Source organism: Rhizobium cauense, from assembly GCF_019511525.1.
Classification (GTDB): domain Bacteria; phylum Pseudomonadota; class Alphaproteobacteria; order Rhizobiales; family Rhizobiaceae; genus Rhizobium; species Rhizobium cauense.
Genome location: NZ_JAEUAT010000012.1, coordinates 1 through 56,247 on the forward strand (window position 1 = coordinate 1; position 56,247 = coordinate 56,247).

At 60.7% G+C, this 56,247-nt stretch carries 54 protein-coding genes (1 of these 54 only partly in view); 31 read left to right on the forward strand and 23 right to left on the reverse strand.

All coding sequences use genetic code 11. The annotated features are described in order from the left end of the window. Positions 1–363 (reverse strand): acetylxylan esterase (locus JNB88_RS21130; RefSeq protein WP_220357126.1); only part of this gene is annotated, 363 nt, incomplete at its 3' end. A 169-nt stretch (positions 364–532) separates the two neighbouring features. On the opposite strand from JNB88_RS21130, the gene JNB88_RS21135 reads away from it, so the two are divergent. Together JNB88_RS21135 and JNB88_RS21140 are read left to right on the forward strand one after the other, a co-directional pair. Next, the gene (locus JNB88_RS21135) at positions 533–1,915 is read left to right on the forward strand and encodes a GH1 family beta-glucosidase (RefSeq protein WP_220357127.1); all 1,383 of its coding nucleotides are present in this window, start codon (positions 533–535) and stop codon (positions 1,913–1,915) included. 338 nt (positions 1,916–2,253) lie between these two features. Then, positions 2,254–4,464, forward strand: a complete 2,211-nt coding sequence (locus JNB88_RS21140) for a bifunctional diguanylate cyclase/phosphodiesterase (protein WP_220357128.1) — start codon at positions 2,254–2,256, stop codon at positions 4,462–4,464. On the opposite strand, the gene trhO is transcribed toward JNB88_RS21140, so the two are convergent. Genes trhO through JNB88_RS21155 form a run of 3 tightly spaced genes read right to left on the reverse strand, consistent with a single transcriptional unit; the run spans position 4,465 to position 6,834 of the window. After that, a complete protein-coding gene (gene trhO, locus JNB88_RS21145) occupies positions 4,465–5,406 on the reverse strand; it encodes an oxygen-dependent tRNA uridine(34) hydroxylase TrhO (protein ID WP_220357129.1) in 942 nt (313 codons plus the stop codon). Continuing rightward, positions 5,403–6,368, reverse strand: coding sequence for a CHAD domain-containing protein (locus JNB88_RS21150; protein WP_220357130.1), 966 nt, complete (start codon positions 6,366–6,368; stop codon positions 5,403–5,405). The genes trhO and JNB88_RS21150 overlap by 4 nt, the downstream gene beginning before the upstream one ends. Continuing rightward, a complete protein-coding gene (locus JNB88_RS21155; RefSeq protein WP_037133854.1) occupies positions 6,346–6,834 on the reverse strand; it encodes a CYTH domain-containing protein in 489 nt (162 codons plus the stop codon). Before JNB88_RS21155 ends, JNB88_RS21150 begins: the two co-directional genes overlap by 23 nt. 155 nt (positions 6,835–6,989) lie before the next feature. On the opposite strand from JNB88_RS21155, the gene JNB88_RS21160 reads away from it, so the two are divergent. From JNB88_RS21160 to JNB88_RS21175, 4 genes are all read left to right on the forward strand, one after another. Next, positions 6,990–7,628, forward strand: a complete 639-nt coding sequence (locus tag JNB88_RS21160; RefSeq protein WP_220357131.1) for a 2-dehydro-3-deoxy-phosphogluconate aldolase — start codon at positions 6,990–6,992, stop codon at positions 7,626–7,628. A 105-nt stretch (positions 7,629–7,733) separates the two neighbouring features. Next, a complete protein-coding gene (locus tag JNB88_RS21165) occupies positions 7,734–8,444 on the forward strand; it encodes a tellurite resistance TerB family protein (RefSeq protein WP_220357132.1) in 711 nt (236 codons plus the stop codon). Between the two features lie 69 nt (positions 8,445–8,513). After that, positions 8,514–9,203 (forward strand): GNAT family N-acetyltransferase, encoded by a 690-nt coding sequence (locus JNB88_RS21170; protein ID WP_220357133.1) that lies wholly within the window; start codon positions 8,514–8,516, stop codon positions 9,201–9,203. Further along, positions 9,200–9,415: a hypothetical protein gene (locus tag JNB88_RS21175; RefSeq protein WP_037133423.1), complete on the forward strand. Its 216-nt coding sequence runs from the start codon at positions 9,200–9,202 to the stop codon at positions 9,413–9,415. Before JNB88_RS21170 ends, JNB88_RS21175 begins: the two co-directional genes overlap by 4 nt. Positions 9,416–9,423: 8 nt before the next feature. Here JNB88_RS21175 and JNB88_RS21180 read toward each other — a convergent pair whose 3' ends face one another. The 3 genes from JNB88_RS21180 to JNB88_RS21190 all read right to left on the reverse strand — a co-directional run bounded on the left by JNB88_RS21180 (position 9,424) and on the right by JNB88_RS21190 (position 12,120). Further along, positions 9,424–10,503 carry a nickel/cobalt transporter gene (locus JNB88_RS21180; RefSeq protein WP_220357134.1) on the reverse strand — a complete coding sequence of 360 codons (1,080 nt, stop codon included), beginning with the start codon at positions 10,501–10,503 and terminating at the stop codon, positions 9,424–9,426. Beyond that, positions 10,497–11,138 carry a DUF1007 family protein gene (locus JNB88_RS21185; RefSeq protein WP_037133427.1) on the reverse strand — a complete coding sequence of 214 codons (642 nt, stop codon included), beginning with the start codon at positions 11,136–11,138 and terminating at the stop codon, positions 10,497–10,499. The genes JNB88_RS21180 and JNB88_RS21185 overlap by 7 nt, the downstream gene beginning before the upstream one ends. An 88-nt stretch (positions 11,139–11,226) precedes the next feature. Then, on the reverse strand, positions 11,227–12,120 hold the full coding sequence (locus JNB88_RS21190) for a LysR family transcriptional regulator (protein ID WP_220357135.1): 894 nt from the start codon (positions 12,118–12,120) through the stop codon (positions 11,227–11,229). 569 nt (positions 12,121–12,689) lie between these two features. Between JNB88_RS21190 and odc2 the strand changes: the two genes are divergently transcribed. The 4 genes from odc2 to JNB88_RS21210 all read left to right on the forward strand — a co-directional run bounded on the left by odc2 (position 12,690) and on the right by JNB88_RS21210 (position 17,691). Next, entirely contained in the window at positions 12,690–13,823 is a 1,134-nt protein-coding gene (gene odc2 / locus JNB88_RS21195) for an ornithine/lysine decarboxylase (RefSeq protein ID WP_220357136.1), read from the forward strand. 88 nt (positions 13,824–13,911) lie between these two features. Beyond that, positions 13,912–14,502, forward strand: coding sequence for a GNAT family N-acetyltransferase (locus tag JNB88_RS21200; RefSeq protein ID WP_037133434.1), 591 nt, complete (start codon positions 13,912–13,914; stop codon positions 14,500–14,502). 916 nt (positions 14,503–15,418) lie between these two features. Next, positions 15,419–16,429, forward strand: a complete 1,011-nt coding sequence (locus tag JNB88_RS21205) for a serine hydrolase domain-containing protein (protein ID WP_420832203.1) — start codon at positions 15,419–15,421, stop codon at positions 16,427–16,429. A 104-nt stretch (positions 16,430–16,533) separates the two neighbouring features. Next, positions 16,534–17,691, forward strand: coding sequence for a GGDEF domain-containing protein (locus tag JNB88_RS21210; protein ID WP_220357137.1), 1,158 nt, complete (start codon positions 16,534–16,536; stop codon positions 17,689–17,691). 16 nt (positions 17,692–17,707) lie between these two features. Here JNB88_RS21210 and JNB88_RS21215 read toward each other — a convergent pair whose 3' ends face one another. The 4 genes from JNB88_RS21215 to JNB88_RS21230 all read right to left on the reverse strand — a co-directional run bounded on the left by JNB88_RS21215 (position 17,708) and on the right by JNB88_RS21230 (position 21,209). Continuing rightward, positions 17,708–18,118, reverse strand: coding sequence for a GNAT family N-acetyltransferase (locus JNB88_RS21215; RefSeq protein ID WP_223217275.1), 411 nt, complete (start codon positions 18,116–18,118; stop codon positions 17,708–17,710). A 71-nt stretch (positions 18,119–18,189) separates the two neighbouring features. Continuing rightward, positions 18,190–19,179, reverse strand: a complete 990-nt coding sequence (locus JNB88_RS21220; protein WP_220357139.1) for a WD40 repeat domain-containing protein — start codon at positions 19,177–19,179, stop codon at positions 18,190–18,192. Next, positions 19,179–20,294, reverse strand: a complete 1,116-nt coding sequence (locus tag JNB88_RS21225; protein WP_220357140.1) for a CobW family GTP-binding protein — start codon at positions 20,292–20,294, stop codon at positions 19,179–19,181. The genes JNB88_RS21220 and JNB88_RS21225 overlap by 1 nt, the downstream gene beginning before the upstream one ends. A 123-nt stretch (positions 20,295–20,417) precedes the next feature. Continuing rightward, complete coding sequence (locus tag JNB88_RS21230) at positions 20,418–21,209, reverse strand: creatininase family protein (protein ID WP_220357141.1); 792 nt, start codon at positions 21,207–21,209, stop codon at positions 20,418–20,420. Positions 21,210–21,383: 174 nt separating this feature from the next. Here JNB88_RS21230 and JNB88_RS21235 point away from each other — a divergent pair, with 174 nt between their 5' ends. From JNB88_RS21235 to JNB88_RS21250, 4 genes are all read left to right on the forward strand, one after another. Further along, complete coding sequence (locus JNB88_RS21235) at positions 21,384–21,896, forward strand: MarR family winged helix-turn-helix transcriptional regulator (protein WP_220357142.1); 513 nt, start codon at positions 21,384–21,386, stop codon at positions 21,894–21,896. A 115-nt stretch (positions 21,897–22,011) separates the two neighbouring features. Continuing rightward, on the forward strand, positions 22,012–23,034 hold the full coding sequence (locus tag JNB88_RS21240; RefSeq protein ID WP_037133450.1) for a substrate-binding domain-containing protein: 1,023 nt from the start codon (positions 22,012–22,014) through the stop codon (positions 23,032–23,034). A gap of 20 nt (positions 23,035–23,054) precedes the next feature. Further along, positions 23,055–24,002, forward strand: coding sequence for a 2-hydroxyacid dehydrogenase (locus JNB88_RS21245; RefSeq protein WP_220357143.1), 948 nt, complete (start codon positions 23,055–23,057; stop codon positions 24,000–24,002). 156 nt (positions 24,003–24,158) lie between these two features. Then, positions 24,159–25,061, forward strand: a complete 903-nt coding sequence (locus JNB88_RS21250) for an adenylate/guanylate cyclase domain-containing protein (RefSeq protein WP_220357144.1) — start codon at positions 24,159–24,161, stop codon at positions 25,059–25,061. Between the two features lie 20 nt (positions 25,062–25,081). Here JNB88_RS21250 and JNB88_RS21255 read toward each other — a convergent pair whose 3' ends face one another. Beyond that, the gene (locus JNB88_RS21255; RefSeq protein ID WP_220357145.1) at positions 25,082–25,861 is read right to left on the reverse strand and encodes a gamma-glutamyl-gamma-aminobutyrate hydrolase family protein; all 780 of its coding nucleotides are present in this window, start codon (positions 25,859–25,861) and stop codon (positions 25,082–25,084) included. A gap of 298 nt (positions 25,862–26,159) precedes the next feature. On the opposite strand from JNB88_RS21255, the gene JNB88_RS21260 reads away from it, so the two are divergent. Next, positions 26,160–27,266, forward strand: coding sequence for a TRAP transporter substrate-binding protein (locus tag JNB88_RS21260; RefSeq protein WP_220357146.1), 1,107 nt, complete (start codon positions 26,160–26,162; stop codon positions 27,264–27,266). Between the two features lie 264 nt (positions 27,267–27,530). Here JNB88_RS21260 and JNB88_RS21265 read toward each other — a convergent pair whose 3' ends face one another. After that, complete coding sequence (locus tag JNB88_RS21265) at positions 27,531–29,081, reverse strand: TRAP transporter large permease (protein WP_220357147.1); 1,551 nt, start codon at positions 29,079–29,081, stop codon at positions 27,531–27,533. A 21-nt stretch (positions 29,082–29,102) separates the two neighbouring features. Next, positions 29,103–29,642, reverse strand: coding sequence for a TRAP transporter small permease subunit (locus JNB88_RS21270; RefSeq protein WP_220357148.1), 540 nt, complete (start codon positions 29,640–29,642; stop codon positions 29,103–29,105). A gap of 293 nt (positions 29,643–29,935) precedes the next feature. On the opposite strand from JNB88_RS21270, the gene JNB88_RS21275 reads away from it, so the two are divergent. From JNB88_RS21275 to JNB88_RS21305, 7 genes are all read left to right on the forward strand, one after another. Then, complete coding sequence (locus tag JNB88_RS21275) at positions 29,936–32,239, forward strand: putative bifunctional diguanylate cyclase/phosphodiesterase (RefSeq protein WP_220357149.1); 2,304 nt, start codon at positions 29,936–29,938, stop codon at positions 32,237–32,239. 150 nt (positions 32,240–32,389) lie between these two features. Beyond that, a complete protein-coding gene (locus JNB88_RS21280) occupies positions 32,390–33,142 on the forward strand; it encodes an N-acyl amino acid synthase FeeM domain-containing protein (RefSeq protein ID WP_220357150.1) in 753 nt (250 codons plus the stop codon). Positions 33,143–33,320: 178 nt separating this feature from the next. Then, positions 33,321–33,545, forward strand: a complete 225-nt coding sequence (locus JNB88_RS21285; protein WP_037133469.1) for an aa3-type cytochrome c oxidase subunit IV — start codon at positions 33,321–33,323, stop codon at positions 33,543–33,545. Positions 33,546–33,645: 100 nt separating this feature from the next. Then, positions 33,646–34,794 (forward strand): Re/Si-specific NAD(P)(+) transhydrogenase subunit alpha, encoded by a 1,149-nt coding sequence (locus JNB88_RS21290; RefSeq protein WP_220357151.1) that lies wholly within the window; start codon positions 33,646–33,648, stop codon positions 34,792–34,794. After that, entirely contained in the window at positions 34,794–35,192 is a 399-nt protein-coding gene (locus JNB88_RS21295; protein WP_113572143.1) for a proton-translocating transhydrogenase family protein, read from the forward strand. Before JNB88_RS21290 ends, JNB88_RS21295 begins: the two co-directional genes overlap by 1 nt. Before the next feature lie 7 nt (positions 35,193–35,199). Beyond that, a complete protein-coding gene (locus JNB88_RS21300; RefSeq protein ID WP_220357152.1) occupies positions 35,200–36,594 on the forward strand; it encodes an NAD(P)(+) transhydrogenase (Re/Si-specific) subunit beta in 1,395 nt (464 codons plus the stop codon). 81 nt (positions 36,595–36,675) lie between these two features. After that, positions 36,676–37,299 (forward strand): LysE family translocator, encoded by a 624-nt coding sequence (locus tag JNB88_RS21305; protein ID WP_220357153.1) that lies wholly within the window; start codon positions 36,676–36,678, stop codon positions 37,297–37,299. A gap of 50 nt (positions 37,300–37,349) precedes the next feature. Here the strand turns inward: JNB88_RS21305 and JNB88_RS21310 are convergent, their stop codons facing one another. The 4 genes from JNB88_RS21310 to rpsU (JNB88_RS21325) all read right to left on the reverse strand — a co-directional run bounded on the left by JNB88_RS21310 (position 37,350) and on the right by rpsU (JNB88_RS21325) (position 41,163). After that, positions 37,350–37,832: a DUF992 domain-containing protein gene (locus JNB88_RS21310; RefSeq protein ID WP_220357154.1), complete on the reverse strand. Its 483-nt coding sequence runs from the start codon at positions 37,830–37,832 to the stop codon at positions 37,350–37,352. A 58-nt stretch (positions 37,833–37,890) separates the two neighbouring features. Next, positions 37,891–39,549, reverse strand: a complete 1,659-nt coding sequence (locus JNB88_RS21315; RefSeq protein ID WP_220357155.1) for a sensor histidine kinase — start codon at positions 39,547–39,549, stop codon at positions 37,891–37,893. 402 nt (positions 39,550–39,951) lie between these two features. Beyond that, positions 39,952–40,815 carry a tetratricopeptide repeat protein gene (locus JNB88_RS21320; RefSeq protein WP_220357156.1) on the reverse strand — a complete coding sequence of 288 codons (864 nt, stop codon included), beginning with the start codon at positions 40,813–40,815 and terminating at the stop codon, positions 39,952–39,954. Positions 40,816–40,950: 135 nt separating this feature from the next. Next, complete coding sequence (rpsU, locus tag JNB88_RS21325; RefSeq protein ID WP_003585885.1) at positions 40,951–41,163, reverse strand: 30S ribosomal protein S21; 213 nt, start codon at positions 41,161–41,163, stop codon at positions 40,951–40,953. Positions 41,164–41,611: 448 nt separating this feature from the next. Here rpsU (JNB88_RS21325) and JNB88_RS21330 point away from each other — a divergent pair, with 448 nt between their 5' ends. The 3 genes from JNB88_RS21330 to JNB88_RS21340 all read left to right on the forward strand — a co-directional run bounded on the left by JNB88_RS21330 (position 41,612) and on the right by JNB88_RS21340 (position 42,783). Further along, on the forward strand, positions 41,612–41,821 hold the full coding sequence (locus tag JNB88_RS21330; protein ID WP_220357157.1) for a cold-shock protein: 210 nt from the start codon (positions 41,612–41,614) through the stop codon (positions 41,819–41,821). Positions 41,822–42,277: 456 nt separating this feature from the next. After that, positions 42,278–42,517: a 30S ribosomal protein S21 gene (rpsU, locus tag JNB88_RS21335; protein WP_220357158.1), complete on the forward strand. Its 240-nt coding sequence runs from the start codon at positions 42,278–42,280 to the stop codon at positions 42,515–42,517. 41 nt (positions 42,518–42,558) lie between these two features. Then, positions 42,559–42,783, forward strand: a complete 225-nt coding sequence (locus tag JNB88_RS21340) for a hypothetical protein (RefSeq protein ID WP_037133484.1) — start codon at positions 42,559–42,561, stop codon at positions 42,781–42,783. Positions 42,784–42,888: 105 nt separating this feature from the next. On the opposite strand, the gene JNB88_RS21345 is transcribed toward JNB88_RS21340, so the two are convergent. Beyond that, a complete protein-coding gene (locus JNB88_RS21345) occupies positions 42,889–44,322 on the reverse strand; it encodes a DUF1254 domain-containing protein (protein WP_220357159.1) in 1,434 nt (477 codons plus the stop codon). A 423-nt stretch (positions 44,323–44,745) separates the two neighbouring features. Here JNB88_RS21345 and JNB88_RS21350 point away from each other — a divergent pair, with 423 nt between their 5' ends. The 6 genes from JNB88_RS21350 to JNB88_RS21375 all read left to right on the forward strand — a co-directional run bounded on the left by JNB88_RS21350 (position 44,746) and on the right by JNB88_RS21375 (position 51,654). Further along, a complete protein-coding gene (locus JNB88_RS21350; protein ID WP_220357160.1) occupies positions 44,746–45,999 on the forward strand; it encodes a sarcosine oxidase subunit beta family protein in 1,254 nt (417 codons plus the stop codon). Positions 46,000–46,011: 12 nt separating this feature from the next. Beyond that, positions 46,012–46,353 carry a sarcosine oxidase subunit delta gene (locus JNB88_RS21355; protein ID WP_220357161.1) on the forward strand — a complete coding sequence of 114 codons (342 nt, stop codon included), beginning with the start codon at positions 46,012–46,014 and terminating at the stop codon, positions 46,351–46,353. Then, the gene (locus tag JNB88_RS21360; RefSeq protein ID WP_220357162.1) at positions 46,350–49,343 is read left to right on the forward strand and encodes a sarcosine oxidase subunit alpha; all 2,994 of its coding nucleotides are present in this window, start codon (positions 46,350–46,352) and stop codon (positions 49,341–49,343) included. The genes JNB88_RS21355 and JNB88_RS21360 overlap by 4 nt, the downstream gene beginning before the upstream one ends. Then, a complete protein-coding gene (locus JNB88_RS21365; RefSeq protein ID WP_220357163.1) occupies positions 49,336–49,884 on the forward strand; it encodes a sarcosine oxidase subunit gamma in 549 nt (182 codons plus the stop codon). Before JNB88_RS21360 ends, JNB88_RS21365 begins: the two co-directional genes overlap by 8 nt. 152 nt (positions 49,885–50,036) lie before the next feature. Further along, positions 50,037–50,432, forward strand: a complete 396-nt coding sequence (locus tag JNB88_RS21370; RefSeq protein WP_220357164.1) for a VOC family protein — start codon at positions 50,037–50,039, stop codon at positions 50,430–50,432. Positions 50,433–50,514: 82 nt separating this feature from the next. Then, a complete protein-coding gene (locus JNB88_RS21375; RefSeq protein WP_220357165.1) occupies positions 50,515–51,654 on the forward strand; it encodes a zinc-dependent alcohol dehydrogenase family protein in 1,140 nt (379 codons plus the stop codon). Positions 51,655–51,753: 99 nt separating this feature from the next. Here JNB88_RS21375 and JNB88_RS21380 read toward each other — a convergent pair whose 3' ends face one another. From JNB88_RS21380 to glgA, 4 genes are all read right to left on the reverse strand, one after another. After that, positions 51,754–52,239: a MaoC family dehydratase gene (locus tag JNB88_RS21380; RefSeq protein WP_220357166.1), complete on the reverse strand. Its 486-nt coding sequence runs from the start codon at positions 52,237–52,239 to the stop codon at positions 51,754–51,756. Positions 52,240–52,326: 87 nt separating this feature from the next. Then, positions 52,327–54,294, reverse strand: a complete 1,968-nt coding sequence (glgX, locus tag JNB88_RS21385) for a glycogen debranching protein GlgX (protein ID WP_220357167.1) — start codon at positions 54,292–54,294, stop codon at positions 52,327–52,329. A 10-nt stretch (positions 54,295–54,304) separates the two neighbouring features. Next, positions 54,305–55,936, reverse strand: a complete 1,632-nt coding sequence (locus JNB88_RS21390; protein ID WP_220357168.1) for an alpha-D-glucose phosphate-specific phosphoglucomutase — start codon at positions 55,934–55,936, stop codon at positions 54,305–54,307. 6 nt (positions 55,937–55,942) lie between these two features. Next, a protein-coding gene (gene glgA, locus JNB88_RS21395; RefSeq protein WP_220357169.1) for a glycogen synthase GlgA crosses the window boundary here: on the reverse strand, positions 55,943–56,247 show its 3' end. The gene runs 1,138 nt beyond the window's last position; 305 of the gene's 1,443 nt are visible here — the last part of the coding sequence; the start codon falls outside the window, past its right edge — the gene reads right to left on this strand; the stop codon is at positions 55,943–55,945.

A 56,247-nucleotide genomic window follows, 5' to 3' on the forward strand; every position in this document is an offset into this window, starting at 1 on the left:
GGGAAAGAGAATGGCCGTATCCTCGACCGGCAAATCGAAATCCGGCGCATCGCGGCCGCCATAGCCGTGGCCGACGACCAGCCCGCGCCGCACCGGCCGTTGCCGCGGCAGGAGCAGCCAACCGCTGATCTCGAATCCACCGGTCGACGTGTAGGTGATGTCGAGGACCTGCCAGTCTCGATGCGTCAGCTTGCTTTTCCGAAGCACCGGTCGCGGGTCGGTGGCGATCGCCTTTTCGTATCGAGCCCGCCAGAAGGCGTCGAAGCCCGGCGGCGCCTCGGGCGGAACGATCGCTCGGAGGTCGGCAAGGGTCATGCCGTAGGTGGGGTCGAAGGCGAAGGGGTGTGTGGTGGGAATGCTCATGGGAGGGTTGTTTCGCGAAAAGGCGGGCAATGCAAGGCACGAACGCCTGATGCGTAAGGCGCCCTCGGGATGGCTAACCTGAAACGTTACAGTGTTGTCACTTCCACCCTGTACAACACCGGTCCGCTTGGCTAAACCGCCTCTCGAAACCATGAAGAACGGGATTTCCATGATCGATCCGAAGACCCTTGCAGCCCGCTTCCCGGGCGATTTCACCTTTGGCGTTGCGACGGCGGCGTTTCAGATTGAAGGCGCTTCCAAGGCAGACGGCCGCAAGCCCTCCATCTGGGATGCCTTCTGCAACATGCCGGGTCGCGTCTTCAACCGCGACAATGGCGACGTCGCCTGCGATCACTATAACAGGCTCGATCAGGACCTCGATCTCATCAAGTCCATGGGCGTCGAAGCCTACCGCTTCTCGATCGCCTGGCCGCGCATCATCCCTGACGGCACCGGCCCGGTGAACGAGGCGGGCCTCGATTTCTACGATCGCCTCGTCGATGGCTGCAAGGCGCGCGGCATCAAGACCTTCGCAACGCTTTACCACTGGGATCTGCCGCTGCTTCTGGCTGGTGACGGCGGCTGGACAGCGCGCTCGACGGCTTACGCGTTCCAGCGCTATGCCAAGACCGTGATGGCCCGCCTCGGCGATCGTCTCGACAGCGTCGCGACCTTCAACGAGCCGTGGTGCATCGTCTGGCTCAGCCATCTCTACGGCATTCATGCGCCGGGCGAACGCAACATGCAGGCGGCGCTGCACGCCATGCACCACATGAACCTTGCGCACGGTCTCGGCGTCGAGGCGATCCGCGCGGAAGCGCCCAATGTGCCTGTCGGCCTCGTGCTCAACGCCATGTCCGTCATGCCGGGTTCCGATAGCGCGGCCGATCAGGCGGCTGGCGAACGTGCTCACCAGTTCCACAACGGCGCCTTCTTCGATCCGGTCTTCAAGGGCGAGTATCCGAAGGAGTTCCTGGAAGCGCTCGGCGACCGCATGCCTGTTGTGGAAGAGGGTGACCTGAAAATCATCAACCAGAAGCTCGACTGGTGGGGCCTCAACTATTACACGCCGCTGCGTGTCGCCGATGATCCGGCAAAGAACGGCGATTTCCCTTGGACCGTCGAGGCGCCACGCGTCAGCGACGTGAAGACCGATATCGGCTGGGAGGTTTATGCGCCCGGCCTGAAGAACGTCGTCGAGGATCTCTATCGTCGCTACGAACTGCCGGAGTGCTACATCACCGAGAACGGCGCCTGTGACAATACGGGTATCGAACAGGGCGGCCAAGTCAACGATACGATGCGCCTGGACTACTACGGGGAGCACCTGGACGTCGTCGCCGACCTGATCAAGGACGGCTATCCAATGCGCGGCTACTTCGCCTGGAGCCTGATGGACAATTTCGAGTGGGCCGAGGGCTACCGCATGCGTTTCGGCCTCGTCCATGTCGACTACGACACGCAGGTTCGCACCGTGAAGAAGAGCGGCAAGTGGTACAGCGAACTCGCCGCTCAGTTTCCGAAGGGCAACCACAAGAGGGGCGCGGAATAACCGCTTTTCTCTTTGCTTTTCCGTGGCGCCGGCGAGGGACTTCAATCAATCGCCGGTAGCCAGCGGTGCATTGCAGGATAATGCACCGGGCAGACTTTTCTCCTCGCTGAGTTGGCCGATGGCCGCCGGTCTGTATCGGCGCTTGTAAAATTTCTCATTGCAATCAACGGCGCAAGTTCGAGACTTCTCTAGTCAACCATTTGAAATGATTGCGACAATCATAATTTTTAAATGCCGGCTGAATTTGCCCAAAAATCGCGGATGATTAATCGTTACATCGATAGCTTAACCGTTTTTTGAGCCCTTGGCTGGCAGACTTCCTTGATCGGGAGCTGTGAATGCGGGTTATCTTCGGGGGCAACAAAAAAGTCTCGGGCATCGGTCGTCATGCGACCGTGACTTGCGTGCTCTTGTCCTTTGCCATCGTGGTCGCTGTCGTCACCATCATGGTGCTGAGCGCACTCGAGCGCGTCGCGGACAGGTCGAACGTGCTTGATGACGAGCGCTCGCGGGAAACCATGTCCGGAGCGCTGAAGACCTTCGAGATGCAGCTTGGCGCGACCCTCAACGACTATGCTGCCTGGGACGATGCTGCGGTGAACGTCTATGCTGCCGATGGCATGGCCTGGACGATCAGCAACTATGGCGAAATGTCGGTCAACAGCTCGCTCTTCGACATGGCCATCGTAATTGACGATACGAAGAGGCCGATCATGGCTTATCGTGAAGGCGTGCCGATGGACGGCGCGCTGGAGGATTTCTTCTCGCCCGCGCTCTGGACGCTCTTCGACAAGGTGAAGGCCGCAGGTCCGCAGGACAATCCCGAAGCGACGGGGTTCGTCGGTACCAAGACCGGCATAGCGGCGGTTGGCGTGGCGCTGGTCCGGGAAAAGTCGGGGGCACTTAGCGAGCCGGTCGGAAAGCATCGCTATCTTATATTCGCGCGGCATCTCAATGCCGCCAAGGTTGCCGAACTCGGCGCCACCTATGTTATTGACGGACTAAAGCTGGTCGATCCGTCTCTTGAGACGCCCTATTCGGTTTCGATCGCAGACGCCCGCTCTGTCGTTCTCGGCAAGCTCGTCTGGGTATCACGGGCGCCCGGCGATATCGGTTATGGCGAGGTTCGCCCGATGGTCGTCCAGGCGCTCGGGCTCGTTGGGCTGTTCTTCGTTGTTCTGCTCGTGATCGGCTCACTTGCTCTGCGGCGCCTCAAGGCGGAAGAGATCAATGCCAGGGAAGAGGCAAACCGTGATCGGCTGAGCGGCCTGTTGAACCGCGACGGCTTGGGATCCGCGATCGACGATTTCGTCGCCGAAGCCAAGCACACCCGCCGCAACGTGCTCATCCTCTATCTCGATCTCGACGGCTTCAAGGAAGTCAACGACGCCTATGGCCATGGCACCGGCGACCAGTTGATCCGTGCGGTCGCTGCCGGCCTCAACGTTCTCATTCCCGAGGGCGCCGTTCTCGCTCGCATTGGCGGTGACGAGTTCGCGATCGCCTTCATTTCCGAAAGCGAGCATGCTGCTGCCCTGCAGCTTTCCGAGCAGATATTGGATTTCCTGGCGGAGCCTCTGGAAATCGGCCGACGTGTGGTCGTCATCGGCGCGAGTATCGGTATCGCCATGTCGGAAGGCGGCACAATCGATCGCGAAGAACTGGTGCGGCGGGCCGACCTTGCCATGTACAAGGCAAAGGAAGCGGGCCGCGCTCGAATGACGCTTTATGACCCCGCGATGGATGCCGACCGCGGGGAGCGCAACGCGCTGGAACTCGACCTGCGCATGGCAATCGAGGGCGGCGATCTTACGATTGCCTACCAGCCGCTTATCGATGCGGCCACGCATGAAATGACCGGGGTTGAGGCATTGGTGCGGTGGAACCGTCCGGGTCATGGCCCGGTCTCGCCTGAAGTGTTCATTCCGATCGCGGAAACGAGTGGGCTGATCGAGGCGCTGGGGCTTTTTGTCCTGCGAAAGGCTTGCGAAACCGCCAAGCAATGGCCGGAGCTGCGCATCTCGGTCAACGTTTCTCCGGGGCAATTCCGCAACCCGGCTTTTGCCGACTATGTCCGCTATGTCCTGAAGCAGACGGAGATCGAAGCCAAGCGCGTGACGCTTGAGGTCACCGAGGGTTACATGATCCAGAACCCGCAGCGGACGCGGCAGGCGATCGAGCGGCTGAAGGCGCTCGGCGTCAAAGTGGCGCTCGACGACTTCGGTTCCGGCTTCTCGTCCATCGGGTATTTGCGGCAGTTCGGTTTCGACCGCATCAAGATCGACCGCTCGCTCGTCATGGACATTCTGGAAAGCGATAGCCAACGCGAAATGCTGCAGGCGACCGTGGCGCTCGCCCGCTCTCTCGACATCCCGGTCACCGCTGAGGGCATCGAAACCGAGGAGCAGGGTATCGCGGTGCGGCTCTTCGGCTGCGATACGTTGCAAGGCTATTTCTTTGGCCGCCCCATGCCAGCCGACCAGATCACCGAAAGGCTGATGCAAGCGCGGGCGGCGAAAATCACCACCCGCCGTACCAGCGCCGCCTGATCAGGTTCCGATGTGCTTCTGGCCGCGCTTCTTGGCAAGCGCAATCTGGTGCTGCCGCTGGCGGTAGCGCAAACGGTCGTCTTCGCTGCGCGTGTGGTAGCAGTTGCTGCAGGAGACGCCTTCCTCATAGTGCGGTGAGGTGATTTCTTCCACAGTGATGGGATTGCGGCAGGCGTGGCAAAGCTTGTGCTCGCCTTCCTTCAGGCCGTGCTCGACCGAGACACGCTCGTCGAAAACGAAACAGGCGCCGTCCCAGAGGCTCTCTTCCTGCGGAACTTCCTCGAGATACTTCAGGATGCCGCCCTTGAGGTGATAAACCTCCTCAAAGCCCTGCTCCTTCATGAAAGCGGTCGCCTTCTCGCAGCGGATGCCGCCGGTGCAGTACATGGCAATCTTCGGCTTGTTGTGCAGGCCGGCATTGTTGCGCACCCAGTCCGGGAACTCGCGGAACGTCTTCGTCTGCGGATCGACGGCACCACGGAAGACGCCAATTGCCGTCTCGTAGTCGTTGCGCGTGTCGATCACGATCGTATCGGGATCGGAAATCAGCGCGTTCCAGTCCTGCGGCGCGACATAGGTGCCGACCACCTTGTTGGGGTCGATGTTCTCGACGCCCATGGTGACGATCTCTTTCTTGAGCTTCACCTTCATGCGCAGGAAAGGCATCTTCGACGCGTGGCTTTCCTTGTGTTCAAGCGCGGCAAACTCCGGCTGAGCGCGCAAATAGGCGAGCACTGTCTTGATGCCCGTGTCTGGTCCCGCGATCGTGCCGTTGATCCCCTCGTGCGCCAGAAGCAGCGTGCCCTTCACGCCGTTTTCCTCGCAAAGCGACTGCAGCGGCTCGCGCAGACTTTCGAAGCGCGGCACGGAAACAAAATGGTAAAGCGCCGCGACGAGGAAAGGGCTCGCCGCTGCCATCGGTTGAGTCAGCGTGTCTGTCATGTGGCTGGAAATACAGGTTTCGGCCCGCGAACGCAATCGGCGGCATCGCCGCGGTCGGCAACAACCTTCCAGAGTAGTGCGATCCGGTCTGCCTCCCTGTCGTAGTCCTTCGGAAACACATCCTCGGCACGGTCCAGCGCTGCGTTCCGATCTTCCTGCTGGCGGAAGATGATGGTGTCGAGCAGACGGGCGAGATCGTCGGCATTCGGAAAAAAGTGCGGCTCTGCCTCGACGAGTTCGCAGAGCACATCGAGATCGTGGACGTGACCGAGCAGATCAACGAGTTGGCTTGCCGCTTCGTACTTCGCCTTCATTGCCGTCGGCCACAGGGGGCGAAGAAGGGTGTGGTAGGCGCGGTAGTCCTGCGTCCGCTTGCGCAATGTGTGGAAGGTCTCCGCCGAGGCTTCGTCGTGGCAGGCGGAAATTGCCTTCTGCGCGCCGCGGACGGTTTTCCGCCAACCCTTGGCGATTAGTCGTGCGTTCTTGCTCTGACGGCCCTTGAACTCGACTGTGTCGAGCGCGGCAATGGCCTCCTCAAGGATGCCGGGTATTTCCGATAGCCGCTGCTCCAGGCCACTCTCGGCGGCCCCAAGCATGCGATCGCGGCGCATCTCGAGTGCGGAGACGATGCGGCCAAGCGCCTGACCCTCCTCGGCGTCGCGCGCGTTTTCCTTCAGATAGACGGCAGTGTCGATCAGCGCCGCGGCATCGCGGATCGTGGAGACGGATTTCGCGATGTCACGAAGCCTGGCGTTCTCCCGCTGGCGAAACGCCGGGATGTCGCTGGCGACGAGGCGGTAGAGCGATCGGACGCGTTTCAGGTTTTTGCGGAAATCATGAATGGCCTCGTGCGTGCCATTCGGCCTGTCTTCAATAATTTCTATTGCCTCTCGCAGATGGTCAGCGGCCGCTCTGCGAAATTCGCCTGTAAGATTGTGGTCAGGCCGTATGCGAAAAGGCATGCCTATCGTGCTCGAATTCGGTGGCAAGTGCCTGATTTGAATAGCGGAAATCACCTGTAACTTCACGACCGATCCAGGCGGGCAGGCTCGGATTGTCGTTTTCCGAATCCATTTCGACTTCTGCAATGACCAGCCCGCGGTGCTCGCCGGCAAAGACATCGACCTCCCAGACAAAACCATCGTGGGGAACGCGGTGGCGCGTCTTCTCGATGACAATGCCGACGGCCTCCTTCAGGAGTTCTTCAGCGTCGCCAACGGGGATGTCGTATTCGAATTCGTCTCGCGTCATCGTGCTGCGGCCAATCTTGACCGTCAGCCGCGCTTTCTTGCCATCCAGTACACGAATGCGGACCGATCGATCGTCCATGGAGGCAATGTAGCCCTGCCGTAGCTTCGATTTCGTTTCGGCTTCGGAACGCCATGCATCGCTGCGTACTAGAAACTTCCGCTCGATCTCTTTCGCCATTTCAGTGAACCTTTTGTGACGATCGCGATACGCTAGCGCAATTTTTTGGCCATTGATACCCATTCTATTCCAAAGGTCGGTTTAGTCTCGACAAAGCTTACCTTGAGGGTTATTCCGGGTCCCGAATTCAATCGTTTCAAAAGGATCGCGCAGCCATGGGCGAAAAGACAGATAAGCTCCTTTCCATCCTGAAACTTCAGCCTGTCGTTCCTGTTCTGATCGTCGACGACGTCAAGTCCGGTGTTTCGCTGGCGCGCGCACTTGTCGCAGGTGGCCTGAAGGCTATCGAGATCACCATGCGCACGCCGGCCGCGCTGGATGCCGTGCGTGCTGTTGCTGACGAAGTCGAAGGCGCCGAGGTCGGTGCCGGCACAATCCTCAACGCTGCCCACTGGGATGCGGCGGTTGCGGCTGGCTCGAAGTTTATCGTAAGCCCGGGGGCAACCCAGGAACTCCTCGATGCCGCGCGTCAGTCGACGGTCCCGCTGCTGCCGGGTGCCGCCACCGCCAGCGAAGTCATGGCGCTGCGCGAAGAAGGTTATCAGGTGTTGAAGTTCTTCCCGGCGGAGCAGGCCGGTGGCGCTGCCTATCTGAAGGCCTTGTCCTCGCCGCTATCAGGCACCGTCTTCTGCCCGACAGGCGGCATCTCGCTGAAGAACGCCATGGACTATCTCTCGCTGCCGAACGTCATCTGCGTCGGCGGCTCCTGGGTTGCGCCAAAGGAACTGGTCGCCGCCGGCGATTGGGCCGGCATTACCAAGCTTGCGTCGGAAGCGGCAGCACTGAAGGCCTGATTTAGGCCGAACCGATATTCAATGCAGGCGGCGCTCCGCCTGCATTTGTTTTTTGGGCGTCAATACCTATCTCCCATCTGGCTCTAGACAGGGAGATGATGAGGAATGTTCGACGCGAAGAAGCTTCTTGAGCAGTTCTTGGGTTCGCAGGTGCCGGGTGTCGGCGGTTCGGTCAAGGACCGCGCGGGCGATGCGGTCCAGATGGCCAAGGACAATCCGTGGAAGGCGGGCGCGCTGGCAACGGTGCTTCTCGGCACCAAGACCGGCCGCAGCATTGCCGGCAATGCACTGACGATCGGTGGTCTTGCCGCAATCGCCGGCCTTGGCTACCAGGCCTACAAGAATTATCAGGCCGGGCAGGCCCCTGCCACGCCGTCCGACGCACCTCCGCCGAGGACGCCGGTGCTGCCGCCGCCCGCGGAATCCGGATTTGGTGCGGCTTCGCCCGCGCAAAGCAACGAATTCGTCCTCGTTCTCATTCGCGCCATGATCGCGGCGGCAAAGGCCGATGGCCACATCGACGACGGTGAACGCGCGCTCATCCTCGACAAGATCAAGGTCGCCGACGTCAGCGGCGAAGCCGCTGCCTTCATCGAGCGTGAGCTCTCACAACCGACGGATCTCGATGCACTCGTCAAGGCCGCCGTCACCGAGGAGCAGCGGGTGGAGCTTTACACCGCCTCGCGTCTGACAATCGAGCCGGACTCGCGCGCCGAGCGCGGCTACCTCGACCTGCTTGCCGGTCGTCTCGGTCTCCCTGACGCGCTGGTTGACCATATCGAGGCTACGGTTTCCTCTGCCAAAGTCACTCTTTGAGTGCATCTCTAGGCCAGTTGCCTTTCCTGGGCGGCTGGCCTAAGCCATGTCTTCCCACTGGAGGAACACATGCGCGATCTATCGAATTTCAAGGGCTGCCCGGCGCCCGAGCCGATAACCCTCAAGGGCCGTTTTGTCACCGTCGAACCCTTTGTCCGCGAGCAGCATTTGCAGGCCCTGTGGGACGGCCTCGGCGGGATGGGCATCAACCCGTTGCTGCGTTATTTCGCGCAGCCCGACTTTGCCGGCATCGAGGATTTCTCCAACTGGCTTCAGTCGGTCGCGAAGTCGGGCTGGCTTACGCACATCTTCTGCGACAACGCCGGCAAGATCGTCGGCATGGCGAACTACATGCGGGCAGATCCGGCCAATGGCGTCATCGAGGTCGGCGGCGTGGCCCATGGTGCCGACATGAAGCGTTCACCGCTCTCCACGGAAGTCCATTATCTCATGGCCAAGCATGTCTTCGAGACACTCGGCTATCGACGCTATGAGTGGAAGTGCGACAATCTGAACGAGGCGAGCAAGACAACGGCGGCTCGCTACGGCTTTACCTTCGAAGGCGTATTCCGCCAGCACATGATCTCCAAGGGCCACAACCGCGATACCGCGTGGTTCTCGATGATCGATTCCGAGTGGCCGGCCCTGAACGCCGCCTTCGAGGCATGGCTGTCGCCTGAGAATTTCGATACGGACGGCAAGCAGAAGCGCCGGCTGGAGGATATCCGCGCCGAGGTGAGCAAGGAGCGCGCAGAATGACGGAGCCGAGATCGGAGGGTCGCTCGCAAGCTATTGCTGCCGCCGTGATCCTCGTCGTTGCCGGGGGCTTTCTCTACTTCATGCCTGCCATCGTTCTCTGGCTCGGCAATTACTCGCCCTACCTGGCGGCGGCTGTGGCTGCCTGCCTGGTCCTTGCTTTCTTTGGCGTCTTCTGGCTGAGGGCGCGATATCAGCGCGGGCGCGGCAAGTAGCGCTTTTGCTATCCCTGCAGAGAGGCACCAAGCAGCAGCGCACCCATGGCGATCACGAGCAGGGCGCCCAGAATTTCGATCGCATTGCCGATCCAGATCGAAGCTGCCGAGCCGCGGCCGGCAAGGCGCATTGCAGTGCCCTTGGCTGTGACGGCAAGCGTCGCAAGGATTGCGACGGTGATAGCGGTGCCGAGGGACATGGCGATTACCGACAGCACGCCACCGAGATAAAGGCCGTTCAGCAGCGAGAAGGTCATAACCAGCAGCGCTCCGGAGCAGGGACGCAGGCCGACGGCGATGATGGCGGACCAGGCTTCGCGGATGTTGAACTTGTCGGCGCCGAGAAGGGATGGGTCGGGCATGTGTGATTGGCCGCAGGTCTCGCAGGCCATGCCCGCAATGAACCTGTGTCCGGCCTGAAGGGCCTGCGCCTCGCCGAAGGCATAGCTGCCGCCCTGCGTCTGTTCCGCGTTGTCCTTCCAGTCCAGCATTATGCCGATTGTTCCCGAAGAGGTTGCCATGACCTCTTTGCGCGGCATACCTCCAACGAGGGCACGAAGCTTGCGGAACAGGAGCCAGCATCCGAAGAGGATGACCATCACGAAGCTGGCAATCTCCATCGCCTGTGTCGCCGCCGTCAGCGTGATGCCGGTGCCGCGCAGCACCAGCCAGGCACCGCCGACGAGCGCGATCGCGACCAATCCCTGCAGGAAGGCCGATACGAAGGAGATCGACACGCCTCGCTTCAGCTCGATTTCGTTGGCGATCATGTAGGAAGAGATCACGGCCTTGCCGTGTCCAGGGCCGGCGGCATGGAAAACGCCGTAGGCAAAGGAGAGGCCGATCAGGGTCCACAGATGCCAGGAATCATCACGCATGGCCCGAAGCGCCCCGGTCAGCGCGCGATAGAATGCTTGCTGCTGCGCGTTGATGTAAAGGAGAACGGGTGCCAGCGGACCGCCGGTCGGCTGGAAGCTGGGCTCCGACGTGCCGATGCCGAGCGGCGACTGCGCGTGCGCGACCGTCAGGCCCGCGAGCAGCGCGAGCGCCGCACCGAGTGCAATCTGCCGAAGGCGATGCCTCAGCATGTCAGGTCGAGCCGCGTCGCGAAGAGCTTCGACATATTCGTCCCCGTCGGGTCGTTGAAGAAGGCATCGGTCAAGGTTTGCTTGTTCTCGGCGATCACCTGGTCGGCATCCGGGCGGACAACCTGGTGCTTGCAGCTCTTGAAGCTGTCTCCGACCAAAACCAGTTCGTTGTCGGTTGGAAAGTCGATCGACGTGTAGAGTGTCGGGTCATAGACGCCGAAAGTCAGTTTACCCTTGAGTGGCATCTTCTCCGCCGGCTTGACGGCGAAGAACATCAGCAGCTGCCCCTGCTTGTAGTCCACATGGATCAGGTCGGGCTTCTCGACCTTGATGTTCTTACCGTTCATGGTGAGGTTCATGTAGTAGTCGTAGTCTACCAGCGAGTCCCGCACCGTCTTTCCGACTTCGGCCAGTTCGTTCGGATCGAGCTTCAGGTCGGTATTCTTGTCGAAATCCATGACAACCGAGGATGAGAACACCTCGTCAAAGCGCCAGACGTTGCGCAACTCGGCAACATTGCCCTGATCGTCGGCGACCACCTCAAGCCGTGCCTCGACGAAGACGTGCGGGTGCGCAAAGGCGGCGGCTGGCAGAAGCGACAGGAGCGACGCCATCAGGAATGTCGATTTCTTCATGCGTGCTCTTGTTGGGGATCCCGTTGTTTGCCGTGATTTCTCGCCAGAAAATGGGACGGAATTGGGACCGACCGCTGCTTCGGACCGGTCATGGATGCTTCTTGAACCAGTTATGAAGATAATCGACGAAGGTACGCACCTTGGCCGGCAGATAGCGGCGGTGCGGGTAAACGGCGTAAATACCGCGATCGGTTGGTATGTAGTCGTTGAACAGCGTAACCAGTTCCCCGCTCTCGATAGGCTTGCGGGCGATGAAATCAGGAATGAGCGCCACGCCGATGCCGGCGAGGGCGGCGCGCAGCGTCGCATGTGGGCTGTTGACCTCCATCGGGCCTGTCACCGCTACCGCGAAGGATGTGCTGTCCGGATTGTAGAAGCGAATGCTGCCCTGGCTGCGGGAGTTGGTATCGACGATGAAGGGAACGTTTGACAGATCCGACGGATGGGCGAGCTCCGGATGGCGTTCGACGAAGTCGGGCGTCGCGCAGAGGTGGACGCGGAAATCCGAAATCTTGCGGGCGATCATGCCGGAGTCCTCGAGTTTGGTCACGCGGATGGCGACGTCGAAGCCTTCCTCGATAAGATCGACGAAACGGTCATCGGCCGCGATCTCCAGCGCCAGATCCGGATTTTCCCTGGCGAAATCGATCAGCGACTGGCCGACATCGGCGTCGACAAAGGTGCGCGGCACCGAGATCTTCAGTCGTCCCTTCAACTGCGCATTATTCTCCCGCACGAGATCGGCGAGGTTGTCGATCTCCTTCAGGATATCGGAGGCCGTGCGGTAATAGGTGTGGCCGGCCTCGGTCATGGAGAATTGGCGGGTCGTTCGATTGAGCAACAGAGCGCCCAGTTCGTCCTCCAATTCACGAACATATTTCGACAAGAGCGCCTTGGAACGGCCGGTGCGTCGCGCCGCGGCCGAAAAGCCTTCTGCTTCAACGACATCGATGAAGGCGCGGATGCGAGTGAGCGTGTCCATTGGCGATCTCCCCAAAAAGCGCCGAACCGTCTTTCAAATCAGTCGGTTGCGGACCGTTTCGCCACGTTGAACAAATTGCAGTGTGTTGTTCAAATATTTTCTGCCGGGAGATGCGAAAAAACCGCTTGATTATGACTGCGAATATTCTTATCTCGAGGTCAGCCCAAAGTCGCACGTGCCCATGGGTGTCCGCCGAACCCTCGAATTGGTGAGGAAATCGGTAAGGTACCTGGAATTAACCCCTCCAGTCGCTATTCCGGCCAACCGGAAAATGCGAGGACGCCTGAAGCAACGACGGTGCGGGCCTTTTTGTTCTCTCCCTGCTTTCCATCAGCGGGGGTTACTGAAGAGGCACACCTTCATTGCCGGAAGTGCGGTAGGGAAACCCCTCCAATCCATGGCAGACAAAGCCGAATCCATGTCGCTTGCGCGGCGTTGATTCATCATCTGCGCAATCCAAGCGCTTGCTAAGGTTCCGGGGTCTCCACCGGCTGGTTCCTATGCGAGTGATTGGTTGCCCTTTGTCCTCCGGGTTTTCCCGGGGTTCTGGAATTGGAAAAGGGATTGACATGACCACTCAGCGCATCCGCGACTTTCTCGCTACCCGACGTCCCGACGGTCCCTGCCTCGTGGTTGACCTCGACGTCGTGCGCGACAACTTCTCCGCCTTCCGTCATGCGATGCCGGACAGCGCGATCTACTACGCCGTCAAGGCAAACCCGGCTCCGGAAGTTCTGAAGCTGCTTGCCGACATGGGCTCCAACTTCGATTGCGCGTCTGTCGCTGAAATCGAGATGGCGCTCAACGCCGGTGCGACCGCTGCCCGTATCTCCTACGGCAACACGATCAAGAAGGAACGCGACGTTGCCCGCGCGCATGCGCTCGGCGTCAGCCTCTTTGCGGTCGACAGCCACGAGGAAGTCGAGAAGATCGGCCGTGCCGCTCCCGGCGCCCGCGTGTTCTGCCGCGTGCTCACGGATGGTGAAGGCGCCGAATGGCCGCTCAGCCGCAAGTTCGGCTGCGTGCCGCAGATGGCCGTCGACGTTCTCGTCTACGCCCACCAGCTCGGCCTGGAGTCCTACGGCGTGTCGTTCCACGTCGGCTCGCAGATGACCAAGGTCGATGCCTGGGATTCCGCGCTCGCCGATGCCAAGCGCGTCTTCGTCCAGCTGGCCAAGCAGGGCATCCACTTGCAGATGGTCAACATGGGCGGCGGCTTCCCGACCAAGTACCTGCGCGACGTTCCGTCGGCTGAAGCTTACGGTCGTGCGATCTACCAGAGCCTTCGTGACCACTTCGGCAACAACCTGCCGAAGACGATCATCGAGCCGGGCCGCGGCATGGTCGGCAACGCCGGTGTCATCAAGACTGAGGTCGTGCTGATCTCGAAGAAGTCTGATAACGACGCTGCGCGCTGGGTGTTCCTCGACATCGGCAAGTTCGGCGGTCTCGCCGAAACGATGGACGAAGCCATTCGTTACCCGATCCGCACCGAGCGCGACGGCGACGAAATGGAGCCTTGCGTCATCGCCGGCCCGACCTGCGATTCCGCCGACGTGCTGTACGAAAAGAATCTCTACCCGCTGCCGATCTCCCTTTCGATCGGCGACGAGATCCTGATCGAAGGCACAGGCGCCTACACGACGACCTACTCGGCGGTCGCGTTCAACGGCTTTGAGCCGCTGAAGGCTTACGTCATCTGATATTGCCGGCCCCGTAGCCAGTCGGGGCGGCGCTTTCACAATTATCTTTCGACACCGTCTGAAACGGTTTTGAGTTCGGGAGGCCACGATGGCCGCTGTTCTTGATTCTGTCCGCGCATTCTTTGCGCCCTCTGTCTTCGTCATCGACGCCGAAAACCCTTCGGACGTCGTCGCGCGCGAAAATCTGCTCGACCGCGCCATGGGTCCGAACCGCCGCAAGAAGTCGTCGGAGAAGATCCGCCGTGGCCGCGTGCCTGCAGAAGGTCTTGCGCTGGTTGCGCGTGATTGCGACGGCCATGTCATCGGCACGGTTCGGCTATGGAACGTTGAGGCCGGTGTTAACGCCGACGGCACGCCGATCAATGCTTTGCTGCTCGGACCGCTGGCGGTCGATTCGAGCTTTGAAGGCAAGGGTGTCGGTTCGGCGCTGATGCGGGCGGCTGTCCTGGAAGCCAAGAACCGCGGGCACGGTGCGATCCTCCTCGTCGGCGATGCCCCATACTACGAGCGCTTCGGCTTCTTTGCCGAAAAGGCTCAGCATCTTGTCATGCCCGGCCCATTCGAACGCTCGCGCTTCCTGGCGCTGGAGCTGATCGAGAGCTGGCTTGACGGTGCGGCCGGCATGATCGTTCCGTCGGGACGCATGCTGACCAGCGCGCCGGTCCGCAGGGCGGCGTGATCGGCAAAGCCTCTCCCTCCAAAGGGGAGGGGCTTTCTTGCTTTCCATTTCCATTTTTGGAAATCAGGTTCTAAGGGCGCCGGAAGAGCCGGCGGACGAGTATCCCTTAAATTTTGCGACTGCCTGCCCCTCGGGCTCCATTCATTTGACGACGGTTGTGTCGACCAATTCAGTTCCGGCAGTCTGAACGACATTTTCAGGTATAGCGGCGATGAAAAACATCGTGAAAGCATAAACCGCGAATATAGTCGCTGCGGCAGTGGCCTTTAGAATCATTCATGCACTCCTATTCTCAGGAGTTCAATGTGGGCCCAAAAGACGGCTTTCCAAAGAGTTTTCTGAACGCCAGATGAACAAAAAACTGTGACGGCGAAAATTAATGATATTTTAGCAACACCTGAGTTTCGCTCCGGTGAGTATAATATTCATGGTTTGTTCTGATAAATCTGCAATTATTTCAAGCATATAGATGAAAATTTCGGCAGAATTTTCCCCATGGCATAAGTCTGACCTAGGATTGGCTTGTCGTCGGGCAGGGAGCCGGGTTCATGAACCGGTACGCCTTCCGTTCATATTTCGGCGCTCGACGGCGGCCGTAGAAGGTGGGTCCGATGCCGTCAGGGCGGACGATCCAGCCGGACAAACCAGGTCGGGAGACGCTCCTGCCGTTCTGGTCGACCGGCAGACCTGATGCGGCCGGGCAGGCGGAACAGCCTGACACTATCATGCCAATACCCAACCGCCTGCCCGCTCCCATCGGGACAGACCGTCGCTGAGTGAGGCTCGGGCGCGGCAATTGTTGCTGCCTTGATGAATGCCAATCGCTCCCGCCGTTGTCGGTCATAATCCTTCACGTCCTCGTGAGTCTGGGCGGAGAGGTCGTGATTTCGAGACCCGTGTACGCTAGGTCAGCGGGATGATGACGCGCCTGGCCTTCTTCATTTTGCTCCTGCTGTTCCCGCTCGCTGCCTTCTCGCAGCAGGAGGACAGCGAAATGACTCCTCTCCTGCAGGGCTTGTCCTCGCGGGAGGTCTTGCAACCATTGAAGACGGTGATCGTTGCCCGGGACGGCCGGATCATCGCCGAAAGAGGCTATCGCGGTCACACCCCCACCGAATCCGTCAACATCAAGTCCGCTTCCAAATCGATCATCTCGAGCCTCGTGGGCATCGCCATCGACAAGGGGTTGCTCGAAGGACCGGACCAGAAAGTCGGTCCCATCCTGAAGGCGGATCTGCCTGTCAATCCTGATCCGCGGCTCAACGAAATCACCATCGGCAATCTGCTCTCCATGCAGGCGGGGCTCGATCGGCTGTCCGGCGCGAACTATGGCCGCTGGGTCTCCTCGCGCAACTGGGTGCGTTTTGCGCTCGCGCAGCCCTTCGTTGATGAGCCGGGTGGTCGGATGCTCTACTCGACCGCCTCCACGCACCTTCTCTCGGCTGTTCTCACCAAGGTGAGCAGGAAGTCCACGCTGGCGCTGGCGCGTGAATGGCTCGGCCCGGTCGACGGTTTTCGGATAGGCGCCTGGGAGCGGGATCCGCAGGGCATCTATCTCGGCGGCAACCAGATGGCGATGACAGCTCGCTCGTTGCTGGCGTTCGGCGAGCTGTATCGCAATGGTGGCAAGACTGCCGATGGCACACAGGTCGTGCCGGCGCACTGGATCGCCCAATCCTGGCAGCACCGCACGAACTCCCGCTTTTCCGGTGACAGCTATGGTTATGGTTGGTTCTCACGCGAGATAGGCGGTGAAGACGTCCACTTTGCCTGGGGTTACGGCGGCCAGATGCTCTACATCGTGCCGTCGCTTGACCTGACGGTTGTGATGACATCGGCTGAAAGCGGCCCTTCTGCACGCACCGGCTACCGCGATGCGCTGCACGGGGTTCTGGCCGAGATCATCGCCGCCAGTCGCCCGAGCTGATCGGTCGATTTCGGTACATCGTTAAAAAGCGAGCGAGCTCAGAAATCAAAATTCAATAGCGTCATCATAAAGTGCGCCGGCCAATAGGTTGGAGCGCGCCGGAAATGATGTTGGACCTGAGAACGATCTATGTCGTTTCGGCCATGACATGCCTGGTGCTGGGCAGTGTGCATCTCGCGGCACACTGGACCGGTCGTTTCGGACGCTGGCCGGCCTGGTGGGGCGTCAGCAATCTCCTCATCGGCATCGGCTCCCTTTGTGTTTCCCTGCGCGGTTTCGTCCCTTCCTTCGTCTCCCTCGATGCCGGCAATGTCGTGACGATTGCCGGGTACCTGATGACATTCCTTTCCGTTCGCGTCTTTGCGGACCGGCCGGTCGACAGGCGCCACTGCATGCTTGCCATTGCTTGCATCAGCTTGCCCGTCCTGTTCTTCACTGTTGATCCTGGAACGGTATCGGGCCGTATCCTGTACGTCTCAGGCGTATGTTGCCTTTGTGATCTCGCAATCCTGCGGGAAGCGGTGGGCATCCGTCGACGCGAGAAGCTGTTTTCGGCCGGGTTGTTCGCCTGGCTCTATGCGCTGACTGCGGCGATCTTCCTGGTTCGCAGCCTGCTTGCGGCATCGGGCCAGATCGACGGCCCGGGCGCCTTTGGCGACAACCCCGCTCATGGTTGGATGGCGGCGACGGCCGTGGTTTTCCTGGCTCTTCGCAGCGTCCTGATAGTCCTGATGGCCGCCGAGCGCAGCAGGAACGAGCTTGTCGACCTGGCGCATCGTGATCCGCTGACCGGCGCGCTCAATCGAAGCGGCCTGGCCCAACGCTGGCCATCCGAGCGGCAAAGCTCACCGGCGCTGCTCGCCGTCGATATCGACAATTTCAAGCAATTGAACGACCAGCACGGCCATGTGGTCGGCGACGACATGTTGCGGCTCTTCGCGAGCGTCGCGCAGGCGATGCTGCGTTCCGGCGATCTGCTGTCGCGTCAGGGCGGCGACGAGTTCCTGGTCGTTCTGAAGGACGTGAGCGAGACGGAAGCGGTGCAGGCCGCCGAAGCCATCAGGCTGGCATTCTCGGCTGCCGTTGCGCAGGTGCCGGGACTTGCGGTCTTGCCGACCCTCAGCATCGGCGTAGCGACCTCCGGCGGAACGGACGCCGACTTCGAGCAGCTTCTGCGAAAGGCGGACGAGGCGCTCTATGCCTCCAAACGCCGAGGTCGGAATCGCGTCGAGGCGTCTTCAGGGCGAGAACAGGCCGCCTAAACGGGATCCCACGGGCCTAGCGATCCAGAGATTTCGATCGGCGCCAGTGATAGAGGACATCAGGTTCCCGCTCCTCGTTGCCGGCACCGTCCGTCTCTTCTTTAGCGACAAAGCCGTGGCGCTCATAGAACCGTCGCGCGTTGGTGTTTCTTTGAAACGTCCAGAGCGCAATTTCGTCCATCTGCTCCTGAGCCCGGTGAAGGAGCATGGTGCCTATACCCTTCGCCTGAAAGTCGGGAAGGACATAGAGCTGATCGATTTCATTTTCGCCATAAGCTATAACAGCGACCAGCCGCTGCTCTGAGAAGGCGCCAAGTATGGTGCGGTGAGGAAGAAGCTGTGTGCGCCAGTAATCCTCGTCTTCTTCCGGGGTATGAACATCCAACAACCAGGGAAGCCGCTCCCAAAGAGCGAGACGCCGCAGCATTGCGGCATCTCGCATATGTTCGGCCTCAAGCCTGATGATGTCGGGTTGTCGCGTCCCGTGGTGCACGGCAGCTAGGCCGCGATGTCGACGACGCCGCAATCGCCGGCTTCAGAAGCGAATGCAAGCAGCTTGCCGTTCTTGCTCCAGCTCATCGAGGTGATGGCGCCCTTGCCGGGGCGGCGGAGCAGCGCTTCCTTGCTGTCGGCAATGCGGACGGCGAGGATCATGCCGTCGATAAAGCCGATGGCGAGAATGTCTTCGACTGGGTGGAACTTCACCGATGTCGCCATGATGTTGGCGCGCGTGCCGAGTTCGAGCGGCGCCTTGCCCATCGGGCCGTCCTTGCCCTGGAACGGCCAGACGATCGCGGCCGGCGCACCCGAGGAGGCAAGCCACTTGCCTTTTGCCGACCAGGAGAGGGATTTCACCTTGGCGGGGTAGCCGGTCATGCGCATGTGGCGTGTGTCGGCGCCGGCCTTGCCGTCGAGCTTCCAGCCGTGCAGCGCATTCTCCTGCATCATGGTGACGAGGAAATTGCCGTCAGGCGAGAAGGTGACGCCGGTGTGGGCGCCCTTCCATTCGAGGTCTGCGGGCTTGGCTGATGTGCCGACCCAATGCAGCGACACACCGTTGTAGCGCGCTGCGGCAATGCGCATACCCTTGGGCGCAAAGGCGAGACCTTCGACGGTCCGCTCCTCGGTAAATTCCTTGGTGGTTCCGTCTGGAAGGCGAACGAAAGAGCTCTTGCCATAGGCATAGGCGACTGCGCCTTGCGGGCCGGCAGCAAGTTGCGAAATCCACTTGCGCGGCGCGTTGGCAAGCTCGGTCACACTGGCGTCGGCTCCGATACGCAGCACCTTGCCGTCCTCGCCGCCGGAAATCAGGCTCTCGCTATAGGGGTCGCGGATGCAGCTCAGCATGCCCTGATGGGCTTCGGTCACCTTCTCGCCGCCGTCGAGGCGATGGAACGTGCCAGCGGCATTGGCGAAGAAGGGGGTGTCACCTAAAAATTCGACGGCCAGGATATGGCCGTCGAGATCAAACGGGGCAACTGTCGGCATCAGGCTGCCGCCTCGCACGCCTTGAAGGAGGCTTCGAGCTTTTCGTGGTCGAGTTCGCGGCCGATGAAGACCAGGCGGGTCTCATGCTTCTCGCCGTCCTTCCACGGACGCTGATGGTCACCTTCAACGATCATGTGGACGCCCTGAATGACATAGCGCTCGGGATCGTCCTTGAAGGCAATGATTCCCTTGAGGCGCAGGATGTTTGGCCCCTGCGTCTGCGTGATCTTCTGGACCCAGGGGAAGAAACGCTCGGGGTTCATTTCGCCACCGCGCAGCGACACCGACTGCACCGTCACGTCATGGATCGGCGACATGGCGCCATGATGGTGGTGGTCATGATCGTGATCATGGTGGTGATGGTCGTGATCGTGATCGTGGTCATGCGCGTGGTGATGATGGTGGTGGTCGTGATCGCAATCCGGGCCGCAGACATGATCGTCGTGGTCATGGTCGAGGAAGTGCGGATCGTTTTCCAGCGCACGCTCCAGATTGAAAGCGCCCTGATCGAGCACGCGAGCGAGATCGACGCCGGAGCGGCTGGTCTTGTAGACGCGGGCCGAAGGATTGATGGCGTGGACGATGTCTTCGATCTGCGCCAGCTCTTCCGGCGTCACGAGGTCCGTCTTGTTGATCAGAACAACGTCGGCAAAGGCGATCTGATCTTCGGCCTCGCGGCTGTCCTTTAGGCGCAGCGGCAGGTGCTTGGCATCGACGAGAGCGACGACGGCGTCGAGTTCCGTCTTGGCGCGAACATCGTCATCCATGAAGAAGGTCTGGGCGACCGGTACCGGATCGGCAAGGCCTGTCGTTTCAACGATGATGCCGTCGAAGCGGCCGGGGCGGCGCATAAGGCCTTCGACGACGCGGATCAGGTCGCCGCGCACGGTACAACAGACACAGCCATTGTTCATTTCATAGATTTCTTCGTCGGATTCGACGATGAGATCGTTGTCGATGCCGATCTCGCCGAACTCGTTGACGATGACCGCGTATTTCTTGCCGTGGTTCTCCGACAGGATGCGGTTGAGCAAGGTCGTCTTGCCGGCGCCGAGGTAGCCGGTGAGAACGGTAACGGGGATTGGCTTCTGCTGAGTGGGGATCGCGTCGGTCATAAGAACCTCGAGAGATGGCGCCCGGGGGCGGGGCTGAAAATTCGTCGGTCTCATATAAGGAGTTGCGGACGGCAGTTCAAAGGGTTTTGTACGTTATAAGATCACATCGCGACGGCTATGGCGTCATCCGAGTTGCGTTGCATCGAATGCGTTGACGTCCTGCAGCAGTTCCACGAGGCCCCGCACGGAATGTGCGATCAGAGCCTCGCCTTTCTCCGCCGTGGCGACCGCGGCGTTTCCAGTTACACCTGAAGGGCTCAGATCCGACATTTTCCAGCCGAAGGCATGCGGCCCGTAGGCACGCAGATGTTTGAAACGTGCGGCAAAATCGGACTGGCGTGACGGGAAATCACCGGCTTTGATCATGTCCACCTTTTCAGGATGAAGCGCCAGCATCACCGAGGTCTCGATATCGCCGCCGTGGATGTCGATCGCCTTTGCCTCGGGCGAGATGACATCCATGGGAACGCCGAAGCGCGTCCAGCTCGTGGCGACGGCAAGCATGTTGAACCGGACACGGGCCTCGGTCGCAACGATCGTCGTCAACGGCGAGTTACCGCCATGGGCGTTCAGCATCACGAGCTTGCGGATTCCGAGGTCCGAGAGCCTTCGGGCAATGGCCAGCCAGCGTTCAACGGCCTCATCATATGTCAGCGTTTGTGTACCTTTCACGTCCATGTGCTCGATCGAGTAGCCGACTTTCTCGGTCGGCAGAAACGTGACGGGCAAGGCCGTGGGAAGGGCGGCCTTGAGCCGGGCAACGATGCCGGCTGCAATCAATGCATCGGTATCGAAGGGCAGGTGGGGGCCATGCTGTTCGTGCGCTCCGAGCGGCAGGACGGCGATCCACTGGCTGCGGTCCGCCGGGCTCAGGTTCGGGTCGTTGTCCTCGAAGTCGCGAGAAGGCGCAGTCATCCGGCTAAGGCCTCTTGTTTATGACGAAATGATGCGCAATGTCATAACGCAGTGTTCTCAATGCTTAGCGCATAACCCCTTAAATCGAAATCGATTTAGGGCAGTCCATTATGAATGTTCCGGCTTCTCGCATCAGCAAGAGCCGTGCAACGCAGTAAAGTCAAAGGGATGGCGATGGGGAAGAAGCACAAGGACGGAAAGAAGCAGAAGTCCAAGAAGAAGGACCAGACCGAATACACGATCATCGATCTTTCGCCGGCTTTGACACAGGCGGCCCGATCGATGCGCACCGTCCTGTCACGCAACCTGCTTGAAAGCGGGCTTTACGCCGGCCAGGACGGCGTGATCCTATCGCTTGCGGAGAGTGACGGGATGACCGCCGGCGGCCTCGCGCAGAAACTCGGCGTCAAGGCGCCCACGATGACGCGCACCATCGGACGCATGGAGGCGCAAGGTTTCCTCGAGCGCAAGGCGGATGACGAGGACGCCCGGCTAACGAAGGTCTACCTGACCGAACTTGGTCGCGGCAGTGTCAAGGCGATCGAGACAGCCTCTTCTGCTTGCGATCAGATGGCGACCCAGGAATTTTCCGAGAAGGAGATTCGCAATCTTGTCCGTCTGTTGAAGGCAATCGACGCCAACCTGCAGTCTGCCGCAATTCCGCTCGACGAGCCTGAGGAAATTTGACGGATTTGTGAAAATACGAATTGCCTCGTTGCGTTTAATCTTTTAATTAAACATTTTAATAACGCTTGACCGTCGGTCGGGTGCAGGAAAACCGCGCGTTGCCTGGGGAGGACACGTGGCTCAAAAGATCAAGCTTTCGACGATCGCCGAAACGCTCGGCATTTCAACAGCAACCGTATCTCTTGCCTTACGCGACAGCCCGCTGGTGGCCGGCGCTACCCGAGACAAAATCAAGGAACAAGCACGCGCGCTCGGCTATATCTATAACCGCCGCGCAGCGAGCCTGCGGACTTCTCGGTCCGGCATCATCGGTGTTGTCGTGCACGACATCATGAACCCGTTCTACGGCGAAATCCTGAAGGCGATCGAAAGCGAACTCGACCGCAGCCGGCACACCTTCATCCTGTCCAATCACTACGATTCGGTCGAGAAGCAGCGCACCTTCATCGAAACGCTGCTGCAGCTCGGCGGCGACGGTGTGATCATGTCGCCGGCGATCGGCACGCCGCAGGAGGATATGCAGCTTGCCGAAGACAATGGCATGCCGGCGATCCTTGTCGCCCGCTCCTTGGACGGATCCGATCTTCCAACCTATCGCGGCGATGACAGCTACGGCATCTCGCTTGCCACCAATCATCTGATCGGTCTCGGACATCGTTCCATCGCCATGATCGGCGGCACCGACCAGACCTCGACAGGCCGCGATCGCTATCAGGGTTATGTCAACGCGCTGCGCAAGGCCGGTATCGATGTCGATCCGGGGCTGCGCATTCCCGGCCCGCGCTCGATGCAGGGCGGCTTCGAGGCGGCCGTTCACTTCCTGTCGCTGCCGCAAAAGCCGACGGCCGCCGTCTGCTGGAACGATCTCGTGGCGATCGGCCTGATGAACGGCATTGCCCGCGCCGGTCTCGTCCCCGGCAAGGATATATCCGTCACCGGCTACGACGATCTCGAGGAAGCGTCGATTTCAACGCCTGCGCTGACAACCGTGTGGAATGGGCAGGCCGAGGTCGGACGCCTCGCAGCCCGTGCACTTCTCGATCGCCTGGCCGGCAGTCACGAGCCCGACGGGATACATCTCATCAAGCCGGAGATGCGCATCCGCCAGTCAACCAGCCCGCACCGCGAGCGCCCCTAAGCAAGCCAAGAGGAAAAGCCATGTCCCGCATCGCCGTTCTCGTTCCCGGGAAGATACACGGGCGCGTCCTGACGCGTCTGAAGGAAAGCTTCGATGTGATCGAAGCCGATCCGGCGACGCTTGATGCGGAGACCGCGGGGCGCATTCGTGGTGTCGCCGTCTCGGGTACGTTCAATGCGGCCGCGATCGACCGCCTTCCGAACGTCGAGCTGATTTCCAGTTTCGGAGTCGGCTATGACGGCGTCGATGCCAAGCATGCGGCGACCAGGGGCGTCATCGTCACGAATACGCCTGATGTGCTGAACGACGAAGTCGCTGATACCGCGATCGGCCTTTTGCTCAACACGATCCGCGAGTTTCCACGCGCCGAGAACTGGCTGCGCGCCGGCAACTGGAAGCCCGGGCAGAACTATCCGCTGTCGCGTTTCTCGCTGAAGGGCCGGCATGTCGGGATTTATGGTCTTGGCCGCATCGGTCAGGAGATCGCCAAGCGGCTGGAGCCCTTCAAGGTGAAGATCAGCTACCACACGCGCACGCGTCATGCAGATGCGCCGTATGGCTATTATCCGTCGCTGAAGGATCTTGCCGAGGCGGTCGATACATTGATTTCGATTGTTCCGAAGACGCCGCAGACGCACAAGACGATCGACGCTGAAATCCTCTCGGCACTTGGGCCGGAAGGTGTCTTCATCAATGTCGGGCGCGGCTGGACGGTCGATGAGGATGCGCTCGCGCAAGCCCTGAGGTCCGGGACGATCGGTGCTGCCGGTCTCGACGTTTTCTACGACGAGCCCAATGTGCCGGCGTCGCTTCTGGATCTGCCGAACGCCGTGCTTCTGCCGCATCTTGCCTCGGGCTCGGTGCCGACGCGCAATGCCATGGCGGATCTCGTCGTCGATAACCTCGGCGAGTGGTTCGGCAAAGGCAAGGCGATCACTCCCGTGCCGGAGACGCCCCAAAAGGCGTGAATTGCACAGCGGTGCACCTTGTGCGCCTAAAACGTGACGACTGAGCCCGGAGCCGCTTGAACGGCGCCGGTCCCTCATACATCTATCAGGATGCGGCCCTCGTTACTGCAACCGGGCCGGCCTCGCTGATCGAGCATGGGTTAGGAACGGAACGTCATGAACGAAATGCGGCGCAAGCTGACGACGATCTTCTCTGCGGATGTTCAGGACTATACGCGGTTGATGGGGGCTGACGAAGAAGGCACCCTCGCCATGTTGAAGTGGTCGCGCGATGCGATGTCGCGGCTGATCGGCGCGCATGGCGGCCGCGTGATCAACACCTGGGGCGACGGCCTGATCGCCGAGTTTCCGAGCGTCGTCGAGGCTGTGCGCGCCGCGGTGGATGTCCAGAACGAACTTGTTGGCATGAATGCCGACCGACCGGCAGAGGGTCGTATGCTCTATCGGATTGGCATCAATCTTGGCGATGTCCTCGCCGAGGGCGACGATATCTATGGCGATGGCGTCAACATCGCCGCCAGGCTTCAGGCTTCAGCGCCGGCCGGGGGCATCGTGATTTCCAACACCGTTTATGACCAGGTTCGCAACAAGGTGGCCGTCGGCTTCGATTTTCTTGGGGATCTGACGGTCAAGAACGTCAGCGAGGCGGTGCCGAGCTATGCCGTGCGGATCGGTGAAGACACGTCCGCAGCGCCTGCTCCTCCAACACGCCCTCCGCCTGTTTCTGTGCGGACCGAACCGAGCCAGGCTTTAGGGGGGAGAGCGAGGAAGACGGGTGGAGTGTTCGCAGTTGTTGCGATCGCGCTGGTGGTGATCAATCTGCTGACATGGAAAGGCGTGTTCTGGGCTGTCTGGCCACTCCTCGGCTTTGCCTTCTTCTCCGCGATGGCATGGGTTCGCAGCCAGAACCGTTTCGACCAACGCATCGCGAGCCTGGCGATTGTTGGCATCGGGCTTGTCATCATCAACCTGCTGACGTGGCACGGGGTGTTCTGGGCGATATGGCCGTTGTTGGCGATTGCCGTTACGGCCGGGCTGCGGTGGGCCATGCGAGGCTAGGGATCGCGTGGCCTGAACAGTCAGGCAATCACCTTGGCCTGCGATGCGGCGAGCTTGTCTGCGGCATATCTCCTTGCCGCATCGCCGAACGCGGTGAAGATCTGGTTCGATGGCTTGTCGGTTTCGGCCCAATATTCGGGATGCCATTGCACGCCGACGGCAAAGGCTGGAGCATCGATGACGGACACCGCTTCGATCGTGCCGTCCTCGGCGACGGCCTCCACCTGCAAGCGTGGAGCGGTCTCGGCGATGGCCTGACGGTGCAGCGAGTTCACCCTGATTTCGCCGGGGCCGACAATCCCCGCAATGCACGAGCCTTCCTTGACGAAGACGCTCTGCCGGATCGCATACTTGCCGTCCCGGTCGACCTCGGCTGGCGTGCGGTGATCCCATATGCCCGGCTGGTTCTGGATTTCGCTGGCGAGCGTACCACCCAGCGCGACATTGAGTTCCTGAATCCCGCGGCAGATTGCAAGCAGCGGAATGGCGCGGTCGATCGCGCGGCGGATCAGCGGCAGGGTGGTGGCGTCACGCGCGATATCGAAGGGGCCGTCGGCATCAGTCGCTGTTGCGCCATAGTAAGACGGGTGCACGTTGCTGGCCGAGCCCGAGACGAGAACGCCGTCGACGCGGTCCAGGACGGCGTCCGTTCCGTAGCCTTCCTCGAAGGCCGGGATGATGAAGGCCATGACACCAGCGGCGTTCAACGCGGCACGGACGTACTGATGCTGGACAGCGTGCCATGTGGCACCGTCGAAGGTACGGATATCGGCAGGAACGGCGACGATCGGCTTCGTCATTTTAACCCCGGTCGGAAGGAAACAGCTGGCTATTGTGAGAGCCGAGAACGGCTCGGAAGTCAACGTCTGGACGTAATCGCGGGCGGAATTGCGGCGCTCTTGGCCACGGGCGGATGGGTATCGCCGCTAACCTGCTGATTTTGATGGAGATGCGCTGCGCCACCATATTGCCGAAGTGATGCCAAAGACTAATGGGACAATGCTTGAAACGCATTCGACACCGTGCTTAGCTTCCCGCCATCGCTGCGGGCAGAGATGAGGGTTCACCTCGCAGCACCATCTATACGGGAGGTTTTTGATGGATCGTCGTTCATTCATGAAGAAGGCAGGCACCGCGAGTGCCGGTGCGGTTGCCGCCGCCACGCTGGCAGCGCCTGCTATTGCACAAGAGAACCCCAAGATTTCCTGGCGCATGACGTCGTCGTTCCCGAAGAGCCTGGATACGATCTATGGTGCGGCAGACGACATCTCAAAGCACCTTGCGGCGGCGACTGATGGCAATTTTACCATTCAGCCGTTTGCAGCAGGCGAGATCATTCCCGGTCTGCAGGCTGCCGATGCCGTCAGCGCCGGCACGGTCGAGGCAGCCCATACCTGCTCCTATTACTTCGTCGGCAAGGATCCGACCTATGCGATCGGCACTGCCATTCCGTTCGGTCTCAACGGGCGCCTGACCAATGCCTGGTTCTACGAAGGCAACGGCAACAAGCTGATGAACGAGTTCTACGCCACGCAGGGCATCTACGGCCTGCCGGCGGGCAATACGGGCGCTCAGATGGGCGGCTGGTTCCGCAAGGAAATCAATACGCTTGACGACCTCAAGGGCGTCAAGATGCGCATTGCCGGTCTTGCCGGCCAGGTGATCAGCAAGGTCGGCGTCATTCCGCAGCAGATCGCCGGCGGTGACATCTATCCGGCGCTGGAAAAGGGCACGATCGACGCCTCGGAATTCGTCGGCCCCTATGACGACCTGAAGCTCGGCCTGCACAAGGTCGCGAAGTACTACTACTATCCGGGCTGGTGGGAAGGTGGTCCGACCGTCCACGCCTTCTTCAACCTGGAAAAGTGGAACAGCCTGCCGAAGCATTACCAGGCGGCGCTGACCGATGCCTGCGCCTTTGCCAACACCAACATGATGGCAAAGTACGACGTGAAGAACCCGCCGGCATTGAAGCAGCTGGTGTCGGAGGGCGCTACGCTGCGGCCCTTCAGCCAGGAAATCATGGAAGCCTGCTTCCAGGCAGCGCTTGGCATCTACGCCGAGATTTCGGCGTCGAACCCGTACTTCAAGAAGATCTACGATGATCAGACCGCGTTCAAGCGCGACGCATACCTCTGGGCGCAGCTGTCGGAATACACCTTCGACACGTTCATGATGATCCAGCAGCGCGCCGGCAAGATCTGATCGACAGTTCCATCACGATGAAAAGCCCCGGATTTCGGTCCGGGGCTTTTTGCTGACAACTCTCGCTGTTTTGATACCCCTTGCTTCTCCGTCATTCCGGCCTTGAGCCGGAATCCAGCCCGCCGCGCGTGTGCGCTGCTAAAGAGCCTATCGCGATCAAGGACTTGATCGCGCTGGATACCGGCACAAGGCCGGTATGACGGCGATGGCTATCTCGCCCCTCCAGAAAATCAGGCCCCGGATCGGTCCGGGGCTTTTTTGCTGTCAGTTGATCTTCGACGGCTGGCGGAGATCCGTTGCCGGTGGGGGCGCCGCAGGCGTTGCGGGTGCCTGTGCCGGCGGCTGGCCGGGCAGCCCGTTCAGTGGCGGCAGGGTCAGCCCGGGCATCTGTGGTGAGCCGCCCGGTGCTCCCAGTGGTGGCAGCGACAGGCCGTTGCCGCCGAAGCCTGGAACCTCGATCTTGATCGAGTTCGGATCGACCTTCGGTCCCTTGTCGAGCCAATAAGTCACCGATTGCGGCCAGAAGATCACGATCGCGACGAGGATCAGCTGCATGCAGACCCAGGGCAGGGCACCCATGTAAATGTCAGAGGTCTTCACATTGCGGTCGGCGATGGAGCGCAGGTAGAAGAGTGCGAAGCCAAACGGTGGGTGCATGAAGCTCGTCTGCATGTTGACGCAGATCAGCACGCCGAACCAGATCAGGTCGATCCCGAGCGCGGACGCGACCGGCGCGAGCATCGGAATGACGATGAAGGCGATCTCGAAGAAGTCGAGGAAGAAGGCCAGCACGAAGATGAAGATGTTGACGAAGATGAGGAAGCCGACCGGGCCGCCGGGAATGCCCGAGAGCATATGCTCGATCCAGCGTGAGCCGTCCATGCCCTGAAAGACCAGGCTGAAGACGGTCGAGCCGATCAGGATCATCACCACCATCGAGGTAATGTGCATGGTCGAGCGCATGGCTTCCTGCATCAGCGGCCAGGTGAGGCGGCGATGCATGGCTGCAAGCACCATGGCGCCGACGACGCCGAGCGCGCCCGCCTCGGTGGGTGTCGCCAATCCCATGAAGATCGTGCCGAGAACCAGGAAGATGAGCACGATCGAGGGGACCATGCCTGAGAGAACCTTGAAGATCAGCGCCCAGTTGAAGTCGCCGCGCACCTCTTTCGGGAGCGGCGGCATGGAGGCCGGCTTCAGGATCGACAGGATCAGGATGTAGCCCATGAAGATAGCGACCTGCAGGATCGATGGCCCGATCGCGCCGAGATACATGTCGCCAACCGATTTGCCGAGCTGGTCGGCCAGGACGACCAGCACCAGAGATGGCGGAATGACTTGCGTGATGGTGCCGGAGGCTGCAATGACGCCGGTAGCGAGCCGCGGGCTGTAGCCGTAGCGCAGCATGATCGGCAGCGAGATGACGCCCATGGTGATGACGGAAGCGGCGACTGTGCCGGTGATGGCGCCAAGCACGGCGCCGACCAGAATGACCGCATAGGCAAGGCCGCCCGGAATGCGGCCGAACAGCTTGCCGGTACCCTCCAGCAGGTCTTCCGCGAGACCGCAGCGCTCCAGGATGGCGCCCATGAAGGTGAAGAAGGGGATGGCGAGCAGCAGGTCGTTGGAAACGATGCCGAAGAAGCGCAGCGGCAGGGCTTGCAGGAAGGCCTCGCTGAAATGCCCTGTGGCGATGCCGACAATGCCGAAGAACAGGCCGACGGCAGCCAGCGAAAAGGCGACCGGAAAGCCGTAGAGCATGAAGAGAACCATGCCCACGAACATGGCCGGCGGAATGATGCCGAAATCAAACAATGGTGTTCCTCCTGATCCGGCTTACTGCAGCGGCTTTTCGTATTTGGTATCCATCAGGATGTCGCCGGTGAGGGCCGCAATCCGCTTGATCAGCTCGGAGACGCCCTGAAGGGTCAGCAGTCCGAAGCCGAGTACGAGGATAAGCTTGACCGGCCAGCGGATCAGGCCGCCGGCGTTGGCCGAGACCTCGTGCTGCAAGTAGGAGGACAGGAAGAAAGGCCAGCAGAGCCACGTCAGGAAGATGCAGGCCGGGATGAGGAAGACGACCAGGCCGACGATGTCGATCCAGATCTTCGCCTTGTCCGAGACGGCGCCATAGATCAGATCGACGCGGACATGCTCGTTCATGCGCAACGTATGGGCGGCGCCGAGTACGACGATGAAGGCGAAGAGATACCATTGGATCTCGAGCCAACCGTTGGAACTGTAGTTGAAGGTATAGCGGACCAGGGCATTGCCGGCGCTGATCAGACAGCACAGAAGCACCATGTATTCAGACAGTTTTCCCATGAATTGGCTGACCGCATCGATCAGCCGGCTGGCGGTCAACAAAGCCGGCATGCCTTCTCCCCTGTTATATGTCGCGTCTTTGCGGCGCGTTCTCCCTCTCTTGGTGTAGACTAGCGTTTTCTGAATTGGAAGAATAAAGCCCCGGCCTAGGATTATAGTCTATGCTCGCGACGCGCCGATGGACCTACCTAGGCGTGTCAAAATATCTACGTCCGGCTGCATAAGTCCTTGTAATAAAAAATATTCGCGCAATGGTTTTGGAAAAAATGCCAAAATGTTTAAGGTGCTTGAAATCAAATTTTAAAGGGTTGGGGGTAACGTCTCGCGGCACAGGGAAAGTATGGATGAAGCCACATAACCCGAACAGGGTCCCTACCGACGTCTATCTGTCGTTTGTCAGCTCCCTCTTCGGGAATCGCATGACACTCGTTGCGGGTGTCATCGTGCATGTGGTTGCCTTCCTCGCCGTTGCCCTGAAGGCCGGTTCTTCGTTCTACGTTGTGCTTTCGGTCGCTTTCCTTGCTGTTTTCGCCGGCCGCATGGTGACGTTTCGGATGTTCGACAAGGTCGACAAGCTGACGCTGTCGCGCGCGCAGATCGAGCATTGGGAAACGATCTACGTTATCGGTGCCGCCTCAACCGCCGCGATTCTTGGCATCGGCAGCGGTTACGCGATCTTCTTCCTGCAGGATCCGTTTGCCGAACTCGCCTGCATCGCGGTTACCATGGCGTCTATGGTTTCCGTCGTCGGCCGGAACTATGGGTCGCAAAGGGCCATCGATCTGCAGACGCTGGCCTGCTGTCTGCCGATGATCATCTGCAGCCTGATGGCGCTCGATTTCTATCGCGCCATCCTCTCGGCCTTCCTCATTCCGTTTGGTCTGACGACGCGGGCAATGGCGAACGGCGTACGGGAATTCCTTTATGAGAACGTGATTGCTCGCCGCGAGATCACGTCGATCGCCGACCGATTTGACACGGCACTTAACAACATGCCGCACGGCCTCGTGATGGTCGATCCGGAAAACCGTATCCAGGTCATCAACCGCAAAGCCTGTGACCTCCTGAGGATCGGCGATCCGGAGCGGCTCAAAGAGCGCGATCTCGGCGCGGTGCTGCGCTACGGCGCTCGTTACAGCTTTATGGATTCCACGCAGCCAGAGCTGATCCTGCGACAGATGACGCATGTCGCCGAAGGCAAGCTGTCCCGGACGTTGATCCATTTTCCCGAAGATCTGTCTCTGGAGTTTTCCGCCAGCCGCCGCGCCGATGGCGGGGCCGTCTTGATTTTCGAAGACGTGACGAGCCGCGTGAAGGCAGAGCAGAAGATCCTGCACATGGTACGTTTCGATGCGCTGACTGGCCTGCCGAACCGCGAATACTTCAGCCACCTCGTCCAGGACTATCTGACGAAGCATCCGAAGAAACGCGGTCCCGTCGCCTTCATGGTCCTCGATATCGACGAGTTCAAGCACGTCAACGACATGCGCGGCCACATCACGGGCGACCACTTACTTTGTGCCATCGCAACCCGTATCGCCAAGCAGGCGGGTAAGGCGATCGTCGGCCGTTTGATGGGTGACCAGTTCATTCTGTTCTTCCCGCATGCGAAGGACATGGCTGCTCTCGATGCTGAGATCCACCGCTTCCATGAGAGCATTCAAGGCAATTACGAGGCCGATGACGTTACCTTCCTCGTTTCGCTGAGCGCCGGCTTTGCGATTCTCGAAAGCGATGCTTTCGCGATGGAGGAATGGAGCATCAAGGCTGATCTTGCTCTTTTCGAGAGCAAGTCGAAGCAGCGCGGCGGGATTGCCGGTTTCGAACGCGAGATGGACGGCCGCTATATCGAGCAGCAAAAGCTCAAGGCGGATTTGCGCGAAGCGATCGGGGAACACGGCCTCAGCGTCGCCTACCAGCCGATGTTCAAGGCGGATGGAACGCGCATCGAATGCGCGGAGGCGCTGGCGCGCTGGGTCCACCCCGAGAAGGGCTCGATCCCACCGGACGTTTTCATTCGCCTTGCCGAGGAAATGGGCATCATTTCCGAGATTACGCGCTTCATCCTGATGAAGGCGTGCCAGGATTGCATGAACTGGCCGGAGCATATTGCCGTTTCGGTGAACCTGTCGGCGCGCGATTTGCGGGACGCGGATATTCTTGCTGTCGTTTCCGAAGCGCTTGACGCGTCGGGTCTCGAGCCGGCGCGGCTGCATCTGGAGATCACTGAAAGCTGCCTGATCGACGAACCGGCCGCAGTACGCTCGATCCTTGCCGAACTCAGGGCACGCGGGATCACGATCGCGATCGACGACTTCGGCACCGGCTTCTCGAGCCTCAGCTATCTCGACACGCTTCCGCTTGACATCGTCAAGATCGACCGCTCGTTCCTGCGTAACATCGTTGAGGATGGCCGCCGGCTCAAGCTGCTGCGCGGTACCGTCAATCTGGCGCGCGAACTGGGCCTCAAGATTGTTACCGAGGGCGTCGAGACCTCCGAGCAACTGGCGTTGCTCAACAAGTATCGAGCTACGGATCTGGTGCAGGGCTACGTCTTCTCGCCGGCCGTTCCGGCGCAGAACATAGCGATCCTTTCCCAAAGCCTCAGCCGTCGCACAACGCCGCGTCGTCGCCCAAAAGTTGCATGATTTCGGTCAGCCTTTTAGCGGCCAGCGACGTCTTACAGGAAAGCCGCCGTTAACCTTAACAATTCAAATATAACGCAACGCCTCGCGTCATTCTTGCCCTTTGCCGGTTCCGTATGATTAATGCTTCGTTAACAGGCGGACCGGGCAACTATGACAAACAACCTTTTGAAGACGAGTGATTTCAGCAGCAAACTTCTCGAAATAATGGACCACGTCGAATACCGTCGCGTCGAAAGCGGCGAGGACATGGAAGCGGTGGAGCGCCTGCGCTACAAGGCCTACAAGGCTCGTGAAGTGCTTCCCGTCGCCGCCAAAAGCATGATCGACGAAGCGGATTTTGACAGCCAGGCGTATGTTTTCGGACTGTACTATTATGAACAGCTCGTCAGCACGATTCGTATCCATCACGTGACGCCGGACCATCGTGTCTCACAATCGGGCGGTATCTTTCCGGCGGAAATGGACGCGTTTCTGGACGCGGGGATGAGCCTGATCGATCCTGCGCGCTTCGCTGCAGATCCCGAGCTCAGCACTGAAATGCCGTGGATCCCCTATTTGACGCTGCGTCCGAACATCGTGGCTGCCGCGCATTTTCGCGCAGACCGTGTAATGCAGCATGTGCGTCCGGCACACGCTGCCTTCTACAAGCGTGTCTTTTACGCGGATACCGTCGTTGCAAGCCGCATGACCGAAACCTACGGCTTCGATCTTACGCTGATGGCGACCAACGTGATCGAGGTTGGACGGAAGCTTCTAACGCGGTATCCGTTCTTCATATCGAGCGCCAGCGAGCAGCGGATGATGTTTTCGCGCGATCCGGCGGACAGGTTGCGGGCGCTGACGATCATCCCGACGGCACGTTTTGTTCCGGAAGGCCAGCTCGGGACCGACCTTCCACTGTAAGCCATCCGTCAGAAAATTTGCATGAGAATGCCGCCAGCATGCGGCATTCTCATGCATTGCGTTTATCAAAGCTTTGTGTAATCCCTCTGCAGGGAAGATTTCCTCGCGGGACCGAGGGAGTCAGCAGTTGAACGGCCGCTTTGCTTGCCGGCCGGGAAGTTTGAGGGAGACGATATTCATGGCCGAGCATCACACGGGACCTGCAGAGGTCGGTGCGCCGATGGACTATAAGGAACACGAGCAGACCTACGTCATGTTCCTTGCGGCAGCAAAGTACGGCACTCTGTTTCTTGTCGCTCTCCTGCTTGGCATGACCGCTGGCTTTTTCACCGGCGCAGGTTTTCTTGGCGGCCTCGTCGTCCTGCTGATCGTCTTTATCGCGGGCCTCGTACTTCTGCGCTAAGCGCAGCGCGGGGAGGGGCACTTTTCCATAGCTTTGACTGAATGTTCGGACTGAGCAGGGAGGACCTGCGGCAGGCTGGCTGACCCGGAGGAGGGGGCGGTTGGGCAACGTTGTTTTTGTCGCGAAGGAAACCACGGGGGATGAGACGCGCGTCGCTGCGTCCGTCGAAACCGTAAAGAAGATGATAGGGCTTGGCCTTGACGTCGTTGTCGAGGCTGGCGCCGGTGCGAAGTCGAAAATTCCGGATGCGGAATTCGAGGCAGTCGGTGCACGGATCGGTTCGGTCGGCGCTGCTGCAACCGCCGATGTGGTGCTAAAGGTCCGCCGCCCGACGGACGAAGAGACCGGCGGCTACAAGAGCGGTGCGATCGTCATCGCCGTCATGGACCCCTACGGCAACGATGCGGCGATCGCTGCCATGGCCAAGGCCGGGCTCTCCAGTTTCGCCATGGAATTGATGCCGCGCATCACCCGCGCGCAGTCGATGGACGTTCTTTCCTCACAGGCAAACCTCGCAGGCTACCAGGCAGTCATCGAAGCTGCAGCGGTCTATGACCGTGCCATGCCGATGATGATGACAGCAGCCGGTACCGTTCCGGCCGCCAAGGTCTTCGTCATGGGCGCCGGTGTTGCCGGCCTGCAGGCGATCGCCACGGCGCGTCGTCTCGGTGCTGCGGTATCGGCGACCGACGTTCGCCCGGCCGCCAAGGAGCAGGTTGCCTCGCTCGGCGCGAAGTTCATCGCCGTCGAGGACGAGGAGTTCAAGGCGGCCGAGACCGCCGGCGGCTACGCCAAGGAAATGTCCGGGGAATACCAGGCGAAGCAGGCGGCTCTTGTGGCCGACCACATCGCCAAGCAGGACATTGTCATTACCACGGCGCTCATCCCCGGGCGTCCGGCACCGAAGCTGGTGTCGCGCGCGATGCTGAAGTCGATGAAGCCGGGTGCTGTTGCTGTCGACCTCGCTGTCGAGCGCGGCGGCAATATCGAAGGCGTCAAGCCGGGCAAGGTTGCCGATGTCGATGGTGTGCGCGTCATCGGCTACCCGAACATGGCCGGTCGGATCGCGGCCAGCGCCTCGGCTCTCTACGCCAAGAACCTCGTCACCTTCCTCGAGACCATGGTCAACAAGGAAACGAAGACGATCGCCCTTAATCTCGAGGACGAACTGATCAAGGCGACAATGCTGACGCATGCCGGCAATGTCGTGCACCCGGCATTCGGCGGCGCGAAGAAGGGGGATAACTGATGGCCAGTGAAGCAATGGACAAGGCCCTGGAGCAGCTGAACCAGGCTGTGAATGCGGTGACGGCCGCGGCGGCCCACGCACCCGAGGCGGCAAGTGCGGCAACCGGCGGCGCGATCGATCCCTTCGTGTTCCAATTCGCGATCTTCGTGCTGGCGATCTTCGTCGGCTACTACGTCGTCTGGTCGGTGACGCCGGCGCTGCACACGCCGCTGATGGCGGTCACCAACGCGATCTCCTCGGTCATCGTCGTCGGCGCGCTTCTGGCGGTCGGCATTTCGACGAGCGGGCTTGCAACCGGCTTCGGCTTCGTCGCGCTCGTTCTCGTCTCGGTGAACATTTTTGGCGGCTTCCTTGTCACCCAGCGCATGCTGGCGATGTACAAGAAGAAGGACAAGTGAGGACCGCATGAGCAGTATCGCAGCCTTCCTTTATCTTGTTTCCGGCGTTCTCTTCATCCTGGCATTGCGCGGGCTTTCCCATCCGGCCTCGAGCCGCAAGGGAAATCTCTACGGCATGGCCGGTATGGCGATCGCCATCCTCACCACGCTTACGCTGGCAACGCCGTCCTTCGGCGGCCTTGTCCTGATTATCCTAGGGCTTGCCATTGGCGGTGGCGCGGGCGCCTATATTGCACGCGTCATTCCGATGACCTCGATGCCGCAGCTGGTTGCCGGGTTCCACTCGCTGGTCGGCCTTGCCGCCGTATTGGTCGCGGCTTCCGCGCTCTACACGCCGTCCTCCTTCGGGATCGGCAACATCGGTGAGATCCACACCGAGGCGAGGATCGAAATGGCGCTTGGCGTCGCGATCGGCGCGCTGACCTTCACCGGCTCGATCATCGCCTTCCTGAAGCTTGACGGGCGCATGTCCGGCAAGCCGATCCTGCTGCCCTTTCGGCATCTGATCAACATCGCGTTGCTGGCACTGATCGTGCTCTTCATCGTCGGGCTCGCCGCAACCGAAAGCCATTTTGATTTCTGGGCTGTTGTCGTTCTGTCCCTGGCGCTCGGCGTGCTGCTGATCGTGCCGATCGGTGGCGCCGACATGCCTGTGGTCGTGTCGATGCTGAACTCCTATTCGGGATGGGCGGCGGCCGGCATCGGCTTCACGCTCGGCAATCTGGCGCTGATCATCACCGGTGCTTTGGTTGGTTCGTCCGGCGCGATCCTCTCCTACATCATGTGCAAGGGCATGAACCGCTCGTTCATTTCGGTCATTCTCGGCGGCTTCGGCGGCGAGACGGCTGCTAGTGGAACGGATAACTCCGACAAGACCGTCAAGCTCGGTTCGGCGGAAGATGCCGCCTATCTGATGGCGAACGCTTCCAAGGTCATCATCGTGCCGGGCTACGGCATGGCGGTGGCGCAGGCGCAGCATGCACTTCGCGAGCTGGCCGACAATCTGAAGAAGAATGGCGTCGAGGTGAAATACGCGATCCATCCGGTCGCTGGCCGCATGCCGGGTCACATGAACGTGTTGCTCGCCGAAGCGAACGTGCCCTACGACGAGGTCTTCGAGCTCGAGGATATCAACTCGGAATTTGCGCAGGCCGACGTTGCCTACGTCATCGGCGCCAACGACGTCACCAATCCGGCGGCACGCGACGACAAGACTTCGCCGATCTACGGCATGCCGATCCTTGATGTCGACAAGGCGAAGACCTGCTTGTTCGTCAAGCGGTCGCTCGGCTCCGGCTATGCCGGCATCGACAACACGCTGTTCTACAAGGACGGCACGATGATGCTGCTCGGCGATGCCAAGAAGGTGACCGAGGAAATCAACAAGGCGATCGGCCACTAAGGCGTCGCCAGGCGACCTGATTTCGATTAAACTATAAGGGCGCGGGCTTGGCCTGCGCCCTTTGTTTTGCACGGTGATGTCATGTCCCTCGAAACGCTGCTCCTCTACATTCCCGCCTGTTTTGCGCTGAACATGGCGTTTGGTCCGAACAACCTGCTCTCGGTGACAATCGGCGCGCGGGCTGGAATGGGCATGGCGATTGCGGCCTCCGCCGGCCGTATTGTTGCGTTTGCGATCATGATTGCCATCACGGCCTTTGGTCTCGGCGCCCTGCTGATGGCATCAGGCGTGGCCTTCTCGATCGTGAAATGGCTGGGTGTCGCGTATCTCCTCTGGATCGGGTTCAAGCTGTTCCGCGCGAAAGTGGATGTATCGGACCTTGCGGCCGCCCATCACCCTTCGACGTTTAGGGCCTATCTCCGTCAGGAGTTCCTCGTCGCGTCGAGCAATCCCAAGGCGATCCTGATCTTTACGGCGTTCCTGCCGCAGTTCGTCGAACCCAATGCCTACTGGCAGAGCTTCTTCACGCTCGGAGCAATTTTCCTGGTGTTGGAAGTCGCCGCGATTGCCATCTACGCCTTTATCGGCTCACGGCTGCGCGGCGTCATGCATAACGCCTGGGCGGTTCGCCTGGTCAATCGCGTCAGCGGTTCGATGATGATGTTGTTCGGCGGTGCGCTGGCGCTGACGCATCGCTCGGCCTGAAATGAAAGGAGAGAGGCTGGTAGCCTCTCCCCTCCCGGCGCGACCTGAAATCAGGTCGCAGCCGGCGCCAGCGTCAGTTTCTCCACACCTACCGCCAGGTTCAGCCCTTCCTGGGCCTGTACGTTCAACGGCTGAAGCATGAAGGATTGGTTTGTGCCGCCGGCAATGGCCTTGGCGCCAGCGCCAGCACCGAAGCTCGCATCGGCCCCTACGCCGTAGTACTCACCGGCCAGCGCGTAGTCGGGAATATTGGTTCCTGTTTTAGCCATGACCTGCCAGATCATGACCGATTTGCCGGTTTGCCCAACGTCCAAGCCGAATTTCTGGATCGTTCCGGCATAAACGACCTTCGATCCGCCTTCAGCAGGCGTGTAGGTGCACAGCAGGTTCTTCTTCGAGGTTACGATCAGTCCCTGGCCGCCCTCCGAGCCACAGACGAGCTGACCGAGCGTGAAGTAGTTTGCGGCACTTGCCGGGTTGGCGATGGCGGCTACTGCGGCAGCTGCCGCGGCGATCATCGTTTCCCTGAACATGGTTCTCTCCTTTTCGAGTAGCCTGTCGGAAACGGAGTTTCGTCGGGATTGTTCCGCGCTATGCGCGCTCGAAGGAGCGGCGCGGTGCCGTCAATGTCCAGTAAAGGCCTTCCGGCCGAAACTCGATCTCGACCGTGCCGGAGAAGGCCGCAGCGGCGTGATTCTTGATGATTGTCGTGCCGAAACCCGAACCCTCGGGTGGCCGTGTGGCCGGGCCGTCACGTTCCTCCCATGTAAAAAGAACGAGGGGTTCCTTGCGGGCCTCATCCTGCGCCTCCCGCCAGCTCAGGCGAACGCGGCCGTGGGGGACGGAAAGGGCTCCGTACTTGACCGAGTTGGTCGCCAGTTCATGCAAGACGAGGCCAAGATTCTGAACGGCGTCCGGCTTGAGGGTGAAGTCCTTGCCCGAGATTTCGACCTGCTCGGTTGTCTGCGGAAAGCTCTTGAAGTGGATATCGATCACCCTGCGCAGCGATGCCCCCGCCCACTGTTCGCTGGTGAGCAGATCGATCGAGCGGGAGAGTCCGTCAAGGCGGTCAGCGACGGCAGCTTGATATGCCGGCACGCTGTCTGCTCCCTTGGCGACCTGCCGCATCATCGCCTGTACCAGCGCCAGCAGGTTCTTGGTGCGGTGCACGAGTTCATTCATCACAAAGTGCAGGCGGTCTTCCGTCTGGCTGCGATCGAAAGAAGCGTTGGAGAGTGCAACAGCGACCTGGTTGGCCTCGATGACACTGGTTTCGACCGGCGCAACGATGTGTCCTTCGCCCATGCGGTTGGCCATGTCGGCGATCGAGCGGATCGTCAGGCGGACCTGGCGGGCAACGACGTACGCCGCCAGTATTGCAAGAAGCATCAGCGCGACGCCGCCGATAACCAGGAAGCGCCATGTCGTCAGGATGGACGACTGCGCCGTGGCAACCGGCCCCCATATCACGGCCTTCCAGGACCAGCCGGGGATTTGCGCATAGCCGAGCATCGCTTTCGGCATGATCTGCTTGTCTTCGTAAACGCCGTTCGAGTTGACGAGAGACGGCAGGATGCTCGGATTGAAAGGCTGGCCGAAAGCAATGTTGGTGGCGCCCGCGGAGGCGACGACATGGCCGCTCTGATCGATGACAGCGGCAGACCAGTCGTTCGGCAGGCCTTCGGTGGTGACGAGCTTCGCAAGATCCCTGGCATTCTGTGTGATGATCAATGCACGGACGGAGCCAACCTTTAGCGGCATTGTGACGTTGTAGACAAACTCGCCGCTCGTCCGTCCCATGAACACATCCGAGGCTTCGATTCGTCCGGACTTGATGGCTGCTTCGACGGATGGGAGATTGCCGGCCTTGCCCAGCGGCTCACCAAAGTCGCGGCGGGTGTTCAAGAGTTGCTGGCCGGTTTCATCGACGGCGATCACGTATAGGTTGTCCGCGCGCAGGGCTGTTTCCGTTCGCGCATGGAAGGATCCGAAATCGTTGCTCTCCAGTTCCGGTGAGCTGGATAGCAACCTTAGGGTTGTAGCCATGTCCTGCAGCTGGCGATCGATGGATCGAGCGAGAGCGGTTGCATCCTGGGCTGTTTCACGCTTCAAAATCGAGCGCTGGTTGTCTTCCAGCTGCGCCAGCAAAAGCGCCACGAGTGCGAAAATTGGTAGCGCGGTCGCAACTGCCATCGCGATCAGGTATGTCCCGATCGACGCCTTTGGGAAGAAGCGGAAGCGGCGCTTCATGAGCCCACACTCCGTCCGTCTACGCGGCCTAAGGAGCCGCTGCGCCCATTGTTTTCAGGCATGAAAGCAAAAAACTCGACCACCCCAATTGCCCTCAGTGCGCCCGGATTTCCCGATAGCCTGCTATCGAAAACGAAGGCATGTTAGGGACAGGCGCCGCCGCTTGCAACATACTAAAACATGTCGGCTGGCAATTGACGAAATTTCTGCTCGGCCGTTGCATCGATCGCACGCACGGTCGCGAGGGCTGGGCTCGCACCCCCCTGCAAAAACTCGTTAAACGCGAGTAGGCGCCGTGTGGTGTCAAGCTTGACCCGGAACGCGTTTCGGAGGTCAGCCGCCATTGCCAACGAGCAGGGCGGCCGTCCTTGGACGACTGGCCGCCGTCTCGGCGTGCTATGCTCAGCCGGTGGTGGCTACGCCTACGCGAGCCAGGCCGTCTTTCGCCGGCTGGTACTTCGGATCGAGGCCGACCGCATGGCGGTAGGATTTCGCTGCCTTGTCCTTCTGGCCGCGGCGCTCATAGACAAGCGCCTGGTTGGCCCAGGACTCGGCAACGTTTCCGTTGAGCTCGATCGCGTGGTTGAAATCGGCGAACGCGTTGTCGTCGTCGTTCAGCGCGATATAGGAAATGCCGCGGCCGTTGTAAGGCTCCGGTGCGTTCGGAGAGAGCGAGATCGCCTTCGAGAAGTCGTCGATCGCCTTGTCCTGCTGATTGCGCTTCTGGTAGATCAGGCCGCGATTGTGATAGGCGCGACCGTCGGTCGTGCCGTTCTGGATTGCGGTGTTGAAATCGTTGAAGGCGGCATCGTCCTGGCCGGCGGAGCGGTAGACGTTACCACGGCCGATCAATGCCACGTCATAGTTCGGATTGATCTGCAGCGCGGAATTGTAATCCTGGATCGCCTGTTGCTGCTGACCCATGTTGCGATAAACCAGGGCGCGGTTGGCGTAGGCCTGATAGAAGCGCGGGTTGATCTGCAGAGCCTTGTTGAAGTCGTTCAGCGCCGCGCGGAAGTCTCCGCCGCGACCGTAGGCGGAGCCACGGACGTTGTAGCCTTCCGGATCCTGTGGATTGGCGTTGATGACCGAGGTCAGCGACGCGATGTTTTCCTGCGACCCCTGCGCCTTGTCGATGCTGATAACAGCATCGGTCGTGTTGCTTGTCGTGCAGCCAGCAAGGCCTAGCGCGGTGACGATAGCGAAAACCGGTAGAACAGCGATTTTCGACGAACGCAGAGAGCGGGTCTTGGTGATGTCAGCCATGCGGGCTCGTTTTCCCCCAGTGCAGCCGGTCCGTTTCAAGGACGGGCAAGCTTCAGCAGCAATTAAAAAGGCGGTGGCGAATAGATCGCCCCCGCCAACATGCATCTGAAAACGTCGAAATAACGACAGCAACGCTTAGCGTGCGACGAGACCTTCGCGCTGTGCCCGCTTGCGAGCCAGCTTGCGAACACGACGAACGGCTTCGGCCTTCTCGCGAGCACGCTTCTGCGACGGCTTTTCGTAGTAGTCGCGCATCTTCATTTCGCGGAAAATACCTTCGCGCTGCATCTTCTTCTTGAGAGCGCGGAGAGCCTGATCGACATTGTTATCGCGGACAAGTACCTGCACGAGAATCACGTTCCTTTGGTTTGGTTGGTGCCGGCGTCGGCAAGGCGCCAGAGGCAAAAAAATATACGGTTCGCGCGGCCGGAGCCTTGCGATTGAGGATGCGGATAGCAGAATGGCGGGGGGAAGTCCATATGTTTTGGCACTTCCTTGTCCAAAAACCGGATTCAACCACGGTGAAATGAACTTTTTTATCGCTGCCCGACGTGGTCCTTAGCGTAGCTAGTCCGCGAAGGGGACGGAAGGCGAGGTGCCGGGCGAGCCGGTTCGCACCGTGTTGATCGGCTTCTTGCCTTGTTTATCGCAGGGTTTGCTCTATATGTATCGGTTATCGACTGTTGGTTGTGACCTTTGTCAAGGAGCCCGGAGCTCCGTCAGATTTCCTCTCAAAAATCGAGCAAGGCCTTGTGAATGAACGCATGGCAGTAACGACCATTGAAAGGAGATCGTTATGAATTCAGGTACAGTTAAGTGGTTCAACAGCACCAAGGGCTTCGGCTTCATTCAGCTGGACGATGGGAGCACGGACGTTTTCGTTCACATTTCCGCTGTTGAGCGCGCTGGTCTCGGCAACCTGTCCGACGGCCAGAAGGTGACCTATGACCTCGTTCGCGACAAGAAGTCCGGCAAGAATTCTGCCGACAACCTGCGCGCAGCCTAATTCTCATTCGGCCCGGCTGACCACGGATGTACTGGCAGCTGAGAGCCTGATGGCGAAGGTCGGGGTTGAACCCGGCCTTTATGCTTTTGATGACTAAGAAGGTTTGGTGAAACCAAATGGAACGAATGCCGAGATACGCTGTCGGCGACAATATCGTCTTGAAAGACGGGTTTGTCCGTACCGAAGCAACGGCCAGGACCTGCAAGATTGCAGCAGTTCTTCCGTCTGATGGCAGTCGCCCGCAATATCGGGTTCGATTCGAGGGCGAAAACTTCGAGCGGCGGATACTTGAGAGCGATATTGATATCAACGAATCCGCACCTCCGGCACCGAGTGTTGCCGCCGTTACCGATATCCAGGGAGGGTCCTGGTTGAAAACCTCAAGCATCAGAGTGCGGAAGTAGTTCCCAGGCTGACCAACCGGCAAACGTGTTTGCCCCAAGAAAGGAATTGAATTTGCAAGTTCTCGTTCGAGACAACAACGTCGATCAGGCGCTTCGCGTCCTCAAGAAAAAAATGCAGCGTGAAGGCCTGTTCCGCGAGTTCAAGGCGCGCAGCGCTTACGAAAAGCCATCCGAGAAGCGCGTTCGCGAGAAGGCCGAAGCGGTTCGCCGCCAGCGCAAGCTTCAGCGCAAGCAGCTTCAGCGGGAAGGTCTGCTTCCGGCTCCAAAGAAGGCCGTCCGTCCGGCGCGCTGAACCGCGTCGAGCGGGCTCCGTCCAGATAATAGAGAGAGCAGATGACTTCAAAAGATGAATTCTTTAATCCGGCCAAGCTCTCTCCGCGCGACAAGGCAGCTGCAACCGATACGACAGCGAGAGCAATCATCACGGCGGAAGCCGAAGCCCGGGAAAAGAAGACGGAGAAGCTGAGGGCATTGCGCCTGCAGCAGGAAGCCGAAGCACCGACCGCCGCCCCTGCAAAGAAGCGGCGGACCGCGCCCAAGTCGGCTTCATCCTCCTGACAGCCTCGCGCTTTCGCGCGAGGGCTTCCTATCGATGCCGTCTAGTCAGCTCAGCTCTCTGAGCGTGGAGACGTTTGCAGATGGCTCGAAGCAGGCGTGCAAGCACTACTGCGCCGTGACCTGCTGAAGCGTCGGCACCATTTCCACGGCCGGCGGATTCCATTTTCCTGTCAGGGCTTCGCTCTTCGGCCCATAAAGGCGCATGGTCAGGTTGAACGGTCCCGCGGGCGCCGGCAGCCAGTTGGCTTCCATTTGCTCGCCAGGGCTCTTGTTCTGGAAATAGAGATCGAGCGAGCCGTCGGCGTTGTAGTCAAATGGCATCCAGCTGCTGACGGCAAACCGGTTCAGGCTGTTGCCGACCTGGAATCCCTCGGGATCATAGAGCGTGATGGACCAGAACGCCTTGACCGGCGGTATGCTCTCCTTGTCGAAGTGGATCTTGTAACTGTTCTCTCCGTTCAGCGGGTTTCCTTTCGCGTCACCGAGGTTCAGCGGATAGATCGCGTCTTCCGGCAGGTTCGCGCCAAGCCCGAGCTGCGCGACGATCGCCCGCTTCAGGTAGTAGTTGCCATAGACACCCATGGTGTCGGTGTTCATTGACCAGTTGTTGGCAACGCGAGCGAGCGTCGGGACTTTCCACTCCATCAGCTTTTGTGCTGCGGCCGGTACATCCTTCAAAGCGGCGGCGACGTCGGGTGCGATCTTGGTCTTATCGAAGCTCTTTCCCGGTTCGATCCCGATTTGCTTCATCCGGCTGATGATCGGCTGATCGGTGATATGCGGCGGATTGACCTTCATCACCTCGGCTGCATAGGCAAAGAAATCCTCTGCCGTCATCCCGTCCACTGTCTTCTTTGGTGGGGTTTTCATGTCGATATCAGGATTGATCGTAACCTTCACTGGCTCAACCGTCTTGCCCCATTGCGACAGCGGCGTCACCGTATAACCAGCCTGGATCTTGTGAACGGCGTCGTAGTCAGACGGTCCATCCGTCTTCGTGCGTCCGATGACCCATACATAGGGCGTCGGTGCATCGATCCGTTGTGTTCCGGCGGGAAGCTCCTTGCCCGTCCACCCGGGGGGGACAACGGCGAAGTCGGCCTTTGCGGTGCCGGTCGTGCGCCAGCCCGGCGAGGCGAACACATCGCTCCACATGTCCAGCATGGGCAGGAGATAGTAGCGCCCATTGGTGTCAGGGGCCGAGACGATCATCGGCTCCTTCGTCATATCGAGCCAGGCGACTGAGTAGAGCGTGTCGAAATTCGGCCGGACGACATCCCTGAATTCCGCGGTCGGAAACTGCGGGACGTTGGTGAACATGTTAGCAGGGCCGCGCCCCATGGTCTTGCCAGCTTCGATGTTGGTTGCCTGCGCGCGGGTCACGTCCATGGTGACCAATGGATACAGGTAAAGATAGGCATCCACGCCGATTGCTGACGCTTCCTCCTTTGTGAGCGCGTCCTCGGCGACAGCCGGGCTGCCAAGACATACTCCCGACAACAAAAGACCAAGAGCGAGCGTGATGAAATGCGATTGCATGACGAATCCTCCCAGAGACCGGGATCGCGAGCGTCGTGTCCCGCGCCGGTCTGTTTCAGCTGATGCCAGATCGGATAGCGACCCATATGCGTGCCGCCGTCTGGCTCATGAATGTTGTCTGCTGCAAACGCGAAACCCCCTCAAGGCGCACAGGCGCCCACGCAGCGCATGAACTATGCGCCCAAAAATTGTAAGTGCAATACTTCTAAATTAACTAGATCGCGAACATGGGTATTCTCGGCTGGTCTTCGGTAGCGCACTGGCAGCCAGGTCCCCCAAGGAGAAACGGGCGAGCGCATTCATTCTCGCCCAGTGTCAAAACAAAAGCCGGTCCGCGTCGCAAAAGAAACGTTGTGCCGCTTTTGGATTTGCGATTTGTATGGCCGACGAGAAGGGATCTTTCCCCGAAGGAGATGAAGGCGGATGCGCAGATACTCGGTTTTTGCCGTGGCAAGGGAGGCCCTCAGAGGCCACAAGGGCTGGGAGAAGCAGTGGACTTCGCCGGAACCGCGCGCCGAATACGACGTCATCATCATCGGCGGCGGCGGGCATGGACTGGGCGCGGCCTATTACCTTGCCAAGGAGCACGGCATCACCAATGTCGCGGTGCTCGAAAAGGGCTGGCTCGGCGGCGGGAACACAGGTCGTAATACGACCATCATCCGCTCGAACTATCTCTATGAAGAGAGCATGCACATCTACGAGCATTCGATGAAGCTCTGGGAGAACCTTTCGCAGGATCTCAACTACAATGTCATGTATTCTCCGCGCGGTGTGATGATGCTGTCGCACAATGTGCACGACCAGCAGTCCTTCAAGCGCCATATCCACGCCAACCGCCTATACGGCATCGACAATGAATGGCTGACGCCCGAACAGGCCAAGGCTTATTGTCCGCCGCTCGATATCTCCGCCAGCGCCCGCTATCCGATCAACGGCGCAGCGCTTCAGCGCCGCGGCGGTACGGCGCGTCACGACGCGGTCGCCTGGGGCTATGCGCGTGCCGCGTCCGATCGCGGCGTCCACATCATCCAGAACTGTGAAGTCACCGGCATCCGCCGTGGTCCCGATGGTCGGGTCACCGGTGTCGAGACCAATCGCGGCTTCATCGGCGCCAGGAAGGTCGGCGTCTCGGCCGCCGGCCACACGACGACGGTCATGAAGATGGCCGATGTGCGCGTGCCGCTGCAATCGAGCCCGCTGCAGGCGCTGGTCTCCGAACCGCTGAAGCCGATCTTCCCCTGCGTGGTCATGTCCAACACGGTGCATGCCTACATCTCGCAGTCCGACAAGGGCGAGCTCGTCATCGGCGCCGGCACCGACCAGTACAATTCCTACAGCCAGACCGGCGGGCTACAGATCATCACGCATACGCTCGATGCCATCTGCGAGCTCTTCCCGATGTTCCGCCGCGTCAAGATGATGCGCCAGTGGGGCGGGATCGTCGACAACACGCCGGATCGTTCGGCGATCCAGTCGAAGACGCCGGTTCCGGGCCTCTACGTCAACTGCGGCTGGGGCACCGGCGGCTTCAAGGCGACGCCGGGTTCGGCCAATCTCTTCGCGCACCTCATCGCCCGCGACGAGGCGCACCAGTTCAATGCCGGCCTGACGCTGGACCGCTTCCGCACCGGCCGTCTGATCGACGAAGCCGCCGCCGCCGCCGTCGCGCACTGACACGAGGACACCATGCTTCTTATCTACTGCCCATACTGTCAGGAAGAGCGCTCCGAGCTCGAGTTCCGCGGTGCCGGTGATGCCCATATCGCTCGCCCTGAAAACATCGCAGGCATCTCCGACGAGGCGTTCGAGGAATATTTCTTCCTGCGCGACAACCCCAAGGGGCTGATCTTCGAACGCTGGCGCCATCAGCATGGTTGCGGTCGTTTCTTCAACGCGGCGCGCGACACGATCAGCGACAAGTTCATCATGACCTACAAGGCAGGCGAGCCGAAGCCAACGATCGGCGAAGCCGCCGTTCCGCATGCTCCCGTCGAGACCTACGAACAGCTCGAAGGAGAAGCACAATGAGCGGCACGAATCGTATCGCTGGCAAGGGCCGCCTGACGCCCGCCAGAACCGCGCGCTTCACCTTCGATGGCAAGAGCTACACGGCGCTCGAGGGCGATACCGTCGCCTCGGCGCTGATCGCCAACAACATCCATCTGGTCGGCCGTTCGTTCAAGTATCACCGCCCGCGCGGCATTCTTTCGGCCGGTGCCGAAGAGCCGAACGCGCTGATCGACGTTGCGCGCGACAGCGCCCGCAAGCAGCCGAACGTGCGCGCCACGGTGCAGGAAGTGTTCGACGGCATGATCGTCGAATCGCAGAACCGCTTCCCGTCGCTCTCCTTCGATATCGGCGGCATCAACAATCTGATGTCCCCCTTCTTCGCGGCCGGCTTCTACTACAAGACCTTCATGTGGCCGAAGGCTGCCTGGAAGCATGTCTATGAGCCGATGATCCGCCGCGCCGCCGGTCTCGGCGTTGCGCCGAAGGAGGCCGATCCGGATCACTATGCCGGCCGTTACGCGCATTGCGACGTGCTGGTCGTGGGCGCCGGCGTTGCCGGTCTTTCGGCCGCACTAGCCGCAGCTCAGGCCGGCGCGAAGGTGATCCTCTGCGACGAGCAGGCGGATGTCGGCGGCGCTCTTCGCTATGACAGCGGCGTCAAGATCGACGGCCTTTCCGGCTACGAGTGGGCGCAGAAGACGGTTGCCACGCTGAAGGCGATGGACAATGTGCAGGTTCTCATCCGCACCACCGCCTTCGGCTACTACAATCACAACTTCATAGGCCTCGCCGAGCGCGTGACCGACCACGTCGCAAATCCTGGCCGCCACCTGCCGCGCGAGCGTCTGTGGCAGCTGCGCGCCAAGCGCGTCATCCTCGCCAACGGCGCGATCGAGCGCCACATGGTGTTCCCGAACAATGACCGTCCGGGCATCATGCTGGCATCGGCCGCGCGCATGTACCTCAACCAGTACGGCGTCGCCGTCGGCCAGAAGGTTGGCGTCTATACGGCCCATGACTCGGCCTATGAGGCGGCCTTCGACCTGAAGCGATCAGGTGTCGAGATCGCCGCGATCGTCGATTGCAGGCAGACGCCGGGCGCGGCCGTGCTCGCGGAAGCCCGTTCGCTCGGCATCGATGTTCTCGCCGGCCAGTCGGTAATCAATACATCAGGCAAGCTGCGCATCTCGTCGATGACGGTTGCCCGCAACGGCGGCGGCTCGCCGCGCAAGATCGCCATCGATGCGCTGCTGGTTTCGGCCGGCTGGACGCCTTCCGTGCACCTGTTCTCGCAGTCGCGGGGTAAGGTCGCTTTCGAGCCGGAAACGCAGCGCTTCCTGCCCGGCACCTATGCGCAGGATTGCCTCTCCGTCGGCGCCTGCAACGGCACCGACGACCTGCAGCAGACGATCGAGGAATCGCTGGCCGCGGGCGAGCTGATGGCTCAGGCGGCGGGCAAGAAGTCGGGCGGCAAGATCACGATCTCCGCTGAACAGGCGCATCAATGGACCGGTGGGATGATCGGCGCGGCCGAAGGGGCGGGCCCCGAGACCAGCGCCAAGGCGTTCATCGATTTCCAGCACGATGTCTGCGCCAAGGACATCCGGCTTGCGGTGCGCGAGGGTATGCACTCGATCGAGCATATCAAGCGCTTTACCACGAACGGCATGGCCTCCGACCAGGGCAAGCTCTCCAACATGCACGGTCTGGCGATCGCCGCCGAGATGCTGGGCAAGGAGATCCCGCAGGTCGGCCTCACCACCTTCCGCGCACCCTATACGCCCGTTACCTACGGCACGCTGATCGCGCACTCGCGCGGCGATTTGTTCGACCCGTCCCGCAAGACGCCGCTGCACCAGTGGGAAGAGGCCCACGGCGCGGTGTTCGAGGATGTCGGCAACTGGAAGCGTGCGTGGTTCTATCCACGATCAGGCGAAACCATGCACCAGGCGGTCGCCCGCGAGTGCAAGACGGCACGCGAGGTCGCCGGCGTGTTTGATGCCTCGACGCTCGGCAAGATCGAGGTCGTCGGACCCGATGCCGCCGCGTTCATGAACCTGATGTATACCAATGCCTGGGATACGCTGAAGCCCGGCAAGTGCCGCTACGGCATCATGACCCGCGAGGACGGCTTCGTTTATGACGACGGCGTGGTCGGGCGACTGGCCGACGACCGCTTCCATGTGACGACGACGACGGGCGGCGCGCCGCGTGTCCTCAACCACATGGAAGACTACCTGCAGACCGAATTCCCGCATCTCAAGGTGTGGTTGACCTCGGTGACCGAGCAGTGGGCCGTCATCGCCGTGCAGGGCCCGAAGGCGCGCGAGATCATCGCGCCGCTGGTCGAAGGCGTCGATATCTCCAACGAGGCCTTCCCGCATATGAGCGTTGCCGAGTGCACGGTCATGGGCGTACCGGCGCGGCTGTTCCGCGTGTCGTTCACCGGCGAGGTCGGCTTCGAAATCAACGTGCCGGCCGATTACGGCCAGTCAGTGCTCGAAGCCGTCTGGGCCAATGCCGAGCCGCTCGGCGCTTGCGTCTACGGCACCGAGACGATGCACGTGCTGCGCGCGGAGAAGGGCTATATCATCGTCGGACAGGATACGGACGGCACGGTTACGCCTGACGATGCCGGCCTCAATTGGGCCGTGTCGAAGAAGAAGACCGACTTCGTCGGCATTCGCGGGCTGAAGCGGCCGGATCTGGTGAAGGAAGGCCGCAAGCAGCTGGTCGGTCTCGTGACCAAGGATCCCAAGCTCGTGCTCGAAGAGGGGGCGCAGATCGTCGCCAACCCGAACGAGCCGAAGCCGATGACGATGCTCGGCCACGTGACCTCGTCCTACTGGTCGGAAAACCTCGGCAAGTCGATCGCGTTCGCGCTGGTCGCAGGCGGGCGCAATCGGATGGGGCAAACGCTCTATGTGCCGATGCCTGACAAGACGATCGCGGTCGAGGTTGTTGACATGGTGTTCTTTGACAAGGAAGGAGGCCGCATCAATGGCTGATTCGGCAGTTCGCAAGTCGGTGCTCTCAGGTCGTCACGGCGGCTCGGCCGCGGTACGGCTGACGCCGGCACCGGCAGCAACCAGCGTGGCGCTTCGCGCGCCGGCGGAGTCTCTGAAGGCTCTTTCCTCAGCCCTCGGTGTGAAGGTTCCCGCTACTCCGAAAACGTCAGGGCGCAAGGAAGGCCGCGCGGCCCTCTGGCTCGGCCCGGATGAATGGCTTGTCATCGACGAGTCCGGTGCAGACCTGATGGCGCCGCTAGCCAAGTCAGGCGTTCTGCATTCGGCAACCGACGTTTCGCACCGCAACGTCGCAATCATCGTGTCCGGCCCGGGTGCCGAGGCGACGATTTCCGCCGGCTGCCCGCAGGATCTGTCGCTTGAGGCCTTCCCCGTCGGTGCGTGCTCACGCACGATTTTCGGCAAGGCCGAGATCGTGCTCTTCCGCACCGAGGACGATACGTTCCGCGTCGAGTGCTGGCGCTCGTTTGCAGATTTCGTATTCGGCCTGCTGGCTGAGGGCGCCGAAGACGCAGCGCACTAAGCGTCACCAAGCTGCAATTGCCCATCGGGGGACGGTGCTCTTGCGCCGTCCCCCGATCAGCTTCACGTTGCAGGATTGCCGACATTCGTGTCATCATCCGCTGGGCGCAGTCCTTGTCGGAGCGCCATCGCGACGAATGCGGGGTGTCTTCGATGATGCTGCATCACGTTTCCATTGCCGTTACGGATATCGACCGTTCGATCGCCTTCTATCGCGACGTCTTTGGTCTCGAGCAGATCGCGCGGCCGCCGTTCAGTACCGTGGGCGCGTGGTTCGCCTGCGGGGCGCTACAGGTCCACCTCATCGTCAATCCGACCGGTACCTTCCGGGACGTCGCGACAATAGATACTGCGGACGGACATTTCGCGTTCCGCACCGATGACTTCGAGGGATGCATCCGCGACCTTGCAGCCAAGGGCTTTCGCGAGGATGTGCCCGAGGGTGATCCATGGCGCTTGCGCCTCAGGCGCGATGGGCCGGCTGGCTTTCCGCAAGCCTATCTGCTCGATCCAGATCGCAACATCGTCGAAATCAACGGTGCGCCATAGCGACTTGCCCCCGGCTAAATGTCTGTTGCGGTTGGGCTCTCTGAGCGGCTAGTTTGCGCACAGCTGTTCCTGGGAGGAGTTCATGAAGATACGCGCTGCGGTTTTGCGCCAATCGCCGGTCGCACCGCCATTTCGGGCCAGCCAGCCGCTCTCCATCGAGGAGATCGAGCTAGCGCCGCCCGGACAGGACGAGATTCTCGTGCGCATCGGCGCAGCCGGGCTCTGCCATTCCGACCTTTCCGTGATCAATGGCGACAGGCCACGACCGGTGCCGATGGCGCTTGGCCATGAGGCCGCGGGTAGAGTGGAAGCGGTCGGAGCCGGTGTGACGGATCTGACGCCCGGTGACCATGTCGTGATGAGCTTCATGCCGAGCTGCGGCCACTGCCTGCCCTGCGCCGAAGGACGACCTGCTCTGTGCATTCCCGGCGCCGACGCCAACGGCAAGGGCACGCTGCTATCGGGCGCGCGACGGCTGAGCTGCGAGGAGGTCCCGATCCATCATCATCTCGGCGTCTCTGGCTTTGCGACCCACGCCGTCGTTTCCCGTCATTCGGCGATCCGCATCGATGCCGATATCCCCTTCACCCACGCCGCGCTGTTCGGTTGCGCCGTGCTGACGGGCGTTGGCGCAGTAGTGAACACCTGCCGGGTCCAGCCGGGCCAGACTGTCGCCGTTGTCGGCCTCGGAGGTGTCGGATTGGCCGCGGTGCTCGGTGCGTTGGCATCGGGTGCCGAGCGGATCGTCGCCGTCGATCTTTCGCCGGAAAAGCTCAGGATTGCGCTTTCGCTCGGTGCGACCGATGCCTTCAACGCCAGTGACCCTGGTGTGGTCGAGCAGATCCGCGAGGCGACCGCGGGCGGCGTCGATCATGCGCTTGAGATGGCCGGGGCCGTCAAGGCCTTCGACCTCGCCTACCGTATCACTCGACGCGGCGGCACGACGGCCACTGCGGGGCTCGCCAATCCATCAAGCCAGTTTGCGATCCCCGCCGTCAGCCTCGTTGCCGAGGAACGGCGCGTGCTCGGCAGTTATCTCGGCAGCTGCGTGCCGAGCCGGGATATTCCGCGTTTTGTCGGGCTCTTCAGGCGCGGAAAGCTGCCGGTGGACCGTTTGCTGTCGTCAACCGGGCCGTTGGAGGAAATCAACGAAGCGTTCGACCGGTTGCATGCTGGCGAGGTGATCCGGCATGTGATCGATTTCGATGGCACGGTCTTCTAAAGCGCGTCGCGATCTTTCAGATTCGCTCGTGCGCTTCAGCTCATTGTTTTCTCGCATGTCTTTATCCCGAAACCGGTGACCACTTTCGGGAGACATGCTTTAGGCGTCTTCGGGCCGATCTTTGGGATCGAACTGGCTGATGGTGAGCCATCGCGCGGTGAGCGCCGGCTTCTTCTCATTCTCGATCTCGATCGAGACGTCATAGGTCATCATCAGCATGCCTGCGCCGCGGAAGCGGGCTTCGGCGAGGACAAAGTGGGTACGGATGCGCGCGCCCGATTTGACCGGGGAGAGGAAGCGAACATTCTCGAAGCCGTAGTTGATGCCCATGGTCTGCTCGCGGATCTTGGGCAGGCCGTTGTAGTTCATTGTCGAAAGCAGCGAGAGTGTGAGGAAGCCATGGGCGATCGTGCCGCCGAATGGGCTGCTGGCAGCGCGCTCCGGATCGACATGAATGTATTGATGGTCGTTGGTTGCATGCGCGAACGCATCGATCATTGGTTGATCGACGACAATCCAGTCCGAGAGGCCGGTTTCAGTGCCGACCATCCCTTTCACGTCCGCGAGCGAGATTTCCTTGACCATTGATTCCTCATGAAAAAGCGGAAGCGCAAGCCTTACAACGGGATTGTGACGATTACGACAAGGAATTGCAGGAGGGAAGCGGCCACATCAACTTTCGAGATAGAAAGTGACCGAGCGGCGCGGCACGATGGCCGACGTTACGGACTTCTTCGCGGCATCCGGGGCCAGATGCCGCCATGAGGACGGTCCCGGCAGCGCAAAGATCTCCTCGCCGCCTGAGCGATTGAATAGCACCGCCAGCCGAGTCGCCTTGCTGGTTAGGCCGTCGCGCGTCGAAAGCACCATGCCGAGCGTCGAAAAGTTCGGCGTTTCCCACTCCTGTACGGTCATCGGCCGGCCGGAGGGTGAAATCCACTCGACATCGCCGTTGCCGTTCAGGAAGCTCATTTCCGAGAAGACGGAGAAGCGTTTGCGCAACCCGGAGAGGAAGGCGGTATGGGCGATGAGTTCGTCATCAAGCGTTGCCCAGTCGACCCAGGTGATCTCGTTGTCCTGGCAATAGGCATTGTTGTTGCCGCGCTGAGTGCGGCCGGCCTCGTCACCTGATGTCAGCATGATGCTGCCGCGCGTGGCGAAGAGCGTGCCGAGAAGCGCTTTCAGGTCGTCGCGGCGCCTGCGGATGATGTCGGGGTAGCGGGTCTCGCCTTCGATGCCGTTGTTCCAAGAATGATTTTCGTTGTGGCCGTCGCGGTTTTGCTCGCCGTTCGCCTCGTTGTGCTTGCCGCTGTACGACACGAGATCCCTCAACGTGAAACCGTCGTGGGCGGCGAGGAAATTGACGCTGCGCGTCTCCTTTCCACCGTTGCGGCCAAAGATATCGGAGGATCCCGCAAGCGCGGTCGCCAGTGGACCTGTTTTCCAGTCATCGCCGCGCCAGTAGCACCTGACGTCGTCGCGCACGCGATCGTTCCATTCGAGGAAGGGCGCCGGGAAATTGCCGAGCTGGTAGCCGCCGGGGCCGATGTCCCAGGGTTCAGATATCATCACGCGATCCGCCAGTACGTCGTCGGCGAGCATCGCGCTCAGGGTTTCCCCATCTGGCTCGAAGCCATTTGTCGTGCGCCCGAGCACAGGGGCGAGGTCGAAACGGAAGCCGTCGATGCCCGCACCGAGCACGAAATGCCTGAGGCTGTCGATGATCAGCTGCCTGACATAGGGGTGATCGCAGGCGACAGTGTTGCCGGTGCCGGTGTCGTTGACCAGATCGCCGGGGCGACCGGGCAAATGGCGATAGAAAGAAAGATTGTCGAGACCGCGCAACGATAGCGTCGTGCCGAAGCGATCGCTTTCGCCCGTGTGGTTGAAGACGAGATCGAGGATGACCGCAATGCCTTCGACGTGGAGCCTTGCGACCGTGTCGCGCAGCTCCGCCATGCCGCCGGGCACGAGCCGCGGATCGAGAGCCATGAAGGCGACGGGGTTGTAGCCCCAGCCGTTTTTGAGGCCGAGTGGCGGCAAATGGCGCTCATCGATCCAGGCTGTGATCGGCATGAGCTCCAACGCATCGACGCCGATGCGCTTGAGGTGGGCGATCACGGAGGGATGCGCCAGAGCGGCGACCGTGCCACGCTGCGCTTCGGGAATGTCCGGGTGCAGCATCGTGAAGGGACGGACGGCGACTTCGTAGATGAAACCGCCCGGTTTAAAAAGCGGTCTCGCCGGCTTCACGCTGATGTCGCGGGTAACGATCGCCTTCGGCACCAGATGCTGCGTTTCGGCACCAAAGGTGCCGAGCAGGGGATCGTAGTGGAACGGGCGGTCGATTTCCTTAGCGTAAGGATCGACCAGCAGCTTAGACGGGTCGAACCAAAGTCCGCTGTCGGGCGCATAGGCGCCGTCGGCGCGGTAACCGTAGCGCACGCCTTCCTTCAATCCGTCAACGAAGAGGCGATGCACATGGTCATCGCCTCGTTCCATCGGCAGGCGGGCCAGCTCCCTGTCGTCATCGCCGAACAGACACAACTCGATCTGTCCGGCGTTATGCGACCAGACGGCGAAATCAACGCCAGTCCCGAAGAGGGTTGCTCCGCCTTGCCGGGATTCGTTCGCCGTCATGCCGTTCCGGTCAGGTAATCACCGAGGGCGCATCGCGCCCGGTGCGGCTCTTGATATCCGCGATCGCTTCCGCGGCAGCGATGAGATCAGCGAGAGCTTCCTGTGTCTCGATGTTGTGTCGGGTGGCGTCCGGCTCGTAGCGCTCGATGTAGACGCGCAGCGTGGCGCCCGACGTTCCCGTACCCGAGAGACGGAAAACGACGCGCGAGCCGCCTTCGAACAGGACGCGAATGCCCTGATGTTCGCTGACCGACTTGTCGACCGGATCGTGATAGGCGAAGTCGTCGGCCTTCTCGACCTTCAGCGGGCCGAAAGTCTTGCCCGGCAGCGAAGCAAGCTGGCTGCGCAGGTTCGCCATCAGGGCGTTTGCGGCGTCGGTGTCCACGCCTTCATAGTCGTGGCGCGAATAGTAGTTGCGGCCGTAGGTCTGCCAGTGCTGGGTGACGATGTCCTGAACGCTCTCGCCGCGAACGGCAAGGATGTTCAGCCACAAGAGAACCGCCCAGAGGCCGTCCTTCTCGCGCACATGGTTCGAGCCCGTGCCGGCGCTTTCCTCGCCGCAGATCGTCGCCATGTTGGCGTCGAGCAGGTTGCCGAAGAACTTCCAGCCGGTCGGCGTCTCGTACATGCCAATACCGCGGCGTTCGGCGACGCGATCGGCAGCGCCTGATGTCGGCATCGAGCGGGCGATGCCCGCCAAGCCGCCGGAATAGCCGGGCGCCAGATTGGCGTTGGCAGCCAGGATTGCCAGGCTGTCGGAGGGGGTGACGAAGATGCCGCGGCCGATGATGAGGTTACGGTCGCCGTCGCCGTCGGAAGCCGCGCCGAAATCGGGCGCATCGTCGCCCATCATCTCGTCGTAGAGTTCCTTGCAGTGAACGGGGTTCGGATCCGGATGGTGGCCACCGAAATCCGGCAGCGGCATGAAATTGCGGACCGAGCCGGACGGGGCGCCGAGACGATTCTCGAAGATTTCCTTGGCATATGGGCCGGTGACAGCGCTCATCGCATCGAAGGCGATGCGGAAGCCGAGGCTGATGAGGTTACGGATCGCGCCGAAGTCGAACAGCTCTTCCATGAGCGCCGTGTAGTCCTCGACGGAATCGAGCACCGACAGGATCATGCCGCCGGGCAGTTCGTCCTTGCCGATGCGGTCGAGGTTCACATCAGCGAAATCGGCGATCTTGTAGGTGTCGATCACTTTGGTGCGCGCGTAGATCGCGTCGGTGATCTTCTCCGGGGCCGGGCCGCCATTGCTGATATTGTACTTGATGCCGAAGTCTTCGGTTGGGCCGCCGGGATTATGGCTGGCCGACAGGATGATGCCGCCGAAGGCCTTGTATTTGCGGATGATGTGCGAGGCTGCCGGGGTCGACAGGATGCCGCCCTTGCCGACGATCACCTTGCCGAAGCCATTGGCGGCGGCCATCTTGATCGCCTTCTGGATGACTTCCCGGTTGTAGTAGCGTCCGTCGCCGCCGATGACGAGGCACTTGCCCTGGAACCCTTCCAGCGAATCGAAGATCGACTGGATGAAGTTCTCGGCATAGTTGGGCTGCTGGAATACCGGAACCTTCTTGCGCAGGCCCGACGTGCCGGGCTTCTGATCCTGGTAGGGCTTAGTGGGTACTGATTTTATCATTTTCTCTCACTTGCCTTTCGGGGCGAGGCTTGAATAGAGGGCAGCGTAGCGCTCGGCGCTCTTTTCCCACGAGACATCCGATTTCATGCCCTGCTTTTGCAATTGGGTCCAGACTTTTTGATCGGCGTAGAGATGTAGCGCTCGGCGGATCGCCTGCAACAGACCTGACGCGGTGACAGGCGAGAATTGTATCCCGGTTGCCACTTTCGCCGCAAGAGCGGCATGGTTGGCATCGATGACGGTGTCGTTCAGCCCGCCGGTGCGGGCGACAATCGGCACGCATCCGTAGCGCAGGCCGTAAAGCTGTGTCA

Excerpts from the sequence above, each read along its gene's own strand:
- JNB88_RS21250 (WP_220357144.1), top strand. The coding sequence starts at position 24,159 with ATGAACGAAATGCGGCGCAAGCTGACGACGATCTTCTCTGCGGATGTT.
- JNB88_RS21165 (WP_220357132.1), top strand. The coding sequence starts at position 7,734 with ATGTTCGACGCGAAGAAGCTTCTTGAGCAGTTCTTGGGTTCGCAGGTG.
- JNB88_RS21340 (WP_037133484.1), top strand. The coding sequence starts at position 42,559 with ATGACTTCAAAAGATGAATTCTTTAATCCGGCCAAGCTCTCTCCGCGC.
- JNB88_RS21185 (WP_037133427.1), bottom strand. The coding sequence starts at position 11,138 with ATGAAGAAATCGACATTCCTGATGGCGTCGCTCCTGTCGCTTCTGCCA.
- JNB88_RS21390 (WP_220357168.1), bottom strand. The coding sequence starts at position 55,936 with ATGATAAAATCAGTACCCACTAAGCCCTACCAGGATCAGAAGCCCGGC.
- JNB88_RS21380 (WP_220357166.1), bottom strand. The coding sequence starts at position 52,239 with ATGGTCAAGGAAATCTCGCTCGCGGACGTGAAAGGGATGGTCGGCACT.
- JNB88_RS21270 (WP_220357148.1), bottom strand. The coding sequence starts at position 29,642 with ATGCCGGCTTTGTTGACCGCCAGCCGGCTGATCGATGCGGTCAGCCAA.
- JNB88_RS21210 (WP_220357137.1), top strand. The coding sequence starts at position 16,534 with ATGATGTTGGACCTGAGAACGATCTATGTCGTTTCGGCCATGACATGC.
- JNB88_RS21360 (WP_220357162.1), top strand. The coding sequence starts at position 46,350 with ATGAGCGGCACGAATCGTATCGCTGGCAAGGGCCGCCTGACGCCCGCC.
- JNB88_RS21150 (WP_220357130.1), bottom strand. The coding sequence starts at position 6,368 with ATGCCTTTTCGCATACGGCCTGACCACAATCTTACAGGCGAATTTCGC.
- JNB88_RS21320 (WP_220357156.1), bottom strand. The coding sequence starts at position 40,815 with ATGGCTGACATCACCAAGACCCGCTCTCTGCGTTCGTCGAAAATCGCT.
- JNB88_RS21275 (WP_220357149.1), top strand. The coding sequence starts at position 29,936 with ATGAAGCCACATAACCCGAACAGGGTCCCTACCGACGTCTATCTGTCG.
- JNB88_RS21135 (WP_220357127.1), top strand. The coding sequence starts at position 533 with ATGATCGATCCGAAGACCCTTGCAGCCCGCTTCCCGGGCGATTTCACC.
- JNB88_RS21375 (WP_220357165.1), top strand. The coding sequence starts at position 50,515 with ATGAAGATACGCGCTGCGGTTTTGCGCCAATCGCCGGTCGCACCGCCA.
- JNB88_RS21305 (WP_220357153.1), top strand. The coding sequence starts at position 36,676 with ATGTCCCTCGAAACGCTGCTCCTCTACATTCCCGCCTGTTTTGCGCTG.
- trhO (WP_220357129.1), bottom strand. The coding sequence starts at position 5,406 with ATGACAGACACGCTGACTCAACCGATGGCAGCGGCGAGCCCTTTCCTC.
- JNB88_RS21245 (WP_220357143.1), top strand. The coding sequence starts at position 23,055 with ATGTCCCGCATCGCCGTTCTCGTTCCCGGGAAGATACACGGGCGCGTC.
- JNB88_RS21200 (WP_037133434.1), top strand. The coding sequence starts at position 13,912 with ATGGCCGCTGTTCTTGATTCTGTCCGCGCATTCTTTGCGCCCTCTGTC.
- odc2 (WP_220357136.1), top strand. The coding sequence starts at position 12,690 with ATGACCACTCAGCGCATCCGCGACTTTCTCGCTACCCGACGTCCCGAC.
- glgX (WP_220357167.1), bottom strand. The coding sequence starts at position 54,294 with ATGACGGCGAACGAATCCCGGCAAGGCGGAGCAACCCTCTTCGGGACT.
- JNB88_RS21235 (WP_220357142.1), top strand. The coding sequence starts at position 21,384 with ATGGGGAAGAAGCACAAGGACGGAAAGAAGCAGAAGTCCAAGAAGAAG.
- JNB88_RS21345 (WP_220357159.1), bottom strand. The coding sequence starts at position 44,322 with ATGCAATCGCATTTCATCACGCTCGCTCTTGGTCTTTTGTTGTCGGGA.
- JNB88_RS21140 (WP_220357128.1), top strand. The coding sequence starts at position 2,254 with ATGCGGGTTATCTTCGGGGGCAACAAAAAAGTCTCGGGCATCGGTCGT.
- JNB88_RS21170 (WP_220357133.1), top strand. The coding sequence starts at position 8,514 with ATGCGCGATCTATCGAATTTCAAGGGCTGCCCGGCGCCCGAGCCGATA.
- JNB88_RS21230 (WP_220357141.1), bottom strand. The coding sequence starts at position 21,209 with ATGACTGCGCCTTCTCGCGACTTCGAGGACAACGACCCGAACCTGAGC.
- JNB88_RS21205 (WP_420832203.1), top strand. The coding sequence starts at position 15,419 with ATGATGACGCGCCTGGCCTTCTTCATTTTGCTCCTGCTGTTCCCGCTC.
- JNB88_RS21190 (WP_220357135.1), bottom strand. The coding sequence starts at position 12,120 with ATGGACACGCTCACTCGCATCCGCGCCTTCATCGATGTCGTTGAAGCA.
- JNB88_RS21355 (WP_220357161.1), top strand. The coding sequence starts at position 46,012 with ATGCTTCTTATCTACTGCCCATACTGTCAGGAAGAGCGCTCCGAGCTC.
- JNB88_RS21280 (WP_220357150.1), top strand. The coding sequence starts at position 32,390 with ATGACAAACAACCTTTTGAAGACGAGTGATTTCAGCAGCAAACTTCTC.
- JNB88_RS21365 (WP_220357163.1), top strand. The coding sequence starts at position 49,336 with ATGGCTGATTCGGCAGTTCGCAAGTCGGTGCTCTCAGGTCGTCACGGC.
- JNB88_RS21215 (WP_223217275.1), bottom strand. The coding sequence starts at position 18,118 with ATGCTGCGGCGTCTCGCTCTTTGGGAGCGGCTTCCCTGGTTGTTGGAT.
- JNB88_RS21225 (WP_220357140.1), bottom strand. The coding sequence starts at position 20,294 with ATGACCGACGCGATCCCCACTCAGCAGAAGCCAATCCCCGTTACCGTT.
- JNB88_RS21350 (WP_220357160.1), top strand. The coding sequence starts at position 44,746 with ATGCGCAGATACTCGGTTTTTGCCGTGGCAAGGGAGGCCCTCAGAGGC.
- JNB88_RS21315 (WP_220357155.1), bottom strand. The coding sequence starts at position 39,549 with ATGAAGCGCCGCTTCCGCTTCTTCCCAAAGGCGTCGATCGGGACATAC.
- JNB88_RS21260 (WP_220357146.1), top strand. The coding sequence starts at position 26,160 with ATGGATCGTCGTTCATTCATGAAGAAGGCAGGCACCGCGAGTGCCGGT.
- JNB88_RS21300 (WP_220357152.1), top strand. The coding sequence starts at position 35,200 with ATGAGCAGTATCGCAGCCTTCCTTTATCTTGTTTCCGGCGTTCTCTTC.
- JNB88_RS21295 (WP_113572143.1), top strand. The coding sequence starts at position 34,794 with ATGGCCAGTGAAGCAATGGACAAGGCCCTGGAGCAGCTGAACCAGGCT.
- JNB88_RS21155 (WP_037133854.1), bottom strand. The coding sequence starts at position 6,834 with ATGGCGAAAGAGATCGAGCGGAAGTTTCTAGTACGCAGCGATGCATGG.
- JNB88_RS21175 (WP_037133423.1), top strand. The coding sequence starts at position 9,200 with ATGACGGAGCCGAGATCGGAGGGTCGCTCGCAAGCTATTGCTGCCGCC.
- JNB88_RS21160 (WP_220357131.1), top strand. The coding sequence starts at position 6,990 with ATGGGCGAAAAGACAGATAAGCTCCTTTCCATCCTGAAACTTCAGCCT.
- JNB88_RS21285 (WP_037133469.1), top strand. The coding sequence starts at position 33,321 with ATGGCCGAGCATCACACGGGACCTGCAGAGGTCGGTGCGCCGATGGAC.
- JNB88_RS21255 (WP_220357145.1), bottom strand. The coding sequence starts at position 25,861 with ATGACGAAGCCGATCGTCGCCGTTCCTGCCGATATCCGTACCTTCGAC.
- JNB88_RS21180 (WP_220357134.1), bottom strand. The coding sequence starts at position 10,503 with ATGCTGAGGCATCGCCTTCGGCAGATTGCACTCGGTGCGGCGCTCGCG.
- JNB88_RS21220 (WP_220357139.1), bottom strand. The coding sequence starts at position 19,179 with ATGCCGACAGTTGCCCCGTTTGATCTCGACGGCCATATCCTGGCCGTC.
- JNB88_RS21370 (WP_220357164.1), top strand. The coding sequence starts at position 50,037 with ATGATGCTGCATCACGTTTCCATTGCCGTTACGGATATCGACCGTTCG.
- JNB88_RS21310 (WP_220357154.1), bottom strand. The coding sequence starts at position 37,832 with ATGTTCAGGGAAACGATGATCGCCGCGGCAGCTGCCGCAGTAGCCGCC.
- JNB88_RS21330 (WP_220357157.1), top strand. The coding sequence starts at position 41,612 with ATGAATTCAGGTACAGTTAAGTGGTTCAACAGCACCAAGGGCTTCGGC.